Origin of the sequence: Tibeticola sediminis (assembly GCF_003843835.1) — a bacterium.
Taxonomy (GTDB): domain Bacteria; phylum Pseudomonadota; class Gammaproteobacteria; order Burkholderiales; family Burkholderiaceae_C; genus Tibeticola; species Tibeticola sediminis.
This window is the reverse complement of the sequence record NZ_RKQL01000001.1, coordinates 560526-616432: the sequence shown is the minus strand read 5'-3', so window position 1 is coordinate 616432 and position 55907 is coordinate 560526. Positions and strand designations below refer to the sequence as shown.

Sequence of the window (55907 nt, the reverse complement as noted above, 5' to 3'; positions counted from 1 at the left end):
ATGCGTGGGCCAGGATGCCATCGCTGACCAGGTCATCGACCAGCAGCACGCTGGCCGCCGCAATGACCTTGACCGCTTTGAGGGTCAGCAGTTCCGGGTCGCCGGGGCCGGCGCCGACAAGGGTCACGCTGCCAGGGCGGGCCCGGGTTCCCGAATCGATGGGGTTGGCGGTGATGCTCATGGTGTGCTGACCGCGGCTGGGCGGTTCGTTTCGGTGGTGGAGGGGCGACGCGCAAGCTCGCGCTGGATGTGTGCGACCTGCAGCGCGATGGGGGCAGGCACCGGCTGGCGACCGTCAAGCACATCGCGGATGTAGGTCGCGGTGGCTGCGGCCGAGATGTCCTTGGGCAGATCGGGCAGTCGGGTGAGTGAACCTTGTTGCGCCGGCTCTAACAGATGGCGCGCACCTTCGCGGAAGGCCTCCATTTGTGGGGTACGGCGCGCATCGGCGACCGGCTCGCCCTCGGTGCCGCGCAGCAGCAGCGCGTGTGCGCCGACCCATGCAAACGTTTCGGCCATGGATACGGCGTATTCCGGGTGGGTGTAGCAGCTGACGATCAGGGCTCTGCCTTTGCAGGGATTCAGGAGCTTGACCAGGCTGTGTGCCGAGTTGTGCAGCCCGACGACTCGGCGCACGTCCAGCAGACGCTTGAGACCAGGGTGCAACAACTCGGTGGGGACATACGCGCACTGGCCGGAGGGCACGGGAACGAGCGATGTTTGGGCCGGTAGACCCAGCGCATCGAACACGGCTTCGCTGGTCACACGTTTGTCCTCGGTGGCCGTGCCGTGGACCAACACCGCCGCACCCGACCGGGCTAGCAGCAGGGCCAGCAAGGGGGTGAGCACCGGAAGCTTGCGGGCACCGTTGTAGCTGGGCAGCACTACCGTCGTCACGCCGTTGTCCGGCAAGCGCTGCAGGCGCTCGTGCGTCGCGTCCAGGAAGCCGGCCATCTCCTGCGGCGTCTCGCCTTTGATGCGCATGGCCAGGCAGAAGGCGCCGATTTCCAGATCGGTCACGGCGCCGTCCAGTACTTGGCCGAACAGGTCCGCGGCCTGCTCGCGCTGGAGCGACCGGGCGCCGTCCTTGCCACGACCGATTTCCTTGATGTACCGACCAATGCTCATGACGGCAATTATTCAGGACCTGAAATAACTTCTGGTTATGTGCAAACCACCCATCACGCCGCCACGCGGATCGGTGGTACGGTCTGAACCCAGCGACGCAGTTCGGGTAGGCACGATCCACAATTCGTGCCGCACTTCAGCCTGGATTGCAATTCCGACAACCGATGCGGCTCGCTGCCCGTGCATTGCAGCAATGCGGCGCGAATGGCGTCTTCGCGGACATCGAAGCAGGTACAGACCTGCGGGCTGGCCGCCACCGCCGTCACTGGGGGCGCGGCACCGGGCATCAACAGCAGGCGGCCATAGCGGCCGGCGGGCAGCGCGTCCTGCAGCAAGGGCTTGATCCAGCCCTCGGCGCGGGTGTCGCCAGCCAGCAAAAAAGCCTGCAGGGTCGATTCGTCTCCGGAACGAACCAGCCGTGCGCTGCGCCGCTGCTGCCGGCGTTTGTCTTCGTAGCGCAAGGTGTCGGGGGTGAGCAGACCGAGCAGCCCTTCGATGCGTTCGATGAGCCCCGGAGCTGGCGGCTCATGGGCGGCCGCGCGCAGCAGGACGCCGCTGCGATCCCGGCCGAACGGCACGCAGGCGGCAAATTCGAAGTCAGGCATGAGTGCCCGTAATTCGCCGAGGACCGTCAGCGCCGAAGCATCGGGCAGCCAGGCCATGCCCAGCAAGCTCCACGGCAGTTCAGCCTTGAGAATCTGGACCGCCGCATGCTTGAGCTCGGGCTGCTTGGATGTGGGGCAATGTGCGGACGTGGTGAGCGCATTGACGCCGGCCAAGGGCTCTCCCTTGTTGTTGCGGCCGCTGAGGTACTCCGCCCCCCAATGCATCGCAATGTAGGCCTGGGTGGGCTGTAGTGCGGCCGAGCTCTGCACCGGCACGACGATGGAGCCGCGTTTGCTGGTGACGTATACCAGGTCACCATCTTTGAGGCCGCGGCGTTCCATATCCTGAGGGTTGAGTTGCACGGCCGGCTCCGCGACATGCCCGAACAAGCGACCCAAGGTGCCGGTGCGTGTCATGCCATGCCACTGGTCGCGCAGGCGGCCGGTGGTCAATGAGAAGGGGAAGCGCGCTTCGCGCGGCTCCGCCAAGGGTTTCCAGGGCAGGGCGGCAAAGCGTGCCTTGCCATCGGCAGTCGGGAAAACGCCATCCTCGTACAGCCTCGCCTTGCCCGTGGGCTCCCCTTCACGCAGTGGCCAGAACTGTGGACCGGCGCTCTCCAGCATGGCGTAGGACAGCCCCGTGATGTCGAGGTCGCGGCCGCGGGTGGATTCCCGGTGCTCGTTCCAGATGGATTCGGGGGTTTCGTACGGGAAGAGTGAGGGCTGGCCGGGGCGCAGCTGGCCCTCCAGCCGCCGCGCCACATCCACCGCGATGCGCCAGTCGTGCCGTGCGTCGCCGCAAGGGGGCACCGCAGCGCGCGCCCGGCTGATGCGGCGCTCGCTGTTGGTGACGGTTCCCTCTTTTTCGCCCCAGGTGGTGGCCGCAAGCAGCAGGTCGGCAAAGTCGCAGGTGGCTGCGGTCGCATACGCCTCCTGAACCACCACGAACTCGGCGCGCTGCAAGGCGCGGCGCACCAGCGCCTGGTCGGGCATGGACTGCGCCGGGTTGGTGCAGACGATCCAGAGTGCTTTGATCTCCCCGTCGGCCGCGGCCTGGAACATTTCAACCGCTGTCTTGCCGGGCTTCGATGGCACATCGGGCACGCCCCACAGCGCCGCCACTTCCGCGCGGTGCACCGGGTTGGCCAGGTCACGGTGGGCGGACAACAGGTTGGCCATGCCGCCGACCTCGCGACCGCCCATGGCATTGGGCTGGCCGGTCAGGCTGAACGGGCCGGCGCCGGGCCTGCCGATTTGACCGGTGGCCAGATGCAGATTGATCAGCGTGGCGTTCTTGGCGGTGCCGCTGCTGCTCTGGTTCAGGCCCTGGCAGTAGAGGCTGAGCGTCGCGGCCGAAGTGGCGAACCATTGGGCCGCTTGAAACAGGTCATCGTGCTTCAAGCCGCAGATCTGCGCGACCCGCTCCGGGGTGTAGTCCCGCACCAGCGCCTTGAGCTCATGGAAGCCGCTCGTGTGCGCTGCGATGTAGGCCGCATCCGTCCACCCCTCCCACAACATGATGTGCAGAAGTCCATGGAACAGCATCACGTCGGTTCCGGGCTGCAGCGGCAGGTAGAGATCGGCCAACTCGGCGGTGTCGGTCCGTCGCGGGTCGACCACGATCACTTTCATGGCGGGGTTCTGCTGCTTCGCGGCCTCGATGCGGCGAAACAGGATGGGGTGCGCGTAGGCCGCGTTGCTGCCGACGATGAACAGGCACTGCGCATGGTTCACATCGTCGTAGCAGGCGGGCGGCGCATCGGCGCCCAAGGTGAGCTTGTAGCCCGACACCGCGCTGCTCATGCACAGCCGGGAATTGGTGTCGACATTGTTGGTGCCGATCAGACCTTTGGCGAGCTTGTTGAAGATGTAGTAGTCCTCCGTGAGCAACTGGCCGCTGAGATATAGGCCCACCGCATCGGGGCCATGCGTGCGGACGATGCGGCCGATCTCCGTGGCGGCCAGGTCCAGTGCTGCATCCCAAGTGACGGCCACTGGAGCGAGCCCGCGCTGTAGACGCCGCATTGGGCGCAGCAAACGGGTCTGGCGCGCAATGCCGGGCGCTGCCGTCAGGTGCAGGGTGGCGCCTTTGGTGCAGAGCTTGCCGAAATTAGCCGGGTGATCCGGATCGCCACGCACGCCAGTGATCTGCGTGCCGTCGGACTCAATGATCACACCGCAGCCCACACCGCAGTATGGACAGGTGGAGCGGGTTTCTTTCATGGGCTCAGGCTTGGGCAGCTCTGCGGGCGGGGCCGGCGATTGGCCGTTCGAGATCGGTCGCCAGTGTCGCGAGTTCGTGTGCATCCAGATACACCTGACCGTTCTCGACTTTCACGCTGAACTTGGGCGTGCGACCCTCGTCCGGCGCCGCCGCCTGGCCGTCGCACAGGCCGATGGTCCAGTTGTGCAGCGGACAGGCCACGTGGGTGCCGAAGACGATGCCCTGGCTCAGCGGGCCGCCTTTGTGCGGGCAGCGATCGAGCAAGGCGAACACCTGGTTTTGGCCGGTGCGGAAGATGGCGACATCGAGACCCCTCTCGCGAGCGACACGGCGCGCGCCGAGCACAGGGATGTCGTCAATCAGGCAAATCGGAGTCCATTGGCTCGTGTTCATGGCGTTTTCTTGGTTATGAGGACTTCAGGCTGGCGTAGAGGTTGGTCGCGCGATCCATGACGCTCAACAGGTTCTCGCTGGTTACGAAAACGTCGGACAGCGACTTGGCGGTGGCTGCTGCCGCTGTTCCCGACTGCAGGCGATCCAGGGCCTGGTCAAAGAAGATCCACTGACCATCGGCTAAGTTGAGCTCATCGCGGATGCGGGGCGTCGCTTCGGGTGCACCACGCAGCGTCGTCATCGCGGAAGTGAACTCGCTGCGGGCCTTGGCAATCTCCGCAACTGCTGTTGAGGCATCGACGGACAACACCGCTGCGTAGTAGAACTTCGCCATTCGCTGCGACAGCATGCGCTGGCGGCCGGCGATGTTGACCAGCTTGCCGAGCGGTCGGCCCATGGCAGCCTCGTATTGCAGTGTGCCCTGGTGTGCCAAGGCAAGAACGAGGGCGTCCGCTTTGAGCACAGCGGCCGCGCCAGTCTTGCTTGGCGAGGCACCAACAAGCGCGGTCTTGTATTCGCTCCAGGCCGCATCAAGACCGGTGTAGGTCTTGAGGATTTCGCTGGACGGCGCAAAGGCCTTCAGTTCGACCAATTGGCGGTCGAACAGCGCCATCGACTTGTCAAGCACGTCCTGGGCCGATCGGACCTCAGTCTTGTGGAGCAATGCGAACCAAGCCTTCGCCATGCGCTGCGAGAGCATACGCTGACGGCCGGCCTTGTTGATGGCATCGGAGAGGTCGCTGACCTGGGCTTGCGCGAGCAGCGGCAAGGCCGTGGACAGAATCAGCAGGTCGCGTCGTTTCATGGTCAGTCCTCAAGCCTCGACAACCGCGACCGGCTGGAACTGCCGGGTGTCCACAGCCGCTTTGTCGAGTTCGAGCCAGGGGTCGGGCTCGCCGTCGAGCGCGAACTGAAGCTGCTCCCACAGCGCCCGGCGCCCCTCGGCGTCTTCAACGATGCGCTGTTTGACATAGTCCAGACCGACGCGGCCGACGTAGTGCACGGTGCGTTCCAGGTACCAGCCTTCGAGGCGGTAGAGCTGGAGGAAAGCACCGCTGTATTCCAGTACCTCCTGCGGCGTCTTGACCTTGACGAGGAACTGCGCCACTTCGGTCTTGATGCCGCCGTTACCGGCGACGTAGATTTCCCAGCCGCTGTCCACGCCGATCACGCCCACGTCCTTGATGCCGGCTTCGGCGCAGTTTCGGGGGCAACCGCTGACGGCGAGCTTGACCTTGTGCGGCGCGTACATGCGCCAAAGGGCGCGCTCTAGATCCTTGCCCATCTGCGTGCTGTCCTGCGTGCCCATGCGGCACCACTCGCTGCCGACACAGGTCTTGACGGTGCGCAGCGCCTTGGCATAGGCGTGGCCGCTGGGCATGCCGATGTCGCGCCAGACGTTGGCCAGGTCCTCTTGTTTGACGCCCAGGAGGTCGATGCGCTGCCCGCCCGTGACCTTCACCGTGGGAATTCGGTACTTGTCAACGACGTCGGCGATTCGGCGCAGCTCGGCGGCGGTGGTCTCGCCACCCCACATGCGCGGGACAACGGAGTAGGTGCCGTCTTTCTGGATGTTGGCGTGGGCGCGCTCGTTGATGAAGCGGCTCTGCGGATCGTCCTTGGCCTCTTTGGGCCAGGTGGAGATGAGGTAGTAGTTGATGGCCGGACGGCAGGTGGCGCAGCCATTGGGCGTGCGCCATTCCAGGAAGCGCATGGTGTCGGCAATCGTCAGCAGCTTCTGCGCCCGGATGGCGTCTCGGACCTGCTGGTGGCTGTGATCCGTGCAGCCGCAAATGGCCTTCTTTTTCGGCGTGGCCGAGTAGTCACCGCCGGCGGTAAACATCAAGAGCTGCTCGACCAGGCCGGTGCAGGAACCGCATGACGCACTGGCCTTGGTGTGTTTACGCACTTCGTCGAGGGTAAAGAGGCCTTTTTCTTGAATGGCTTTGCAGATGGCACCCTTGGTCACGCCGTTGCAGCCGCAGACCTCGTCGCTGTCGGCCATGGCCGCAGCTTTGTTCTGGCCCTGGTGGCCCGTGTCGCCGATGTTGCTCTCGCCGAACATCAGCTTGTCACGGATGTCGTGGATCTTGCGGCCTTCCCGCAGCAACTTGAAGTACCAACTGCCGTCCACCGTGTCGCCATACAGGCAGGCGCCGACGAGCCGGTCGTCTTTGATGACGAGTTTTTTGTAGACCCCACCGATCGGGTCAGACAGAACGATTTCTTCGCAGCCCTCACCGCCCATGAAGTCGCCGGCGCTGAACAAGTCAATGCCGGTGACCTTGAGCTTGGTGGAGGTGAGTGAACCGGTATAGCGGCCGATGCCGAACTCGGCCAAGTGCGTGGCCAGCACCTTGGCTTGCTCGTACAGCGGTGCCACCAGACCATAGGCGACGCCGCGGTGCGACGCGCATTCGCCCACCGCATAGATGCGGGGGTCGGTCACGGTCTGCATCGTGTCGCTGACCACGATGCCGCGGTTGACATGCAGGCGCATCTTCTCGGCCAACTCGGTGTTGGGACGGATGCCGACGGCCATCACCACCAGGTCGGCCGGCACCTCGCGTCCATCCTTGAACCGGACCGCCCGGACCCGCCCATCGGTGCCACCCACCAGTTCTTGCGTCTGCGCGCCGATCAGGAACTGCATGCCGCGCGCCTCGAGCGACTGTTGCAGCAGCTTGCCCGCGACCTCGTCGAGCTGGCGCTCCATCAGCCAGGGCGCGACGTGCACCACGCTGACCTGCATACCGCGCTTGAGCAGGCCATTGGCTGCTTCGAGGCCCAGCAGCCCGCCGCCGATCACGACGGCGTGCCGGTACTTCTGCGCCGCTTCGATCATGGCCTGGGTGTCGGCAATGTCGCGGTAGGCCAGCACCCCCTCCAGGTCCTTGCCAGGGATGGGCAGGATGAAGGGCTTGGAGCCGGTTGCCATGATCAGGCGGTCATAGCCAGCGGTGACGGTCTCACCTTGCGCGTTCACGCCGGTCACCAAGCGCTTGACGCGATCGACCTCGGTCACCAGGAAGCCGGCATTGAGCGCGATGCCGTGCTCGGTGTACCAGGACCAGTCGTTCAGCACGATCTCTTCCAGCGTCTGTTCGCCGGCCAGCACCGGCGAGAGCAGGATGCGGTTGTAGTTGGGGTGCGGTTCGGCGCCGAAGACCGTGATGTCATACAGGTCCGGCGCGATCCGGAGCAGCTCTTCAAGCGTGCGCACACCGGCCATGCCGTTGCCGACCATCACCAGTTTCATTTTTGCCTTGGGGTTGACGCGCATATCCATGGGGTGCTCCTCAAGCGGCTTTTTCCACGTGCGCCTGGCGCGCGTAGAGGAAGTCGATCACCGCTTTGCGGCAATGCAGGTAGGCGGGGTTCTCGGCCAGTTCGACCCGGTTACGCGGGCGGGGTAGATGCACCGGCAGCACTTCACCGATGGTCGCGGCCGGTCCATTGGTCATCATCACAATCTTGTCGCTCAACAGCACGGCTTCGTCCACATCGTGCGTGACCATGACCACCGTGGCCTGGGTCTTGGCTACGATTTCGAGCAGCTCGTCCTGCAGCTTGGCGCGGGTCAGCGCATCGAGTGCGCCGAAGGGCTCGTCCATCAGCAGCACCTTGGGCTCCATGGCCAGCGCGCGCGCGATGCCCACGCGCTGCTTCATCCCCCCGGAAATCTCGCCGGGGCGCTTCTGCGCAGCGTGGGTTAGGCCCACGAGCGCGAGCGCGGCATCGGTGCGCTGGCGCAGTTGCGCCCTGGACTCCGCGGCTACACCTGTGCTTTTGTTGGCGGCGCCAAAGACTCGCTCGACACCCAGATGCACGTTTTCCCAGCAGGTCAGCCAGGGCAGCAGCGAGTGGTTCTGGAACACCACAGCCCGCTCGGGGCCGGGCCCGGCGACTTCCCGGTTGTCACAGAGCAGCACCCCGGCGCTGGGAGCGGTGAGCCCGGCGATGAGGTTGAGCAGCGTGGATTTTCCGCAGCCCGAGTGACCGATGAGGGCCACGAATTCACCCTTGCCGATCGTCAGGTTGATGTCGCGCAGGGCTTGAAACGGTCCCTTCTTGGTTTTGAAGGTTTGCGCCACGCCCTGGATTTCGATATATCGGCTGGTCTTGGGTGCGTTCATGATTTCACCTCGTCGAACGTGAAGGCGCTGGCGAGCTTGATGAGGGCGAACTCGAGCACCAGCCCGACGATGCCGATCACGAAGATGGCCACGATGATGTTCTTGACGTTGAGGTTGTTCCACTCGTCCCAGACCCAGAAGCCAATGCCCACGCCGCCGGTCAACATCTCGGCGGCGACGATCACCAACCAGGCGGTTCCCACGGCCAGCCGTACCCCGGTGAGCATGTAGGGCAGTACGGATGGGAAGAGGATCTTGGTGAGAATCTTCCATTCGGAGAGTTGCAGCACGCGGGCCACGTTCATGTAGTCCTGCGGCACCCGCTGCACGCCGACGGCGGTATTGATGACCATGGGCCAGATCGAGCAGATGAAAATGGTCCAGATCGCAGCTGGGTTGGCCCCTTTGAACATCAGCAGGCCGATCGGCAGCCAGGCCAGGGGCGAGACCGGACGCAGCAGGCTGATGATTGGGTTGAACATGCGTGCGAGGAACGTGAAGCGCCCAATTGCAAAGCCGGCGGGTATTCCGACCAGCGCCGCGAGGCCAAAGCCCAGCGCCACGCGTTGTAGGGACATCAGCACGTTCCAGCCCACGCCCTGGTCGTTCGGGCCGTTGCGGTAAAACGGGTCAGAGAACACCTCGACCGCCTGCTTCCAGGTCTCGAGCGGGCTGGGGATGCGGCCGGCCGTGGAGATGGCCACCAGCGCCCACAACACCACCAGCAAGCTCAGACCGACGAAGGGTGGGAGGACGAGCAGCCAAAAATCCCGTGTTGGGCCACGCCGCTCGTCTGTCTGGGCAAGCGCGGGTGCTGCAGCTGTGGTTTTTGAAAGATTTTGCATGGACCCCGTCGTGGAATGGTGTGTTTCTGCTATTGAATTAGAAGCAATTGGCGGGGTGGCCGGGCCATCGAAGGGCCCGTGAAAGACGGCGCTGACCATGGTGGTGACTCCTGGGGTGAGGGGTTTCACGCCTTGATGGCAAACGATTCGGCGTACTTGGCAGGGTCCTTGCCGTCCCAGACCACGCCGTCCATCAGCTTGCTGCTGCGCATGGGGTCTTTGGGCACGCTGATGCCCATCGCGCTGGCGACCGACTTGTAGAGCTCGATCTGGTTGACCTGTTTGGCGATGGCGAGGTAGTCGGGGTGGCTCTTGATCAGGCCCCAACGCTTGTGCTGGGTGATAAACCACATGCCGTCGGACAGGTAGGGGAAGTTGACCTTGCCGTCATTGAAGAACTTCATGTGGTTGGGGTCGTCCCAGGTCTTGCCCAGGCCGTTTTGGTAGCGGCCCAAGATGCGCTGGTTGATGGCGTTGACATCGGTGTTGATGTAGGACTTTTGCGCCACTGTTTCAGCCATCTTCAGTTTGTTTTGCAGGGAGGCGTCGATCCAGCGGCTGGCTTCGAGCACTGCCATCATCACGGCGCGCGTCGTATTGGGGTATTTCTGGGTGAACTCGGCCGTCGTACCCAGCACTTTTTCGGGGTGGTCTTTCCAGATGTCCTGCGTGGTGTTGGCGGTGATGCCGATGCCGTCCATGATGGCGCGGTGGTTCCAGGGCTCGCCGACACAGAAGCCGTCCATGTTGCCCACGCGCATGTTGGCGACCATCTGCGGTGGCGGCACGGTGATCAGCTTGGCGCCCGAAAGCGGGTTGATGCCCGCCGCCGCCAGCCAGTAGTGCATCCACATGGCGTGTGTGCCGGTGGGGAAGGTGCCGGCGAAGGTGTATTCACGAGGGTTCGCGGCCATGTACTTCTTGAGCGATGGGCCGTCGACCGCGCCCTTGTCGGCCAGCGCCTTGGACAGGCTGATCCCCTGGCCGTTGTGGTTGATGCCCATGAGCACGGCCATGTCTTTCTTCGGCCCGGCCGTGCCCATGTGTACGCCGTACACCAGGCCGTAGAGCACATGGGCGAAATCCAGTTCCCCGTTGACCAGCTTGTCGCGCACGCCAGCCCAGCTGGCTTCCTTGGTCGGCACGATGGTGACGCCGTACTTTTTGTCAAAGCCGAGCACATTGGCCATGACCACACTGGCACAGTCGGTCAGTGGAATGAAGCCGATCTTCACCTCCTTCTTCTCCGGCGCGTCCGAGCCAGCGGCCCAAACGGGGTGGTAGCCCAGGCTCGCGAACAAGGCCGCGCCGCCTGCGGTGCGCATGAAACGACGCCGTGTCGTGGCGGCTTCACGGGTCGGCGTCGTAACGAGGGGGATGGGCTTGGCAGACATGGGACTCTCCTAGAGCAAAAAAACCAGATACCGGAAACGCAAACGGCGTCCATCGCTTGACCCTGGTTCTGGGTCGAGCAACGGACGCCGTTGTCCTTGGATCGCGCCGGACCGCCGTTGGCCCCGCGCGTTGGTTCACCATATGCAGGTACCGTGCCAGGGCTCTTTTGCCGAAGATCAGCCGCTTTCGGCGGCCGGGCAGGCCCTCCTGGCTCAGCGGGTTGGTGGTGTATGCCCTACAACGGGTTTGCCGGCGCGCCGTTGTGGTGCGTGCTTGTTCAATTGGCCCGTTTTTTGTGCATTGCAGCAGCTCGGTCAGCGGGGCTCAGTCGGAAGCATGGGCGCCATGGCCAACAGCGCTTCTGCGACCTCCACCAAGCGCTTACCCTGGTCCATCGCCAGGCGTCGCAGGGTGCTGTGGGCGTCTTCCTCGCTGAGCTGTCGGTGGGCCATCAACACGCCTTTGGCGCGTTCGATGAGCTTGCGTTCCTGTAGGCTCGCCCGCACCGCTTCGAGTTCGGCGCTCATTGCCTGCAACTGCTGGGCCTGTGCGTGGACGAGTTCGTGGACCGAGCGCTCGAGCTGGGGCCCGACGGCGCCCGCGCTGGCTTGGACGGGGGGCGCAGAGCCGCCGACGGCATCGGCAAAGAATTCGAACGCGTCTGCGCCCAGGCTGGCCTCGCCGCGCGCGAGCCGGGTCTGCAGGCCGCGCAGGTCGTCGTTCGCAGCGCGCAGCCGTTCCCGGCACCGCGCTTGCAGTTCGGCCGTGAGTTCGACTTCGATGCCGCGCATCGCGTCGAGCCGTTGGGTGCAGGCGTCAAACCAGCTCTGGCTGGCTTCGACGTCGAGGGGCTGTGTGGGCGGCGTGCTGAGCAGCACGCGGCGCAGGCGCTCGAGCGTGGCGACGCCTTCGACGGTCTGCAGGTCGCGCCAGCGGGCGCGCAGCGACTCGCCGGAAAACTCAGCGAACACCAGAAAGCACCGCTCCTGCGAGTCAATCAGCCGCATGAGCCGCTGCTGGGCCTCGGCCTGCGCCTGGCCAGCGGCGAACAGAGCCGACCCGGTGGCACGCTCCTGCCCGGCGAGTTCCTTGCCTTGGGAGAAATTGAACAAAGCCACCAGCAGGCGGGAGATGGCCGGATCCGCCGCGCTGTCTGCCGCTTCGAAGACGACCGCGAGCAGGGCATCGATGAGCCGCGCGTAAGCTGCAGAGGTGCGGACGGTGTTCTCTGCACAGGCCAGTACCCGCTGGCGCAGAGCATCGAGCACGGACAGCCCCTGCGCTGCCAAGGCGACCCGTGCAAACAGCCGCGCCCCGTGTGCGGCCGGATGCGCCTCGACGTCCAGCCCCTCGAAGGTCTGCGCGGATAACTGAACCAGCTGATCGGTTAGCCGGTGTTGCGCCATCAGTGCTTCAAGGGAGCGGCTGCCGCCCGAGGCGAGGTAGAGATTGGACAGCCCCCGCTCGCGCTGCAGCGCATGCACGAGGCCGCCGATACCATCGACCAGCCCGGAGGTTTGCGCCAGCCGCTTGAGCTCGGCGATCTCGCAGCGCTTGGCGTCGATCAGGTAGTCGAGACTGGTTTTCATCGCGTGTGCAAGCTCGGCGACGTTGGACATGGCGAGATCGCAGCAAGTTGTGTGCCGTGCGCGTCTTGCCGCTCCCGCGGGACCCTTTCCCCACGCGTACACTCGCCCGATGCTGGTTCTGGGTATCGAATCCTCCTGTGATGAAACCGGGGTGGCGCTGGTTGAGGCGCTGGGTGCGGGGGTGCCGCGCTTGCGCGCGCATGCCTTGCACAGCCAGATCGACATGCACCAAGCCTATGGCGGCGTGGTGCCCGAGCTTGCCAGCCGTGACCACATCCGCCGCGTGTTGCCGCTCACCCGCGAGGTGCTGCGCGAGGCGGGCTGCGGCGTGGATGCCATCGACCTGGTGGCCTACACCCGCGGGCCGGGGCTCGCGGGCGCGCTGCTCGTGGGCGCGGGGGTGGCCTGTGCGCTGGCGGCGGCGCTCGAAAAACCCGTTCTGCCTGTGCATCACCTCGAGGGCCATCTGCTCTCGCCGTTCCTGAGCGCGGACCCGCCCGAGTTTCCGTTCGTCGCGCTGCTGGTCTCGGGCGGACACACGCAGCTCATGCGGGTCGACGGCGTGGGCCGCTACGAGTTGCTGGGTGAGACCATCGACGACGCCGCGGGCGAAGCCTTCGACAAATCGGCCAAACTGCTTGGTTTGCCGTACCCCGGCGGGCCGGCGCTATCAACGCTGGCCGAGGGCGGTGATCCGGCCGCCTTCAAGCTGCCGCGGCCGCTGCTGCACAGCGGCGATCTGGATTTCTCCTTCGCCGGTCTCAAGACGGCGGTGCTCACCCAGGTGAAGAAGCTCGGCCCCGCGCTCGACGACCCGCAGGTGCGCGCCGACCTGGCGGCCAGCACGCAGGCGGCCATCGTGGAGGTGCTGGTGAAGAAGTCCCTGGCCGCGCTCGACGCCACCGGTCTGCAGCGCCTGGTGGTCGCCGGCGGCGTGGGTGCCAACCGCGCATTGCGCAGCCAGCTCGACGCGGCCTGCGCGCGCCGCGGCGTTCGGGTGCACTACCCCGAACTGCATTTGTGCACCGACAACGGCGCCATGATTGCGCTCGCCGCCGCGCTGCGCGTGCAGGCCGGGGTGGCGCGCCCGCAACGCGGCTACGCCTTCGACGTGCAGCCGCGCTGGCCGCTCGAGGCCATTGATTTTTGATCGAAATCGCCGCTATGCCGGCGTGTTACGGTGCTTTCATGCTATTGAAAAAGGAGTAAAAATTGTACGCTTCGCGTCGAAAAGTTCTCGCTCGGATCGCGGCCCTCGGGGCCTTGCCCTGGGGTGTATCGGCCCGCGCGCAAACGGGCAACGCCGCTGCCCCGATTCGACTGGCCCTGATCGAGGGGCTCAGCGGACCGTTCGCCAACGCCGGTGAGGCGGTTTGGCGCAATCTGCTCTGGGCCTGTGAGCGCGTCCATGCGCGCGGTGGGGTTGTGCTGCCCGGAGGTGCTCGACCGCTCGAGTTGGTGCGCTACGACAGCAAGGGCCAAAACGAGGAGGCGATCGCCGCGCTGCGTTCGGCGATCGAGTCGGGTGCGCGCATCGTGCTGCAGGGAAATTCGTCGGCCAATGCGGCGGCCCTGATCGATGCGATCGAAAAGCACAACGAGCGCGATCCCGAGCGCCAAGTCCTGTTTTTGAACTATTCCGCCGTCGATCCGGTGCTCACCAACGAGCGTTGCAGTTTCTGGCATTTCCGCTTCGATGCCCACGCCGAAATGCGCATGAAGGCGTTGATGAGCGTGCTGCGCGAGGACCGCGCGGTGCAAGGCGTCTACCTCATCGGGCAAGACTACAGCTTTGGCCAAGCGGTGCTGCGCCTCGCCCGCCAGCAGCTGGCTGCCGAACGGCCGGATGTGCGCATCCTCGGGGAGGAGTTGCACCCGATGGGCCGGGTCAAAGATTTCTTGCCTTACGTTGCCAAGATCAAGGCCAGCGGCGCGCAGGCGGTGATTACCGGCAACTGGGGGAACGACCTCACCTTGCTCGTGCGCGCCGCACGCGAGGGGGGCTTCGACGGCAAGTTCTATACCTTCTATGGCAACGCCCTGGGCACGCCCGCGGCCATTGGTGAAGCCGGCGTCGGCCGGGTCCTGGCCGTGGCCGACTGGTTGCCCAACGTTCCCGACCCTGCGGCCGAGGCGTTCTACCGCAGCTTCCGCGCCCGCTTCCCCAAGCCGGCCGACGACTACGTCCACATGCGCATGCAACTGATGATCGAAGCGCTGGCACAGTCGATCGAGCGCGCGGCGACCGTGCAGTCCCGCGCCGTGGCACTGCAGCTCGAGCGGGCCGACGTCGCCCTCGCGGGGCAGCGCGGAACGATGCGCGCGGTCGACCACCAGTTTCAGCAGCCGCTCGTCGTCGGCCTGATGGACCGTCAGGGCACACCCGGTGTGCCCTTCGATGTCGAGGGTTCGGGCTACGGGTTCCGGGTCATCCGCCGGCTCTCGGCCGATGACGCCTCGTTACCCACGACCTGCCGCATGCGGCGGCCTCAGCTCGCGTAGCCGAGACAGGCGCCGGCGTTCGGCCGGCCCTTGCATTCGCGCTTGAGCCGTCGGTCGCGCTCGGCCGTCGTCTCCGCCGAACCCTTGTCGAAGATCGCGCGCGGGTGGGCTTCACCCTTCGGGTGGACGGTGGCTTTGCGCCGTTTTTTGACGGGGTGATCCAGGTTGGCGAGGTTCGTGGGGTCGGTCGCAGCCGGCGCGGGCAGTCCTACGGCCAGGCATAGGGCCAGGCAGATGGCGGCGGGGGCGCGGCGCGTGCGGCGGCTGGTCAGTCGGGCAAAGGGCAGGGTCGGCATGGCAGCGAGTGGGGTTGTACCGCTTGAACGGGGGTGGGGGTCTCTCGGTGCAAGTTTGGCATGATCTCGTTCCCACGCCCAGCCTCGATTTGGAGTTTCGTTCCATGCGCGCAGCCGTTCGCGAACTCAGTCCCTCCCTGATCCGGGAGGTAGCCAATGCCGGCATCGGCCGCAGCGACGTGCTGCCTTTTTGGTTCGGCGAAAGCGACGAGGTCACACCCGCGTTCATCCGCGAGGCGGCCATTGCCTCATTGCAGGCGGGGGAGACGTTTTACGCGCACAACCTGGGCTTGCCCGAGTTGCGCGAGGCGGTGGCGCGCTACATCAGCGACTGGCACCCCGCAATTGGCGTCGATCGCATCGCCATCACCGCGGGTGGTGTCAACGGGCTCATGATCGCCATGCAGGCGCTGGTGGATCCGGGCGACGAGGTGGTCGTCGTCACGCCCGTGTGGCCCAACCTCACGGCGCAGCCGCACATCCTCAGTGCTCGACTGCGCTGTGTGCCCCTGCGCCCCGCAGGCAGCCCTGGTGGCGAGTGGTCGCTCGACCTCGAGGTCCTGCTCGCAGCGATCACCCCGCAGACGCGGCTGCTGGTCGTCGTTCAGAGCTTTTCCAAGAGTTTCTTGATGACGGGATGGCGGCTCGGTTGGTTGGTGATGCCCGCCTCGCTCACCGAGCACGTCGGCAAGCTCATCGAATTCAACACCTCGTGCAATTCGGTTTTCACCCAGCGGGCGGCGATCACCGCGCTCGAGCGAACGGATGAACTCACGCCGCGCTTGGTCCGCCATCTCCGATCGGGCCGCGATCGCTTGGTTTCGGCGCTCGCGCGACTGCCGCGCCTGCAGGTGTCGGTTCCGCGGGGCGGCATGTATGCGTTCTTTCGCTTGGAAGGCTACGAGGATTCGCTGATCTTGGCCAAACGGTTGGCTGCCGAGGCGGGATTGGGCCTCGCCCCCGGCGCCGCTTTCGGCCCTGAAGCCCGCAGCTGGCTGCGCTGGTGCTTTGCGTCGCGCGATCTCGATCGCCTCGACCGCGGCGTCGAGCGGCTCGATGCTTGGCTCGCCGCTCAATCAGGCAATCCTCGGGCGCTGTGACGAAGGCGGGCGGGAGGGACTCGTTCAGCGTTGCCCTATAATTCCAAAGCTTTGCATGGTGCAAGGCGCACGCCCGCGGCCCGTTCAGTCGCTGGCGCAAGTCACAAGTCGATTCCGACAATTTCCAAGGAACCTCTCATGATTTCTTCTTCCGTCAAAGCCGAGGTCGTCAAGGCCAACGCCCGCAGCGCCAACGATACGGGCAGCCCTGAGGTGCAAATTGCGCTGCTCACGGCGCGTATCAACGAGCTGACGCCGCACTTCAAAACCCACGCCAAAGACCATCACGGCCGTCGCGGTCTGCTGCGTCTGGTGAGCCGTCGCCGCAAGCTTCTGGACTATCTCAAGAGCCGCGATGCCGCCCGCTACGTGGCGCTGATCAACAAGCTTGGTTTGCGCAAGTAAACCTTTCGGCCAGGCAACACCGTTTGGCCATGCGTACAAAACGCCTGGGTTAGGTTTCTAGCTCAGGCGTTTTTCACTTCGAGGTTCGTTCATCGGATGCGCGCTGTGTCATTCCAAGAGGGCTCGACTGCAGAGTTCTGCTGGAATGGCATCGTGTTCGGGTAACGAGCTCGGGCAACCGGCGCGGCCTCATGCGCCACCGTTCTCATCAGGAGCACCCACCATGTCCATGTTCAACAAAGTCACCAAGACCTTCCAGTGGGGTCATCAAACCGTCACCCTCGAGACGGGTGAAATCGCGCGTCAAGCCACCGGAGCGGTCGTCGTCAACATCGACGACACCGTCATCCTCGCGACCGTCGTCGCCTCGAAGACCGCCAAGCCCGGGCAGGATTTCTTCCCCCTGACCGTCGATTACACGGAAAAAGCCTATGCCGCCGGCAAGATTCCGGGCAGCTTCTTCAAGCGCGAAGGCCGCCCCAGCGAGTTGGAAACGCTCACCAGCCGTCTGATCGACCGGCCGATCCGTCCGCTGTTCCCCGAGGGCTTTTACAACGAGGTTCAGGTCATCATCCATGTGTTGAGCCTCAACCCCGAGGTTCCGGCCGACATCCCCTCGATGATCGGCGCCAGCGCGGCGCTGGCCATCAGTGGCATCCCTTTTCATGGCCCGATCGGCGCCGCCCGTGTGGGCTACGTCAACGGCGCGTATGTGCTCAACCCAGGGCCGACGCAACTGGCCAACAGCCAGATGGATCTCGTCGTCGCCGGCACCGAAAGCGCCGTCTTGATGGTCGAGTCCGAAGCCCAGCAACTGCCCGAGGAGGTCATGCTCGGCGCCGTCGTGTTCGGTCATGAACAAGGCAAGATCGCGATCGAAGCGATCCATGAACTCGTGCGCGAGGCGGGCAAGCCGCTGTGGGACTGGAAGCCCCCCGTGCGTGACGAGACCTTGATCGCCAAGGTGAATGCTTACGCCGAGGACAAGCTTCGTGCGGCCTACCAGATTCGCAACAAGCAGGCGCGCACCCAGGCTTGCCGCGAGGCCTACGCAGCCGTGATGGCCGACCTTCAGGCCGAGGGCATCGAGTTCGATCCGGTCAAGGTCGAAGCCTTGCTCTTCGAGATCGAGTCGCGCATCGTCCGCAGCCAAATCCTTGCTGGCGAACCGCGCATCGACGGGCGCGACACCCGCACGGTGCGTCCGATCGAGATTCGCCATGGCGTGCTGCCGCGCACCCACGGTTCGGCGCTGTTCACCCGGGGCGAGACGCAGGCTTTGGCCGTGGCAACGCTCGGTACCGAGCGCGACGCCCAGCGCATCGACGCCCTTGCAGGCGAGTATGAAGACCGCTTCATGCTGCACTACAACATGCCGCCGTTTGCAACCGGTGAGGCTGGGCGCTTCGGTTCGCCCAAGCGCCGCGAGATCGGCCACGGCCGCTTGGCCAAGCGCGCGCTCGTTGCCGTGTTGCCAAGCAAGGACGAGTTCCCCTACACCATCCGGGTCGTCTCTGAAGTCACGGAATCGAACGGTTCCTCCTCGATGGCCTCGGTCTGCGGGGGGTGCTTGGCGCTCATGGATGCGGGCGTGCCGCTCAAGGCGCATGTCGCAGGCATCGCGATGGGACTCATCAAGGAAGACAACCGGTTTGCCGTGTTGACCGATATCTTGGGTGACGAAGACCATCTGGGCGACATGGACTTCAAGGTGGCTGGGACCACCACGGGCATCACGGCCCTGCAGATGGACATCAAAATCCAAGGCATTACCAAGGAAATCATGCAGGTGGCCTTGGCTCAGGCGAAGGAAGCCCGGATGCACATCCTCGCCAAAATGCAGGAGGCGATGGGCGAAGCCAAGGCCGAGATTTCGGACTTTGCTCCGAAGCTCTACACGATGAAGATCAACCCCGAGAAAATCCGGGACGTCATCGGCAAGGGCGGCGCGGTCATCCGTGCACTGACCGAGGAAACCGGCACTCAGATCGACATCGGCGAGGACGGAACCATCACGATCGCCGCGACCGACGGCGCAAAGGCCGCCGAGGCCAAGCGCCGCATCGAGGAGCTGACCGCCGAAGTCGAGGTCGGCAAAGTCTATGAAGGCCCGGTGACCAAGATTTTGGACTTCGGTGCACTCGTCAACGTTCTGCCCGGCAAGGATGGGCTGCTGCACATCAGCCAAATTTCGCACGACCGGGTCGAGAAGGTTTCCGATTACCTCAAAGAGGGCCAGGTTGTGCGGGTGAAGGTTCTCGAGACCGACGACAAGGGTCGCGTCAAGCTGTCGATGAAGGCTTTGGCAGATCGTCCGGCGCCCGCATCGGAAGGCGGGCAGGGCTGATGCCCAGGGGCTCCGGGTTCGGTCCGGAGCCTCGTTTTCGATTGTTTGGCTAAGCCCCGATGAAAGTCATCGAAATCGCAGCGCCCGGCGGCCCCGAGGTTTTGCGGGTCGCCGAGCGCGAAATCCCGCGGCCGGGCCCGGGCGAGGTGCTCATCCGTGTCCATGCCAGCGGTGTGAACCGCCCCGATGTCTTGCAGCGCAAGGGCGCCTATCCGCCGCCACCCGGCGCTTCGGACATCCCTGGGCTCGAGGTTGCTGGCGTCATCGTTGCTGGCGATGAGCCGGCCATGCGCGCCGCGGGCCTCGCGGTAGGGCAATGCGTCTGTGCCTTGCTGTCGGGCGGGGGCTATGCGCAGTATTGCGTGGCACCCGTGGGCCAGTGTCTGCCGGTCCCGGCCGGGCTGTCCGACGAGGAGGCGGCCGCCTTGCCCGAAACCTTCTTCACCGTCTGGAGCAATGTTTTCGATCGCGGCCGGCTGCGTTCGGGCGAGGTGCTTCTGGTGCAAGGAGGGGCGAGCGGTATCGGCGTCACTGCCATTCAGCTGGCGCGCGCGTTTGGCGCCAAAGTCATCGCGACCGCGGGCAGTGACGAGCGCTGCGAAGCGTGTCGGGCGCTTGGGGCCGACGCAGCCATCAATTACCGGACGCAGGATTTCGCCGCTGAGGTCCTTCGGTTCACCGAGGGCCGGGGCGCGGATGTGGTGCTCGACATGGTGGCCGGCGCATATGTCGCCCGGGAGGTGGGCTGCCTGGCCGAAGACGGGCGGCTCGTCATCATTGCGACCCAGGGCGGCGCTCAGAGCGGCTTTGATGCCGGTGTGCTGATGCGGCGCCGCCTAACCATCACCGGCTCGACCTTGCGGCCCCGCCCGGTCGCATTCAAGGCTGCCATTGCCGCGGCCTTGCGCGAACACGTCTGGCCCTTGCTGGAGCGCGGCGCGGTTCGGCCTGTGATTCATGCGGTTTTCCCTGTCATTGAAGGCGGCGACACCGACTCGAACGGCGCTGTCCACGCGCACGCGCTGATGGAGTCTGGGCAGCACATCGGCAAGATCGTTCTCACATGGAATCACGATGAGCAGCAATAAACGCAAACTCATTGCCGGCAACTGGAAGATGAACGGAAGCCTGGCGTTCAACGAAGCCTTGGTGACCGGCATCCACGAGGGGCTGGCGCGGGCAATACCTCAATGCGATGTGGCGGTTTGTCCGCCGGCACCGTATCTGCAGCAGGTCCGATCCTTGCTGGAGCAGGGGGGGGCGGTCGAACTCGGCGCTCAGGATCTGTCCATGCACGACAGCGGTGCGTACACCGGCGAGGTTTCGGCCGCGATGCTGCGCGACTTCGCGGTTCGCTACGTGATCGTTGGACACAGCGAGCGCCGCAGCTACCACGGAGAGACGGATACCCACGTCGCGATCAAGGTGCAAAAAGCGCTGGCCGCAGGCCTCACGCCCATCGTCTGTGTCGGTGAAACGCTGGCGCAGCGCGAGGCGGGTTTGACGGAGGTGGCCGTCAAACAGCAGCTCGCAGCGGTCATCCATCTCAATGGTCACTGCATCAGCGAGATCGTCGTCGCTTATGAGCCGGTCTGGGCGATCGGCACGGGCCGAACCGCCTCTCCCGAGCAAGCGCAAGAAGTGCATGCGGTGCTCAGAGCACAGCTGCGTGCGGCAAGCGAGCGCGCCGATCGGATCCGCATTCTCTATGGGGGCAGTATGAACGCGGCCAACGCCGCGGCCTTGCTCGCCCAACCGGACATCGACGGCGGGCTGATCGGCGGAGCCTCGTTGAAAGTGCCAGACTTTCTTTCCATCATTGCAGCGGCGGGCTGATTTCGATCTTTCGCCTCTTTGGAACTTCACTCATGACCATCCTCGTCAAACTGCTTCTTGTCATTCAAGTCCTCAGCGCACTTGGCATGATCGGCCTCATCCTCATTCAGCACGGCAAGGGTGCCGACATGGGGGCGGCCTTCGGCAGCGGCGGCTCCGGCAGCCTCTTTGGTGCGAGCGGCAGCGCCAACTTCCTCTCGCGCACCACTGGGGTCTTGGCGACCGTGTTCTTCGTGTGCACGCTGATGCTGGCCTATTTCGGTCACATCCGCGCCGTCCCGTCGGGGGGCACGAGCGTGCTCGAGTCCGCTGCGGTCCCGGCTCCGGCCGCCAGCGCGGCGGTCCAGATTCCTTCGGGAATCTCGGCGCAGCCGGCCGCACCGACTTCCCAGCCCGCGTCGTCGGCGGCTCCCGCACGCTGAGTCCTACGCCAGTCTGAAAAATACCCCTGAAAGCCTAAAACCAGGGTCTTTTCAGGCTACAATCCCGGCTGTCTCGAATGCCTAAGGCTCAAGGCCGAAGCATCGAAGCCGTCTCCAGCCGACGTGGTGAAATTGGTAGACACGCTATCTTGAGGGGGTAGTGGCGAAAGCTGTGCGAGTTCGAGTCTCGCCGTCGGCACCAACATCTGGAGCAATGCGGTCGCAGCGCGACGGCATTCGCCTCCAAACCTGAAGACCAATCATGAGACTCGACCAGTATCTTCCTGTCCTGTTGTTTTTGCTGGTTGGCATTGCAGTCGGGGTTCTCCCGTTGGTCTTTGGTTATCTTCTCGGGCCCAATCGCCCGGATCCCGAGAAAAACTCCCCCTACGAGTGTGGTTTCGAGGCGTTCGAGGACGCGCGCATGAAGTTCGATGTGCGCTATTACCTCGTCGCAATCCTCTTCATTCTTTTCGACCTCGAAATCGCCTTTCTCTTCCCTTGGGCTGTCGCCTTGCGCGATGTGGGCCTGACTGGGTTTGTCGCGGTTCTCATCTTCCTTGCCATCCTCGTCGTCGGCTTTGTCTACGAGTGGAAAAAGGGTGCCCTGGACTGGGAATGAGTCTGGTCAACCGGAGTCGCTGAGATGATCGAAGGTGTTCTGAAGGAAGGGTTCATCACCACGAGCTACGACACCGTGGTGAATTGGGCCAAGACGGGTTCTTTGTGGCCAATGACCTTCGGGCTTGCTTGCTGCGCCGTCGAGATGATGCACGCAGCGGCCGCTCGCTATGACCTAGGTCGCTTCGGTGCTGAGGTGTTCCGCGCGAGTCCCCGCCAGAGCGACTTGATGATCGTCGCCGGCACGCTGTGCAACAAGATGGCGCCGGCTCTGCGCAAGGTGTACGACCAAATGAGTGAGCCGCGCTACGTCTTGTCCATGGGGTCTTGCGCCAACGGCGGGGGCTACTACCACTACAGCTATTCGGTCGTCCGGGGCTGCGATCGGATCGTGCCGGTGGATGTGTATGTTCCGGGCTGTCCACCCACCGCGGAGGCGTTGATCTACGGGATCATCCAGCTCCAGCAGAAGATCCGCCGGACTCAGACGATCGCACGCGTGTGAAAGGTTCAGGCAAATGACGGCTCCAGCGGATTCGGTCGAGATGCTTCGTGCATCGATCGCGGCAGTGTTGGGTGAGGATGCGGAGTCGGTTTCCGTATCCCGCGGCGAGGTCACCGCGGTTCTTCGGGCAGACCGCTACCTCGAGGCCATGGCACGACTTTGCGACGATCCGCGGAGTCGGTTCGAGCAATTGATCGACCTCTGTGGGATCGACTATTCCGCGTATCGGGATGGCGAGTGGACCGGGCAGCGGTTTGCGGTGGTCGTTCATCTGCTGTCCATTTCGCTCAATCATCGTCTCCGTGTCAAGGTTTATTGCCCGGACGATGAGTTTCCCGTGATGCCCTCGGTGACCAAGCTGTGGAACTCGGCGAACTGGTTTGAGCGTGAGGCATTCGATCTGTTCGGCATCGTTTTCGAAGGGCACGAAGACCTGCGCCGCATCTTGACCGACTACGGGTTCATTGGGCACCCGTTCCGCAAGGAGTTCCCGCTGTCGGGCCATGTGGAGATGCGCTACGACGCGACGCAGCGACGCGTCGTTTATGAGCCCGTCAGCATCGAGCCTCGGGAGATCACGCCCCGGATCATCCGTGAGGATGGCTACGGCGGACTTCACTGACGCGCCTACCCTTTCAGAGCCATGGCCGATATCAAAAACTACACCCTGAACTTCGGGCCACAGCACCCTGCCGCGCACGGTGTGATGCGTTTGGTGCTCGAACTCGACGGCGAGGTCGTCCAGCGTGCCGATCCGCATATCGGGCTCTTGCACCGCGCGACCGAAAAACTCGCTGAGCACAAGACCTTCATCCAGTCGCTGCCGTATATGGACCGGCTGGACTATGTCTCCATGATGTGCAACGAGCACGCCTATTGCTTGGCGATCGAGAAGCTGCTGGGTATCGAGGTTCCGCTGCGGGCGCAGTACATCCGGGTCATGTTTGCCGAGATCACTCGGATCCTCAACCACCTGATGTGGTTGGGTTCCCATGGAAACGATTGCGGCAGCTCGACCATCTTGATCTACACCTTCCGTGAGCGCGAAGACCTCTTCGACATGTATGAAGCGGTCTCCGGCGCTCGCATGCACGCCGCATACTTCCGGCCGGGGGGCGTCTATCGCGACCTGCCCGACCGCATGCCGCAGTATGCGCCGAGCAAAATTCGCAGCGCGAAGGCGGTCGAAGAGCGCAACGCCAACCGGCGCGGCTCGCTGCTCGACTTCATCGACGATTTCACCCAAAGGTTCCCGAAGTGCGTCGACGAGTACGAGACGCTGCTCACCGACAATCGAATCTGGAAGCAGCGCACGGTCGGCATTGGCGTGGTTACCCCGGAGCGCGCTCTGAATCTCGGCTTGACGGGGCCGATGTTGCGCGGCTCTGGTATCGCTTGGGACCTGCGTAAAACCCAGCCGTACGAGGTGTACGACCGCCTCGACTTTGCCATCCCCGTGGGCGTGACGGGGGATAGTTATGACCGCTATTTGGTGCGCGTCCAAGAGCTGCGCGAGTCGAACCGAATCATCAAACAATGCGTCGACTGGCTCCGAGCGAATCCCGGCCCGGTGATCACGGACAACCATAAGGTGGCCCCGCCCTCGCGTGAGGCGATGAAGGCCAATATGGAAGACCTCATCCATCACTTCAAACTGTTCACCGAGGGTTTCCATGTCCCGGAGGGCGAGGTCTATGCGGCGGTCGAGCATCCAAAGGGAGAGTTCGGGATTTACCTCGTGAGCGACGGTGCCAATAAGCCCTACCGGCTCAAGATCCGGCCGCCCGGCTTCGTCCACCTCTCTGCCTTCGACGAACTCGTACGCGGGCACATGCTGGCCGACGCCGTTGCGATCATAGGCACGCTCGACATTGTTTTTGGAGAGATCGATCGATGATCCCGGAAGCGACAAAGGCGCGGTTTGACCGCGAGGTGGCCAAGTATCCGCCGGAGCAGCGCCAGTCGGCCGTGATGGCTTGCTTGGCCATCATCCAACAAGAGCAGGGCTACGTCAGTCTCGAGGCGGAGCGGGATCTTGCCGAGTACCTGGGCATCGCGCCCATGGCGGTTCACGAGGTCACGACGTTCTACAACATGTACAACCGAGAGCCCGTGGGCCGGTACAAACTGAATGTTTGTACGAACCTGCCATGTCAGCTCCGTAACGGCGGGCATGCGCTCGAGTATCTGGCTCAAAAGCTCGGCATCGGGGTTGGCGAGACGACTCCTGATGGGCTCTTCACGTTGCAGCAATGCGAGTGTCTCGGCGCTTGCGCCGACGCGCCCGTCATGCTGGTCAACGACCGCAGCATGTGCAGCTTCATGACGGACGAACGCCTCGATCAGTTGGTCGACGGGCTCAAAGCAGCCGAGGTGCAGAAATGAGCGCGTCTGAAGTGCTTGAACGGTTCCGGGCCCAAGGTACCGAGACCTGCTTTCATGGCCGGCATATTTCCCCGCAGATCTACGCCGGTCTCGACGGGCGGAATTGGCGGCTCAAGGATTACGAGGCGCGCGGCGGTTATCAAGCCTTGCGCAAGATCCTCGGACTGGATGGCGGGCCGGGCCTGACCCCGGAGCAGGTCATCGCCGAAGTGAAAGAGTCGGCCCTGCGTGGTCGCGGTGGCGCGGGCTTCCCGACCGGCTTGAAGTGGAGCTTCATGCCGCGGCAGTTTCCGGGGCAGAAATACCTGGTGTGCAATTCGGACGAAGGCGAGCCGGGTACTTGCAAAGACCGCGACATCCTCAACTACAACCCGCACCTGGTGATCGAGGGGATGGCGATCGCAGCCTATGCGATGGGCATCACCGTGGGGTACAACTACATCCACGGCGAGATTTTTCAGACCTACGAGAGGTTCGAGGAAGCGCTAGCGGAGGCCCGCGAGGCCGGCTATCTGGGCCCGCGCATCCTTGGGACTGATTTCAGTTTCGAGCTCTACGCGCACCACGGTTTTGGCGCCTATATCTGCGGTGAAGAAACGGCTCTGCTCGAGTCGCTCGAGGGCAAGAAGGGTCAGCCACGGTTCAAGCCGCCCTTCCCCGCAAGCTTTGGCTTGTATGGCAAGCCCACGACGATCAACAACACCGAGACCTTCGCGGCGGTGCCGTGGATCATTCGAAATGGGGGGAAGGCCTATCTCGAATGTGGTAAGCCCAACAACGGGGGCACCAAGATTTTCTCCATGGTTGGGGATGTCGAGCGCCCTGGGAACTATGAAGTCCCGATGGGCACGCCGTTTTCGAAGCTCCTCGAACTCGCGGGGGGCGTGCGTGGCGGCCGGCCTTTAAAGGCCGTGATTCCCGGTGGTTCGTCGGCGCCGGTTTTGCCGGCATCGATCATGATGGACTGCACGATGGACTATGACTCGATCGCGAAAGCAGGCTCCATGCTTGGCTCGGGCGCAGTCATCGTCATGGACGACACGCGTTGCATGGTTCGGTCGCTGTTGCGGCTGAGCTACTTCTATATGCACGAGTCCTGCGGGCAATGCACGCCCTGTCGTGAAGGCACTGGCTGGCTTTGGCGCATCGTCGACCGCATCGAACACGGCCAAGGGCGGCCGGGCGATCTGGATTTACTCGACAACGTGGCGCACAACATCATGGGCCGCACGATTTGTGCCCTCGGTGATGCGGCCGCAATGCCGGTGCGCGGAATGCTCAAGCACTTCCGATCGGAATTCGAACACCACGTGGAGCACGGAACCTGCCTGGTTTCCGCTCACGGCTGACTGGACGGCACCCATGGTTGAAATCGAACTGGACGGCAAAAAGGTTGAGGTGCCCGAAGGCAGCACCGTGATGCAGGCGGCAGAGAAGCTGCACACCTACATTCCTCATTTTTGCTATCACAAAAAGCTCAGCATCGCGGCCAACTGCCGTATGTGCCTGGTCGACATCGAGAAGGCGCCCAAGCCGATGCCGGCCTGCGCCACGCCGGTGACGCAGGGCATGATCGTTCGCACGAAGAGCGAGAAGGCCGTGCAGGCGCAGCAGGCGGTGATGGAGTTTTTGCTGATCAACCATCCGCTCGATTGCCCCATCTGTGACCAGGGCGGTGAGTGCCAGCTTCAAGACCTCGCGGTCGGCTATGGCGGCTCCACCTCTCGATATGCAGAGGAGAAGCGGGTCGTGCCGAGCAAGGATGTCGGCCCGTTGATTTCCATGGAAGAGATGAGTCGCTGCATCCATTGCACGCGCTGCGTTCGCTTCGGCCAGGAGATCGCCGGCGTCATGGAACTCGGCATGTCGCATCGCGGGGAACATTCCGAGATCGAGGCCTTCGTCGGCTCGACGGTCGATTCGGAGCTGTCCGGCAACATGATCGACATTTGTCCGGTAGGGGCGCTGACCAGCAAACCCTTCCGCTACAAGGCCAGGACATGGGAGCTCTCGCGCCGCAAATCGATCAGTCCGCATGATTCGACGGGCGCGAACTTGGTGGTGCAAGTCAAGAACGGGCAGGTGATGCGCGTCGTGCCCTTCGAAAACGAGGCCGTCAACGAGTGCTGGATCGCCGATCGCGATCGGTTTTCTTACGAGGCCCTCAACGGGCCCGACCGCTTGACGCGCCCCATGATCAAACAGGGCGGACAGTGGCAGGAGGTCGATTGGCAGACCGCCTTGGAGTTCGTGGCGACTGGGCTGCGGGATATCCAGCGCGAAAAGGGGCCGCAAGCGATCGGCGCCCTCATCAGCCCGCATGTGACCTGCGAAGAGGCTTACCTGACCCGCGCCTTGATTCGAGGCTTGGGCAGTGACAACCTGGACTACCGGCTCCGCAACGCCGAATTCCCCGCGTTCGAGGGTGTGCGGTGGCTGGGGATGCCGATCACCGACCTGTCGCGCCTGGATTCGGTGCTGGTGGTTGGTTCGAACCTGCGCAAGGATCACCCTCTTTTTGCCCAGCGGATCCGCCAGGCCGCTCGCCATGGGGCACAGGTGTGCCGGTTCGACGCGGGCGGCACGGATTGGGCAATGCCTATGGCGCATCAGCAGGCGGTTCGCGCCGCCGATTGGGCGCAGGCGATGGCCGATGTGGCTGTCGCAATTGCCCGCGCGAAAGGGCTGCCCGCCCCGGCGCCCGGCGTAGCGACCGAGGCCGCTGAGGCGATTGCTCGGGTGTTGCTGCGCGAGGGCAAGTCGGCTGCGGTCTTGCTCGGCAACGGGGCTGCGCACCACGCGAACGCCTCGACGCTGCTGGCATTGGCCCAATGGATCGGAAATGCCGTCGGCGCGCGGGTGGGTTATTTGACCGAGGCGGCCAACACCGTCGGGATGCAACTGGTCGGTGTTCAACCCCAGGCTCAGGGCCGCAATGCCGCCGAGATGCTCTCGGGGGCGGTGGATGCGTTGTTGCTCGTGCAGAACGAGCCGGTCTACGACAGCGCGGCCGGCGACAAGGCTCGGGAGGCATTGGCCCGATGCGCTCTGGTGGTCAGTTTGACGCCCTTCAAGGCGAATCTCGACTTCAGCGATGTGCTGCTGCCAGTGGCGCCTTTCACGGAGACCTCGGGTACGTTTGTGAACGCAGAGGGGCGCGTGCAGAGTTTCAATGCGGTCGTCAAGCCGCTCGGCGAGACTCGGCCCGCGTGGAAGGTGCTCCGCGTCCTCGGGAATCTGTTGGAATTGCCGGGTTTCGATGCCGAGTCCACGCAAGAAATCCTCGCCACGTTGCGGGCCAGCTGGGGCGAAGGCGCCTTGGTTCGTGAAGACCTCTTGAACAACCGCACCGCTGCTCCGATTCGGATCGAGTCGAATGCAGGCGAACCGGTGGTGGCCAGTATTTATCAGCTCGATTCCTTGGTGCGCCGGGCGCCTTCTTTACAGGCGACCGCCGATGGTCGGCTGGGGCGTGAAGGGGGGCAGGCATGATCGACGCACTCTATCGTGGCGGTCTGGAGCTCGTCGACCAGGCCTGGTGGTCCGGCTTGGTCTGGCCCGTGCTTTGGATCCTGCTCAAGATCGTGGCGGTTCTGGTTCCCTTGATGCTGGCGGTGGCCTATTTGACGCTCTGGGAGCGCAAGCTGCTGGGTTTCATGCAGGTTCGTCATGGTCCGAACCGCGTCGGCCCGTTCGGTCTGCTGCAGCCAATCGCGGACGCGTTGAAACTGCTGACGAAGGAGATTATTCGCCCCACGGCGGCCAGCAAAGGGCTGTTCTTCCTGGGGCCGGTCTTGGCGATCATGCCGGCCCTTGGGGCCTGGGCTGTGGTGCCCTTTGGCCCAGACCTCGTTTTGGCGAACGTCCATGCAGGCTTGCTCGTCCTGATGGCAATCACCTCGATCGAGGTCTATGGCGTGATCATCGCGGGTTGGGCTTCCAACTCCAAGTATCCCTTCCTGGGTGCGCTACGCGCTTCGGCCCAGATGGTCAGCTATGAGATCGCGATGGGCTTTTGCTTCGTCGTCGTGTTGATGGTTTCGGGCAGCATGCACCTCGGGGACATCGTGGCCGGGCAGGCGCGAGGCTGGGCGGCAGGGATGGGGCTCAACTTCCTTTCCTGGAATTGGTTGCCCTTGTTGCCGATCTTTCTTGTCTATCTCATTTCCGGCGTTGCTGAAACGAACCGCCATCCTTTCGACGTCGTGGAAGGGGAAGCGGAGATCGTTGCGGGGCATATGGTCGAGTACTCGGGGATGGGCTTTGCCATCTTCTTCCTCGCCGAGTACGCGAGCATGTGGCTCGTCTCGATTCTTGCGACCTTGATGTTCCTGGGGGGCTGGCTGCCGCCGATCGACAGCGCAATCTTCAATGCGATTCCCGGCTGGATCTGGCTTGGACTGAAGACTTTTGTGGTCGTGTCGATGTTCATCTGGATCCGGGCGACCTTCCCCCGATTCCGCTACGACCAAATCATGCGTCTGGGTTGGAAGATCTTCATCCCGGTCACTTTGGTCTGGCTCGTCATCGTTGGCATCTGGATGCATACGCCCTGGAATATTTGGAACTGACCGGGAAGAAAACCATGGCAACCACGGCAGTAACCCCGTTTTCGATTCGGGATTTTTTCAAGAGCTTCTTGCTCGTCGAGCTGTTCAAGGGCATGGCCCTGACGGGTCGGTATGCGCTGCAGCGCAAGGTGACGGTTCAGTATCCCGAGGAGAAGACGCCGCTTTCTCCACGGTTTCGGGGCCTCCACGCGCTGCGCCGATACGAAAACGGCGAGGAACGCTGCATTGCCTGCAAGCTGTGTGAGGCAGTTTGCCCGGCCATGGCCATCACGATCGAATCCACGGAGCGTGAGGACGGCACCCGCCGGACCACTCGGTACGACATTGATCTGACCAAGTGTATTTTCTGCGGCTTCTGCGAGGAGAGCTGCCCTGTGGACTCCATCGTGGAAACCCACATCTTCGAGTATCACGGCGAGAAGCGGGGCGACCTTTATTTCACGAAGCCGATGCTGCTGGCGATCGGCGACCGCTATGAGGCCGAGATCGCGGCGGCCAAAGCCGCGGATGCCAAATACCGTTGAAGGCGCCTTGGCGCGGTCGAATCACCCGAACCCCTTACAGATCCCATGGACGTCCCTTCCGGCTTTTTTTATCTGTTTTCTGCGGTCTTGCTGTTTGCCGCCCTGCGCGTCATCACAGCAAAGAACCCGGTACATGCAGTCCTTTACCTGATGCTGGCTTTTTCGCAGGCCGCGGGCGTGTGGCTGCTGCTCGAGGCCGAATTCCTGGCGATTACGCTGGTTTTGGTCTATCTGGGCGCGGTCATGGTGCTGTTCCTGTTTGTTGTGATGATGCTCGACATCCGTGTCGACCGGGTCCGGGGTGCGTTTTGGCGGCATTTCCCCCTGGCGGCCGGGCTGGGTGCGCTGGTTGCGGCGGAGATGGCCGCGGTATTGTTGACCGGGTATGGCTCGGTGACCATGCCTGCAGCGCTTGCGCCGGCGTGGGCCCAAATTCCCAACACCCAGGCGCTCGGACGACTCCTGTACACCGAGTACCTTTATCCGTTGCAAGTGGCGGCGGTGATTCTGGTCGTCGCGATGGTGGCTGCGATCGCATTGACGCTGCGCCGCCGCAAAGACTCGAAGTTCATTGATCCGTCGTTGCAGGTCCATGTGCGGGCTGCGGATCGGGTGCGCCTGGTTCGGGATGTGTTGCCTGGGGTGGCGCCTGTGGCGGGGGCTACGGCGGTGGATCGTGGGGAGGCGAAATGATGATGACGGTAGGTCTGGGCCACTACCTGGCGCTCGGTGCGATTCTGTTCGCGATCGGCCTCGTGGGGATTTTTCTGAACCGGAAGAACCTCATCGTGTTGCTGATGGCGATCGAACTCATGCTGTTGGCGGTCAACCTGAACTTCGTGGCCTTTGCTCGATACCTCGGTGACATGCATGGTCAGGTGTTCGTGTTTTTTGTCCTGACGGTGGCGGCGGCCGAGTCGGCCATAGGATTGGCTTTGCTGGTCCTGCTGTTCCGCAACCGTCACAGTGTGGCCGTCGACGAAATGCACCTGCTCAAGGGCTGAGCGGCAATCCTGGAAATCAAACATGAGTCAAACCCTTACGGCAACGACGTTGCTCGCCATTCCTTTGGCACCGCTCCTCGGTGCGGTGCTTGCGGGGATCCCGGGAACGGCCTTCGGAGGCAATCTCATTGGGCGCCGAGTGGCCCATGGAAGCGCCATTTTGGGCGTGCTGATCTCCTTTCTTCTCTCCGCCTGGGTGCTGAAGGCGGTGGCGACGGAGGGCGCCCGTTTCGAGGATTCGATCTACGTCTGGATGTCTGCGGGCGGGCTCAAGATGGAGGTTGGCTTTCTCGTCGACAGCCTCACCGCCATGATGATGTGTGTGGTGACTTTCGTGTCACTGATGGTGCACATCTACACCATCGGCTACATGGAGGAAGACGAAGGGTATAACCGCTTTTTTGCCTACATCTCGCTCTTCACCTTCTCCATGCTGATGTTGGTGATGAGCAATAACCTCTTGCAGCTGTTTTTTGGCTGGGAGGCGGTGGGCCTGGTCTCGTATTTGTTGATCGGGTTCTGGTTCAACCGCCCGAGCGCCATCTTCGCGAACATGAAGGCCTTCCTGGTCAACCGGGTCGGCGACTTTGGTTTCATCTTGGGAATCGGCTTGATTGCCGCCTACACCGGCTCCTTGGAGTATCGGGAAATCTTTGCCAAGGCGACCGAACTGGCGCCACTGCCTTTCCCGGGAACGGATTGGGCGCTGATCACGGTGATTTGCATCTGCCTCTTCATCGGCGCGATGGGGAAATCGGCGCAGTTTCCCTTGCATGTCTGGCTTCCCGATTCGATGGAAGGCCCGACGCCGATCTCGGCCCTCATTCACGCGGCGACCATGGTGACCGCGGGGATCTTCATGGTCGCCCGGATGTCGCCCTTGTTCGAGCTGAGTGATACGGCGCTTTCCTTCGTTCTAGTGATTGGGGCGATCACCGCCTTGTTCATGGGCTTTTTGGGCATCATCCAAAACGACATCAAGCGGGTGGTTGCTTATTCGACCCTTTCGCAGCTCGGATACATGACGGTGGCCTTGGGCGTCTCCGCGTATTCCGCTGGCGTCTTCCATCTCATGACGCATGCCTTCTTCAAAGCCTTGCTGTTCCTCGGCGCTGGCTCGGTCATCATGGGGATGCACCATGACCAAGATATCCGCCACATGGGCGGATTGAGGAAGTACATGCCGATTACCTGGATCACGTCCTTGATCGGGACCCTCGCGCTGGTTGGTACGCCGTTCTTTTCAGGCTTTTATTCGAAAGACACGATCATCGAGGCGGTCCAGGCCAGCCACCTGCCGGGCTCTGGCTTTGCGGCATTCGCGGTCTTGGCTGGCGTGTTTGTGACGTCCTTCTACTCGTTCCGTCTCTACTTCCTCGTCTTTCACGGGAAGGAACGTTTCAATCAAGCGCATGGTCACGGGCACAGCGATCATGCTCATCACGGAGGCGGCCATTCGCCTCATGAGTCGCCCTGGGTGGTGACGCTCCCGCTGATTCTGTTGGCGATTCCCTCGGTGGCCATCGGCTATCTCACCATCGAGCCCGTGGTGTTTGGCTCGTTCTTTGATGGTGTGATCGCAGTCGATGCCGCTCGGCATCCGGTCATGGCCGAACTTGCCGAGGAGTTCCATGGCCCGCTGGCCATGGCGCTGCATGCGTTCGCGACGCCGCCTTTCTGGTTGGCGATTTCCGGAGCTGTGCTTGCGTACTACTTCTATCTCGTGAACCCGGCTTTGCCCGCCGCGATCCGGCGTGCGCTCGCCCCGATTTACCGCGTGCTCGAGGAGAAGTACTACCTCGACTGGTTCAATGAGCATGTGCTGGCCCGCGGTGCTCGGATCCTGGGGCGGGTTTTTTGGAAAGCGGGGGATGCCACGCTCATCGATGGGCTGGTGGTCAATGGATCGTGGAAGCTCGTGGCGCGAGTGGCTGGCCGGATGCGTCGCCTGCAGACCGGTTACCTGTATCACTATGCGCTGGCGATGATTTTCGGCGTGTTCGTGCTGATGACGTACTTTGTCTGGCTCAGCAGCTGAGAGGAAAAATAAGATGGGTTTGTTGAGTCTTTCGATCTGGCTGCCGATCGCCTTTGGCACGGTGCTGCTGATGCTCGGCCGGGACGAACAGCAGGCGGCGGTCCGTTGGATCGCTTTGATCGGCGCTCTGGCCGGATTCTTGGTGACCGTGCCGCTTTACGGGCAGTTCGATGCCTCGACCGCGGCCATGCAGTTCGTCGAATTGCATCCTTGGTTCGAACGCTATGGCGTCAATTACCACCTCGGGGTCGACGGTATCTCGCTGTGGTTCGTGCTGTTGACCGCGTTCATCACCGTGATCGTGGTGATCGCGAGCTGGTCTTCGATCACCGAGCGCGTGAACCAGTACATGGCGGCCTTCCTCATTTTGAGCGGGCTGATGATCGGCGTATTCGCCGCGCTCGACGGAATGTTGTTTTACGTCTTCTTCGAAGCGACCCTGATCCCGATGTATTTGATCATCGGGGTCTGGGGCGGGCCGAGGAAGATCTATGCGGCCTTCAAGTTCTTCCTGTATACCTTGCTCGGGTCGCTGCTGATGCTGGTGGCGTTGGTTTACCTCTACGTGACTTCGGGCGGCAGCTTTGACATCGCGACCTGGCAACAGATGCCCCTGACCGGGCGCGCGCAGACCTTGCTGTTTCTCGCGTTCCTCGCCGCCTTCGCCGTGAAGGTTCCGATGTGGCCGGTGCATACTTGGTTGCCCGATGTGCACGTGGAGGCGCCGACCGGAGGCTCGGCGGTGCTTGCGGCGATCATGCTCAAGCTGGGGGCCTACGGTTTTCTGCGGTTTTCCCTGCCCATTACGCCGGACGCCTCGCGGGAATTGGCCTGGCTGATGATCGCGCTGTCCATCGTGGCTGTGATCTATGTCGGTTTGGTCGCGCTCGTGCAGCAGGATATGAAGAAGCTGGTGGCGTACTCGTCGGTGGCGCACATGGGCTTCGTGACCCTGGGCTTTTTCTTGTTCAGTGAACTCGGTGTCACGGGCGGACTGGTGCAGATGATTGGGCACGGCTTCGTTTCGGCGGCCATGTTCCTGTGTATTGGCGTTTTGTACGACCGTGTGCATTCGCGCGAGATTGCCGCCTACGGCGGCGTGGTCAACACCATGCCGAAGTTCACTGCGTTCGCCTTGCTGTTTGCGATGGCCAACTGCGGCTTGCCCGGCACGGCGGGCTTCGTCGGCGAATGGCTCGTGATCCTGGCCTCCGTCAAGGCGAATTTCTGGCTGGGCCTTGCTGCCGCGTCGGCCTTGATCTTTGGCGCCGCCTATACGCTGTGGATGGTGAAGCGCGTGTATTTCGGGCCGGTGGCCAATGACCATGTGCGTGAACTCCAGGACATCAGTGGTCGAGAGTTCTTGGTCCTGGGTTTCCTGGCGATTGCCGTTCTCTGGATGGGGCTGTATCCGAAGCCTTTGACGGACGTGATGCAGGTTTCGGTCAGCGAGTTGCTGCGCCATGTTGCGGTTTCCAAGTTGAACTGACGCGGCCCGAACGAGGAAATTTATGATCGACAAGCTCAGTTGGATCGCGGTCTACCCCGAGATCATTTTGCTCGTGATGGGCTGCGTGGTGCTGCTCACGGATTTGTTCGTGACCAGTGTCTTGCGCACGGCCACTTATGTGCTCACTCAGGCGACTTTGGTCGTGGTGGGCCTCATCTACGCGCTCTATGCCCAGACGGATCAGTCGCTCTACGGCTTTGGCGGCATGGTCGTCACGGACGCGATGGGGAGTTGGCTCAAGTGCTTTGCTGCGTTTGCGGTGGCCGCAACGATGGTTTATGCACGCCCCTACGCTGCCGTGCGGGGCATGCTTCGAGGCGGTGAACTCTTTGCCTTGTCGCTGTTTTCCTTGCTCGGCATGTCCATCATGATCTCGGGCAACCATTTGCTGGTGATCTACCTCGGACTCGAATTGCTGACGCTTTCGAGCTATGCGCTGGTCGCTCTGCGGCGCGACGACCTTCCGGCGACGGAGGCGGCGATGAAGTATTTCGTGCTGGGCGCGATGGCATCGGGGTTCCTGCTCTACGGCCTGTCCATGATTTACGGCGCCACCGGCACGCTGGAGTTGGGCGAGGTGTTCAAGGCCATCGCCTCGAGGCAGATTCACCACCAGGTGCTGGTGTTTGGGGTGGTGTTCGTCGTGGCCGGTCTGGCCTTCAAGCTGGGCGTCGTGCCGTTCCATATGTGGATCCCCGACGTTTACCAAGGTGCCCCCACCGCCATCACCTTGCTGATCGCAGGTGCGCCCAAGCTCGCGGCATTCGCAATCGTGATGCGGCTGTTGGTCGAGGGTATGTTGCCGCTGGCGCCCGACTGGCAGCAGATGCTGGCGATTTTGGCCGTGGCGTCCTTGTTGATCGGAAACGTGGCGGCGATTGCCCAGACGAGCCTGAAGCGCATGCTCGCGTATTCCACCATCGCACAAATGGGCTTTATGTTGCTGGGTCTGATTGGCGGCGTCGTTCAGGGCACTGCATTGCCCGCGGCCAATGCCTACAGTTCGGCGATGTTTTATGTCGTCTCTTATGTCTTGACGACGGTAGCGACCTTCGGCGTGATTCTTTTGTTGTCGCGCGAAGGCTTCGAGAGTGACGCACTGACGGATCTCGCCGGTTTGAACCAACGGGCACCGCTTTATGCCGGCATCATGGCTGCCTGCATGTTCTCCTTGGCGGGGATTCCACCACTCGTGGGCTTTTATGCCAAGCTCGCGGTGTTGCAGGCTTTGGTGGCCACCGGAGAGACCTGGCACTTGGCGCTCGCGGTCTACGCGGTTCTGATGTCGCTGATCGGGACGTTTTACTACCTGCGGGTCGTCAAGATCATGTACTTTGACGCGCCCGAAACCGGCCACAGTGGGGTTGTGCTGGCCCCGGCGGGCGCGCGCACGGTGCTTGCCGCCAACGCGGCCTTGCTGTTGGCGGTGGGTCTGCTGCCCGCAGGCCTGATGGACATTTGCGCGCGGGCGATTGTGCTCATGCTCGGTTCTTGAGCGAGCCGAACCCGGTTTTGACTCATGTCCTCGGCGTCTTCCGCAGCGTTCTTGGTGCTGGCATTCGTGCTGGCCAACGTCCCGTTCTTCACCGATCGGTTTCTCGGTGCGGTGCGGCTGTCTCGGCCGAAGTCGCTGGTGCTGCGACTCTTGGAGTGTTTGATTTATTACGGCATGGCCGGAGCGGTGGGGTTCTGGCTGGAGCAACGCCAGGGCCAAGTGGCTCCCCAGGGCTGGGAGTTCTACGCCATCACGGCGGCTTTGTTTCTGACATTTGCGTTTCCGGGCTTCGTCTACCGTTTCCTGGTTCGCCGTGGAGCCTGATGCCGTGGCCGCCTCCGATGCGGCGCTACTCGAAGAGCGAATCGATGGGGAGCCCGTCTTCGAGGGGCGCTTGCTGCAGGTTTTTCGCGACCGGGTGCGCTTGCCGGACGGGGAAACCGCGTTCCGCGAGTATGTGGATCATCCCGGCGCGGTGATGGTCGTTCCGCTGTTGGAGCCGATCTCGGTCGATGCGCCCTTACGGGTCGTGGTTGAGCGGCAGTTTCGCTATCCGATTGGCCAGGTGATGATCGAGTTTCCGGCCGGCAAGCGCGAGCGCGACGAAGATGGCTTGATTTGTGCCGTGCGCGAACTGCGCGAAGAAACCGGCTTTTCTGCGCGCGAGTGGGCATATGTGGGGAGCTTGCATCCCTTGGTGGCGTACTCGACCGAGCGCATCGAGGTCTGGTTTGCGCGCGGCTTGGAGCCTGGCCCCACACAGCTCGACCCGGGTGAGTTCGTCGAGACCGTGGTGGTGGAATTCCCGTGGCTGCTTGAAGCGTGTCAAGATGGGCGCGTGACGGACGCCAAGACCATCGTCGGCGCCTTCTGGTTGCAAGAGCGCTTGCGCCATCGAGACGCGATCGATTGGCAGCCGGCACCGAACGTGGCGGGCTGAGCGACGCCCAAGCCGGTGCGTCGCCGAGAAGCGTTTTCGTTCCAGGAGTCGCCGTGAAGGTCTTTGAGTTTCAGTGTGCGAGCGGTCATCGGTTCGAGGGTTGGTTCGAGTCGGATGCCGACTGGCGAGATCAGCAGCGGCGAGGTTTGCTCGAGTGCCCGTTGTGCGGTGACCGCGAGGTTCGGCGCATCCCGAGTGCTGCGCATCTGGCGAAGTCCGGTTCGGAGGCGGATCGCTCTGCACACACGGAAGGCGCGCCACGGCCTGGGGACGCGGCGATCGCGCAGTGGCTACACGCAGTCCGGCAATGGGTACACCAGAGCGAGGATGTGGGTGAGCGTTTCCCCGCAGAGGTACGGCGGATGGCCAAGGGCGAGATCGACCCGCGCCAGATCCGGGGGCGCGCCAGCCTCGAGGAGGCCGAGGCCTTGCTGGATGAGGGCATTCCGATCCTGCCCCTGCCGCCGGGCGTCGACGAGCCCTTGCACTGAGGCAACGCGGATTCCGGCCGTTGGGGTCTCCTCCATCGGCCCAGCCAAGCTCAGAGATTTCCGGCCAGCAGCTTACGCAGCAGGAGATCCTTGATGCCGTGCACTTCTTCGAGGCCGAGGCGTTTTTGGTAGTTCGGGGCTAAGTCCTTGCCCTCGATGAAGGCCTTGAAGGCCAGGCTCAGCAGTTCGGTTGGATGCTCCGAGGCGTGCTTGAGCTTCTTCAAGGCGGTGACGAGCGCGATCTCTTCGGGCGTGAGGTCGGTGCCGAATGGGAAGGGCGGCAGCAGCCCGGCTTCTTGCCAAGGCGCAAGCTTTTGGGCGATCACCTCCGGAAGGTTTTGCCGATACTGTGGGGGTATTTCGTAGCTCGCCTCGAGCTTGCCGTGGGCTTTGGCCTCGCGTACCAGTTCGTCCTGGAAGCGCGAGTCGGCGATGGCGATCAGCCGCTTGACGACTTCGCTGTCGGGTTGCCCCCGGAGGTCGGCCACACCGTATTCGGTGATGAAAATATCGCGCAGGTGGCGCGGGATGGTGATGTTGCCGTACTTCCAGACGATGCTGCTGGTCAGGCCGTCTTTGGTTTCGTGGGTGGCGCGCAGCATCATCAACAGCCGCGCATCGGGCAGCGCGTGGGCCATCGCGACGAAGTTGTATTGACCGCCGACACCGCTGACGACCTGGCCGGACTCGAGCGCGTCGCTGGCGGCTGCGCCGAGCAGGGTCACGATCATCGTGGTGTTCATGAAGCGAGCCTTGGAGCGTTGGGCGCGCTTGAGCTCACTTTGGCCATCGAGCGAATTGATGAAGTCGATGCGCGTCATGTCGATCTTCGCCAGTTCCTGGGGCGGCATGGTCCGCAGCCGTTCGTAGAAGTCGTTGGGGCCCAGGAAGAAGCCGCCGGTCATGTAAATGCCGCCTTTGAGCCGGGCGCCGAGCAGATCGTGGGCGACGGAGGCGAAATGGGCCGGGTCGTTGAGGTCGTTGGCGTAGCGTCGGCCCTCGAACACGAGTGCATTGCCCTCGAGCGTGACGCCTTCGCGCAGGATGCCGAAGCGTTTGAGGAAGGCGAGGTCTTTGTCCCGCAGCGGTGAGCGTATCCGTCCGCTTTCGAGCAGTGCTTGCAGTGTTCGTGCGGTGACGGCAGCAGCGGGGATCTTCTGCTCGTTGATGAGTTGCTGCAGTCGGGTGTCGGCAAAGACTTCGCGGCGCACGATCCCGGCCTCGATCAGCTTGAGAAAGCCGTTGACGAACATCTCCGAACAGCCATAAATGCCTTCTTCGAAGCGGCCGAGTTCGCGTCCATCGAGACCGTCTGGGCAGAGCGACTCGAGGATGGATCGGTATTCGGCCGCGTGACGCTCGCGCACGATCAGCGACTGGGCAATCGCGTCGCCGAGCGACCCGATTCCGATCTGCAGCGTGCCGCCGTCGGCAACGAAGCTGGAGGCGTGCAGGCCGATCGCATAGTCGGCAAACCCCACCCGGTTGTTGGGCGGACCAAACAAGGTGTGCGTGCCTGCGGGATCGGTGACGACGACATCGAAAAACTCAGGGGCTACTTCGGCGCCGTTGGGCATGAAAGGCATTTTTCGATTGATCACGCCGACGGCCAGCAAGGGGCGCCCGGCGCCGCGGACCTTCTCAATGACCTCAAAGGTGACGTCCGGGTTGCTCGACAAGCTCAGCCGCATCGAGTCGCTTTCGCCCTGGACGGCAACCGCTTGTGCGATGACGTTGATGCCCTGCAGCAGCATGTCCCGCGCCACAAAGGTGTAGTTGGTCGAGATATGGCTTTGCTGGGCCAGGTCGTTGCCGATGTAGTCGGCGGTCTTCATGAAAAACTCTCGGACTTCGATGTTCGGTGGCAGCGCTTGGTTGCGCAGGTCCACCGCATATTCCAGGTCGGGATAGTCGCCAAACACGCGCTCGACGAGCGGTTGCAGAAACGCGCGCTCGAGGTCCGATTTGGGCGCGGGTTTGATGAGTGAGAGTGCGGTGATGATCCGCATCCGGCGCCTGGGATTGGCCTTAACGCGCCGGTACAAGGCATTGACGAATGGGTTGGGCTTGCCGATGCCCAGGGGGATGCCCAGCACGATGTCGCCTTTGACGGTGTCGAGCACATGGTCGACGGCGGCTTCGATGGAATCGATCATCAGCGTCATGGGGGGGGTCTCCGAAGGGTTGGGGTTTGGCGCAGCGAAGGCGTCCGTCTGATATCAATCAATGTAGTTTCCAGCGGCGCCGAGTTTCTTGACTCAGAGCAATTTTTCACCGAGCGCTCGTCCATGGGCTGCCTGCGCGGAGTCGAGCGAGGTGCCAAGCCCGCGGCAAACGGGGGCTTGAAGTTGGCGCAGCCGCTCCTATCTTCCGGACATGGCCGCTCGGTTCCGCGGCGGCCCCAGTAAAGATCTCGTAGACGAAAGGAGTTCGATATGTCCTCTCTGATGACCCGTGGCAACCTGTTCGATGACTTGTTCCGTGACCTGGCGCCGGCCTTTTACGTGCGCCCCCTGCATGGCGACCCGCTGCCCTCTCCGGCGCAGATCAAGGTCGACGTGAAGGAGGATGACCGCGCCTACACGGTCCAGGCCGAGATTCCGGGTGTGAACAAGGATGACATCAACGTCTCGATCGACGGCAACCTCGTCACCTTGCGCGCCGAAATCAAACAGGAAGATCGCAAGACCGAAGGCGAAAAGGTGCTGCGCACCGAGCGTTACTACGGTGCTGTGGCCCGCAGCTTCCAACTGGCGCAGGACATCGACGCCAGCCAGGCCAAGGCCAAGTACGAAAACGGCATCTTGACGCTGACCTTGCCGAAGAAAGCTGCCAACAACGCCCAGCGCCTGACCATCGAGTGATCGGGCTCGTGGCCTGAACCGGAAAAGCCAGCCTTCGCGCTGGCTTTTTTGTGTCTGGCCAAAGGTGCTCGCCGTCAGGCGGGTGCTTGGAAGAGGGCATCGACCGCACGCAGCAGCGCGTTGAGGGCGTCCGGCGCGTCGCAGGGAAACACCTGGCGGTCGCTCATGCTGCGCAGCCAGGTGAGCTGCCGTTTGGCGAGCTGGCGGGTCGCGGCGATGCCTTGTTCGCGCAGCTGCACCAGCGGCGGCGGGTCGGCGCGGCCTTGGGCGTCGAGCCAGGCCCAGGCCTGCCGGTAGCCCACGCAGCGCATGGCGGGCAACTCGGGGCTCAGGTCGCCGCGTGCGCGCAAGGCCCGCACCTCGTCGAGCAGGCCCTGCGCCAGCATCAGGTCGAAACGCTGGGCGATGCGCTCGTGCAGCCAGGCCCGGTCGATCGGTTCCAAGGAAAACATCCGGTATCCCGGCGTGGACTGGTCCGGTTTTGCTCCTGAATTAGAAGCAATCAGACGCGACATGGGCTGGCCCGACAGCCGCCAGATTTCCAGCGCGCGTTGGATCCGTTGGCTGTCGTTGGGCGAGAGCCGCGCGGCTGTGGCCGGGTCCACGCGGGCGAGTTCGGCATGCAGCGCGGGCCATCCCTGGGCGCGTGCGGCGGCTTCGATCTCGGCACGTACCGAGGCGTCGGCGGCGGGCAGCGCGTCGAGGCCCTCGAACAGCGCCTTGAAGTACAGCATCGTGCCGCCCACGAGCAGCGGCAGTCGGCCGCGCGCGCGGATGGATGCCATCAGGCTCCGGGCGTCGCGCACGAACTCGGCGGCGCTGTATGGCTGGTTCGGGTCGCGGATGTCGATCAGGTGGTGCGGCACGGCCGCGCGCTCCTCGGCGCTGGGCTTGGCGGTGCCGATGTCCATGCCGCGGTAGACCAGTGCCGAGTCGACGCTGATGATCTCCACCGGCCAGCGTGCCGCAATTGCCAACGCCGCCGCCGTCTTGCCGCTGGCGGTTGGGCCGGCGATGCATAGGGACGGGAGCTTCCCGCTGGCGTCGGGGATTGTCGTGCCGGTCATGGCTTTGCAGCGGCCGCCCGCGGTACCAGCAGCCAGGCGGCAGCGCAGATCAGCACGGTCCAGAACAGGATGCCATGCACCAGCGGCCAGATGCTGCCGTCGAGGTGGATGCCGATCCAGTCGCCCATCGCGAACGCGGCGACCATCATCCAAAACCCGTTCACTGCGGAGGCCGTGCCCGCGGTTTGCGGAAACGGGCCGACCGCACCGCTTTGGCCGCACGGCTGGTGGATGCCGTGTCCGACCATGAACAAGTAGAACGGCAACACGATCGCCCAGGCACCGTACCAGGCTTGCCCGGCGCCGAGCCAGGCGAGCAGCGCCACGCCGCCTCCGCCGCTGAGCGTCAGAGCGCCTGCAATCGCGACCGTGCGCGCCACACCGAAGCGTCGCAGCAGCGCGCGGCACACAAAGGTGCCGCCGATGTAGGCCAGCGAGTTGGTGAACATGATCAGGCCGTAGCCGGCTTTGGACAGTCCCAGCACCTGGGTGAACACGAACGAGGAGGTCGCCAGAAACGTGAACAGGCCGCCATACGAAGCCGTCGACAGCGCCGAGAACGACAAAAAGACGGGGTGACGCATGATGTGCAGCCACGTGCGCACGAGGGTGCCGAAATGAAGGGGCTGGCGTCGATCCGCCGGCACCGTTTCACGAAAGCGCAGCGCCACCACGGCTCCGGTCAAAGCGCCGAAGGCCGCAACGGCGAACAGCGCTGCCCGCCAGTCCAGCGCCTGCGACAAAACCCCGCCCACCGGTGCGCTCAGGCACGCGAGCAGCCCCAGCCCCGTCAGCCCCTGCGACATCACCCGCGCGCCTTCCACTGGCTCGTACAGATCGCGCACGACGGCGCGCGCGCACATCACGGCAGCGCCCATGGCGGCGCCTTGAACGGCGCGCCAGACGATCAGCAGCGCCATCGACGGCGCGAGCGCCGCCCCCAGCGCCGCGAGCACATAGGCCGCGAGCCCGACAAGCAGCACCGGCCGCCGCCCATAGCGATCCGAAAGCGGCCCCCAGACCAGTTGCGACACCCCGAACGCCAGCAGCAAGGCAGTGAGCGTGAGCTGTGCCTGACCCATCGAGGCACCGAAACCCTCGGTGAGGGCGGGGAGCGCCGGCAGATAGAGGTCGGTCGTGACCGGCTGCAGACCCAGCAACAAGGCGAGCAAAACCACGAGCGTGGTGGGCGTCATCGGCTGGGGCTCGGTCACCGGGGCGGTTTGCAGCGGCGCAACCCGGCAGGCCGAGGAGGCGGGGCCGTTCGTGAAGGAGGGCGGGGTCGGCTCGGGCATCGCGCGAGCGTAGCAAAAACGCCACCGCTTCGTGCCGAGCTCCACGGGATCGTCATGCACCCGCAAGACCCCTGCGGCACAATGGTAGAAACGGCCGCATGCGCGGTGCCTCGCATCGATATTCATAGAGGAGACCTCGATGTCCCAAGGATTTTCATGGAACCGTCGCCAACTCATCGCCCTGCCCGTGGCCATGGCCTTGGGTCGATCCGCCTGGGCCGATTCGCCCGGGGTGGGCGAGCGCGAGGTGCTGCTGGGCCAGTTTGCCGCGCTCAGTGGGCCCGCGGCGCAATTGGGGCTGCGGCTGCAGGCCGGGATGAAAGCCTGGTTCCAGCATGTGAACGCCGCCGGAGGCGTGGCCGGTCGGGCCATACGGCTGGTGGCGCGGGACGACGGCTATGAGCCCGAGCGCGCGCTGGCCGCAGCCAAAGGCTTGATCCAAGAGGACCGGGTCTTTGCGCTCGTGGGTTCGGTCGGCACGCCGACCACGCTGGCCGCTGTTCCCGCCATCAACGAGGCGGGCATTCCGCTCGTGGGCATGTTCACCGGCGCGCAGGCGCTGCGTGAGCCCTTCAACCGCAACCTCTTTCATGTGCGCGCGAGCTACTTCGATGAGACCGAGCGCATCGTGCAACACCTCACCACGCTGGGTGTGAAGAAAATCGGGGTCTTCTACCAGAACGACTCCTACGGCCAAGCGGGCCTGACCGGCGTGCGCAACGCGCTGCAGCGGCGCAAGATGGAGCCCGTGGGGCTGGGCACCGTCGAGCGCAACAGCGTCGATGTCAGCAAAGCGCTCGACAGCCTGCTCAAAGCGCAACCCGAGGCCATCGTTCAGATCAGCGCGTACAAGTCCTGTGCTGCGTTCATCAAAGCCGCGCGTGCCAAGGGCTATGGCGGACAGTTTTTCAACGTGAGCTTCGTGGGTTCGAAGGCCTTGGCCGACGAGTTGGGCGATGCCGGCGCAGGCGTGGTGGTGTCGCAGGTGGTGCCGTTTCCGTTCCAGCCGGCGATGCCGGTGGTGCGCGACTACCAGGCGCACATGGTGGCCGCAGGCGACAAGGAGTTCGATTTCTCGAGCATGGAGGGCTACCTCATCGCGCGCGTGGTCACCGATGGCCTCAAGCGCGCCGGCAAGAACCTCACGCGCGAGTCCTTCGTGGCGGGGCTGGAGTCGATGCGGGAGGTGGACATCGGCGGCTTCAAGGTCAGCTTCACGCCGCAGAACCACGAGGGCTCGAAGTACACCGACCTCACCATCATCGCGCGCGGCGGGAAGTTCATGCATTGAGAGGCTGAACACGCCCCGCTCGGGAACGGGTTCAGGCAACGCTGAATCCGTTGGCACGATGGTGCGCGAGCGGCCGCGGCCCCGCTCATCGACCGCGCAGGAACAGCGCGTCGAGTTCACGCATGGAAATCTGTCGCCACGTCGGGCGGCCGTGGTTGCACTGGTCGGAACGCTCGGTGGCTTCCATCTGGCGCAGCAGGGCATTCATCTCGTCGAGCGTGAGCCGGCGGTTGGCGCGCACCGCGCCGTGGCAGGCCATGGTGGCGAGCAGTTCATTGCGCGCGCGTTGCACCACCGTGCTGGCTTCGTGCTGGGCCAACTCGGCCAGGACGCTGCGTGCAAGCGCCACGGCATCGCCCTGCGCGAGCGCCGCGGGCACCGCGCGCACGGCCAGCGTCTTGGGCGAGAACGGGGTGATTTCCAGCCCCAGTTGCGAAAGCGCCGCCGCATGCGCCTCGGCCGTGGCCACTTCCTCGGGCGTGGCGGCGAAGGTCGCGGGGATCAGCAGCGGCTGACTGGCGATGGCGGCCTGGTCAAGCTGGTTCTTGAGCCGCTCGTACACGATGCGCTCGTGCGCGGCGTGCATGTCCACGAGCACCAGACCGTGGCGATTCTCCGCGAGGATGTAGACCCCGTGCAATTGGGCGAGCGCGCGCCCCAGTGGCCAGTCGTCTGCAGGCGTGGGACTGGAGGCGGCCGTGCCGGCCAGGGCGACCGAGGGCTGCGCGTCGCTGGGGGCCGCGAATGCGAGGCTTGCGTTTTCGGGTGTGCTGCCGCTGGCCTGTGGGCCTGCGCCACCCGGCGTTGGCACCTCGGTTTGCCAGAGCGCGCCGAGGTCACGGACCTCATGGCCGCGAGAAACTCCTAAATCAATAGCGGCTTGTGACCAATTGACGCTGGCGTTCGGCGGTTTTTTCTCAAAATTGATGGTTTCGGACGCGACAGGGGCGGACTCGGCACCGGCGAAGGCCGCGCGCGGCGTGGCGAGCGCGTTTTCGATCGCGTGGCGCACGGCCTGGTGCACTTCGCGCCCATCACGAAAGCGGACTTCGATCTTGGTTGGATGCACGTTCACGTCGACCCGCGTCGGGTCGATTTCCAAGTGCAGCACATAGACCGGCTGGCGCTGGCCATGCAGCACGTCCTCATAGGCGCTGCGGGCTGCATGGGCGATGACTTTGTCGCGCACAAAGCGGCCGTTGACGAAGGCGAACTGCCCATCGGCGCGGCTGCGCGCGGCGTCGGGCACACCCGCGCGTCCCCAGACGCGCAGGGGACCGGCGCGATGATCGACGGCCACCGACTGCGCGAGGAAGTCCTCGCCCAGCACGTCGGCGATGCGCCGCTCGTGCGCGCGCAGCGGCTCCAAGTCGCGCCAGGACCGCCACTGTTCGATCAGCCGTCCTTCGTGCCAAACCGCAAAACCCACGTCGGGGCGCGAGAGCGCATGGCGGCGCACGGCTTCGAGGCAATGCGCGAGCTCGGTCGCATCGGTCTTGAGGAACTTACGCCGCGCGGGGGTCGAAAAGAACAGCTCGCGCACTTCGACCGTTGTGCCGACGGCGCGCGCTGCGGGCCGCATCTCGCCGCTGGCGGCGTCGATGGACCAGGCCTCGGCGGCGTCGGCGGTGCGGGAGATGAGGGTGAGTTCGCCGACGCTTGCGATCGCGGCGAGCGCCTCGCCGCGAAAGCCCATGGTGCCGACGGCTTCGAGCTCGGCGAGGCTTGCGATCTTGCTCGTGGCGTGGCGTTTGAGCGCGATGGGCAGTTCGTCGCGCGCAATGCCAGCACCGTCGTCTTCCACGCTGATGAGCCGCACGCCGCCGGCAAGCAGGCGCACGGTGATCTGCGTGGCGCCGGCATCGAGCGCGTTGTCGAGCAGCTCGCGCTCCACCGAGGCCGGGCGCTCGACGACCTCGCCCGCGGCGATCTGGCTGATGAGCGCGTCGGGCAACTCGCGGATGGGACGCCGCGCGGGCGCGGCTGCGCGGCCTTCGTTCAGATTCAGAGTCGGGGTCATAGGTTGTTGAGGATAAGGCCTGGATGCTGCCAGGGTGGTGCTGACCCATGTCCCCACGCTCCGCGGGGCGCGCGTGCGTGGGGAGCAGCGTTGCCATAATCGCCCGATGGACCTTGTCGCCTTTCTGTTCGACTTCATCCTGCATGTGGACCGCCATCTGGAGGTGTTCGTGCAGACCTATGGCGCGTGGGTGTATGCGCTGCTGTTCCTCGTCGTTTTTGTCGAAACAGGACTGGTCGTCATGCCGTTCCTGCCCGGCGACTCGCTGCTGTTCGTCGTCGGTGCGCTGTGTGGCGCGGGCCTGATGGATCTGCGCTTGGCGATGGGCTTGCTGTTTCTTGCCGCGGTGCTGGGTGACCAGCTCAACTACAGCATCGGGCGCTTTTTCGGCCCTAAGGTGTTTCGCTGGGAGCAGTCGCGCTTTTTCAACCGCCGGGCCTTCGATCAAGCGCACCGCTTCTACGAACGCTACGGCGGCATCACCATCGTCTTGGCGCGCTTCATGCCCTTCATCCGCACCTTTGCGCCCTTCGTGGCCGGGGTGGCCGAGATGACGCGCAGCCGCTTCACGCTCTACAACCTCATCGGCGCAGGGCTTTGGGTGGGCGGATTGACGCTGGCGGGCGATCTCTTCGGCAATCTTGAGTGGGTGCGGGAGAACCTGAGCACGATCATTTGGGCGATGATCCTCGTGCCCGGTGTCCTCGCGCTCGTGGGCGGCTGGCGCAGCAGCCGTCGCGCCAACGCTTGACCGGGCGGAGCCGGGGCGAGTCGCCGATGGTTGCACCCTCCGATGCGCCGCCGCCCGCTTGGGTGCTCACGCGGGCGCACGCGCGCCGGCTGCGCGAGGTCTACCGTTCGGCGGGCTGGCCGTGCCAGGATGGGCTCGAAGTGGAACTACTCGCCGCGGGCTGGCTCGAGCGGATCCAGACCGACGACGGCCGCGAGCGGCTGCGCGTCACCGACGCCGGGCTGCGCTGTATCGCGGCGTCGCTGCAGGCCAACCGGGCGGCCCGCGATGCCCACGAGGCGCTGGTGCAGCGCGTGGCCCGCGACATGGCGCGTGCCGGGCGCATCGTCTACACCGGCTTGAGCCTGCGCGCCCGGGTGCCGCGCGCCGTGGCACCGCCCGAGCCGGGCGCGAGCGCACCGTCGCCGGGTGAGGGCACCGTCGAGCCGCAGCCCATGCTGCCCGCGTTCGAGCCGGCCGGTGCCGCCTCGCAGACCGACGAGCCCGCGACGCGCTGGGTCGTCGCGATGCCCGACGTGTTTTCCATCCGCAAGACCACGGTCGAAGCCTGGCTGCAGCCGGTCGTGCATGAAATCAAGGTGCGGCGCGCGGACCTGCTCGGCGACCTCAAGCAGCCGGCCAAGCGGGCGGCCTATCTCGATCTCGGCGGTGAATGTTGGTACGTGCTCGGGCGGGACGCCCGCGGCCGGCCCATCGGCGAGCCCGATGAGATCCCGTTGGAATGCGGCGTGATGCAAGCGCAAGAGGACGGCCTGGTGGTACTGCGGCCGGCGCCGCGCCGGCCCGTCGAGCGCCTGCCGCTGGCGGTGTGGCTGGAACTCGCTCAGCGCACGCCCTGGCGCGACGAGGACGAGCCCGCGCAGGCGCGCTTCTGAGGGTGTGGTTCTGATTGCAGTGATGGACAGCGCCCCCAGCCCGCAGGACACCGCGGCCGAGCCGTCCTACACCGTGGCGGTGCGCGCGCTGTGTGCGTTCACCGCCCGCAGCGGCGACCTCGACCGGCGCTTTGCCCCCACGCCCAGCGCCGAAGAGGGGGTGCGGGGCCACGCGGCGTTGGTGGCCCGCCGCTCCGCGAGCTACCGGCGCGAACTCCCGCTCGAGGGGCGTTGGGGGCCTTTGCGCGTCCGCGGCCGCGCCGATGGTTGGGACGAGGCGGCCGGTCGGCTCGAAGAGATCAAAACCTTTCGCGGCCGGCTCGACACCCAGCCCGCGGGCGAGCGGCGGCTGCACTGGGCACAGCTCAAGGTGTACGGGGCCTTGCTGTGCGCAGAGCGCGGCTTGCGCACGATCGAGCTGGCGCTGGTTTACTACGACATCGACCGCGGCGAGGAAACCTGCTTCCACGAGCGGCACGACGCGGCGGCGCTACAGCACGAATTCGAGCAGCAATGCGCGGCTTTCCTGGCCTGGGCGCAGGCCGAGGCCGCACACCGCCAGCAGCGCGACGCGGCGCTCGATGCGCTGCCCTTCCCCATGCCGGCGTTTCGCGACGGCCAGCGCGCGCTCTCCGTCGCGGTGTGGCGCAGCGCGCAGCGCGGCCAAGTTCTGATGGCGCAAGCGCCCACGGGCATCGGCAAGACGCTCGGCGTGCTGTTTCCCTTGCTCAAGGCGCTGCCAGCGCGCGGCGTTTCGCCCGGGCTCGACAAACTCTATGTGCTCACCGCCAAGACGCCGGGCCGCGCGATTGCGCTCGATGCGCTGCGGCGCCTGCAGCCCCCGAGCGGCGGCGCGGAGCCGGCCCTGCGCGTGCTGGAACTGGTGGCCCGCGAAACCGCGTGCGAGTACCCGGGCCGCGCCTGTCATGGCGAGGACTGTCCGCTCGCGCGGGGCTTTTGGGACCGCCTTCCTGCCGCGCGTGCCGCCGCGGTGGCCGAGCCCGGCGGTGTGCTCGACGCGGCGACCCTGCGCCGCGTCGGTTTGGCGCACACGGTGTGCCCGTATCACCTGGCACAAGAGCTGCTGCCCTGGGTCGATGCGGTCGTGGGCGACTACAACCACTGGTTCGACAGCGGGGGCATGCTGTATGCGCGCACCACCGAGGAGGGCTGGCGCGTCGCCGTCGCGGTGGATGAGGCGCACAACCTGGTCGAGCGCGCGCGTTCCATGTACAGCGCGAGCCTCGACGCGCTCGAGCTGAGGGCCGCGCGGCGCACGATCGCACGGCCGCTGGCGGCGCCGCTGCGACGGCTCGAGCGTGTCTTGGCGCGTGTCCCTGAGCCCGCTCCCGAGCGTGTTCCAGAGCGACCCGCCGGTGGCGCCGCGCCGCCCGCCGCCTACCGCGCCTTCGATGCCTTGCCCGATGGGCTGAGCGAGGCACTGCACGCCGCGTTGGCCGCACTCACGCAGGCCATGCTCGAAGCCCCCGCCGCACAGCCAGAGCCCGCCGCGCTGGCACTGCCGTTGGATGTGCCCGCAGACGCACCCGAGCGAGTCGATGCGGCGCAGCGCTTGCGTGAACTCGGCTACACGCTGGGCGCCTGGCTGCGTCTGGCCGAGCGCTTTGGCGCGCATTCGATGTTCGAGGTGGACGCGAGCCGCTCGGGCGCGGGTGTCGTCGCGCCCGGCGTGCGTTACGGCCTGCGCAATCTCGTGCCCGGGCCGCATCTGGCCAGTCGATGGTCGGCCGCGGTCACGACGGTGCTGTTTTCGGCCACCTTGCGGCCCGAGGCCTGGCATGCGGACCTGTTGGGTTTGCCCGCAGCGCGGCTGGCGCAGGTGGACGTGCCGGCTCCGTTTGCTGCCACCCAGCTGCGTGTGCAGGTGGCACAGCAGCTCTCCACCCGCTGGCGCGACCGCGCGCGCTCGCTGCCCGCCTTGGTGGACTTGATGGCGGCGCAGTGGCGAGCCGAGCCCGGCAACTACCTGGCCTTTTTCAGCAGTCATGACTATTTGCAGCAGGCCCATGCGGCATTCACCGCAGCGCACCCGGATGTGCCGGTCTGGGCGCAGTCGCGCGCCATGCCTGAGCCCGAGCGCGCGGCCTTTCTCGCGCGTTTCGTGCCCGCAGGCCGCGGCATCGGGTTTGCGGTGCTCGGTGGGGCCTTTGGCGAGGGCATCGACCTCGTGGGCGACCGGCTCATCGGTGCCTTCATTGCCACGCTCGGCCTGCCCAGCGTCAGCCCCGTGCTCGAGGCCATGCGCGAGCGGATCGATGCCCAGTTCCCCGGCCGCGGCGACGACTATGTGGGCCTCTATCCGGGGCTACAGAGGGTGGTGCAGGCGGCCGGGCGTGTGATCCGCGGCCCCGAAGACCGCGGCATCCTCGTCTTCATGGACGACCGCTATGCGAGCGCACGGGTACGCGCGCTGCTGCCATCGTGGTGGCCGCAGCCGACGCTGCTGCGCCGCTGAGGCAACGCTGAATCAGGGTAACGCTGAATCAGTTCCTGCGATGGCGCGCGAGCGGCCTGTTCAGCGTTGCCTCAGGCCCAGATGACCCGCTTGGGCGCATCAAACCACGGCTCGATGCGATCTTTCACCGCTTCTTCGATGCGGTTGCGGCGGATTTTCATCGTCGGGGTGAGGGTGCCGTTCTCGATGCTCCAGGGTTCGCGCACGATCACGATCATGCGCAGCTGCTCGTAGTCGGCCAGTTTGGCGTTGACGTCTTGGAGCAGTTGTTCCATCGCCTGCTCCACCTCGCGCCGCACGGCAGGATCGCCGAGTTTGGGGCGCAGGGACTCGGCCGGGACGACGAGTGCAAACGCGGCGGGCTGCCCGACGCCGGACACCATCGACAGTTCGACCATCGGATGCGCGTTGAGCAGGTTTTCGATCGGCGCCGGGGCGACGTACTTGCCCTTGGCGGTTTTGAACAACTCCTTGACGCGGCCGGTGATCTTCAACAGGCCGTTGGGCAGGCGCTCGCCGCGGTCGCCGGTGCGGAAAAAGCCGTCTTCGGTGAAGGCTTCGGCGGTGAGCTCGGGCGCGCGGTAATAGCCCACCATCTGCCCCGGCGACTTGATGAGGATTTCGCCTTCGTCACTGATGCGCACCTCGACGCCGGGCATCGGAACCCCGACGTAGCCAGGGGCGTTTGCCTCGGCGGTCGAGTTGTGCGAATAGGCAAAGTCCTCGGTCATCGCGTAGCCCTCGACCAGATTGAGCCCGAGGCGGCGATACCACTGGATGAGATCGGCCGGAATCGGTGCGGAGCCGCTGCCGGCGAGCAGCACATGGTCGAGTCCCAGCCCCTTGAGCACCTTGCGCCCCACGATCTTGCCGAGGATGGGGATGGAGAGCAGCCGCTCGAGCTTCTTGGGCGGCATCTTCGCGAACACGCCCTGCTGGAATTTCAGCCACAGCCGGGGCACCGAGATGAAGGTCGTCGGCCGGGCGCGCTGCAGGTCTTGCAGGAAGGTGTCGAGCGATTCGGCGAAATAGACGTGGGTGTTGCCGTCGACCAGGGCCGCGGCTTCGACCCAGGCGCGCTCGAACACATGCGCGAGGGGCAGATAGGAAAGCACCCGGTTTTCCGGCACCGGGCCGATGCGTGCGTGGATGTCGCGGTTGATCTCCTCCGCCACCCGCGTGATGCGTTCGAAGTTGTGCATGACGCCCTTGGGCCGACCGGTCGAGCCCGAGGTGTAAATGATCATCGCCAGATCATCGCCGGCGCGCTGTGGCCGACCGGGCAAGGGCGGGGTGCGCGCGATGATGTCGTCCCAGCGCGGGCAATCGGTCTTGGGCGCCAGCGGCAGCGCGATGCAGGGCAAGCCCGTGGGCACGCCCGGGCGTTGCGCTTCCCAGGTGTCGAGCTTGCCGACGAACAGCAGGCTCGCGCCACTGTGTTCGAGCACGTAGCCGATGGTGTCTGCGGTTTCGGTGGGGAAGATGGCGACCGTCGTGCCGCCGGCCATCCAGATCGCCAGCTCGGCAATGAAGAAGTGCGCGCAGTTCTTCGAGAGGATGGCGATGCGCGCGCCCGGCTCGAGCTCGAGGCTTTGGAGGTGGGCCGCCATGCGGCGGGCCTCGTCGACGGTTTGCGCCCAGGTGTAGTCGCGCACCTGGCCGCCACCGATGGGCTGGGTCAGGAACACCTGGTTGGGGCGCTGGGCTTCGTGGTCGTAGACGTAATCGAGTATGAGTTTTTGAGTCATGGTCGGCTCTGGATGGGGGTTCATCGGGCGCTTGGACCTGCCCGGGCGCGAGCGCCGAAGGCGGCTGGCGCGCCGGGCGAGACTTTCGCGGTTTTTGGCGCGCCCGACACTCAGGGCTTACCCGCTGGCGCGGTGCGACGGCGGGCGCCTGGCATGTTCATGGCACGTTTGGGCGGCCGTGTTGAACCTAAATCCGGCAGTTGACCGCTTTTCGTGAAACGCAAGGTGTTGACGCTTCAACAATTTTCGGTGTGGAGGCCGTTCACCGCTTGGGTGAGCGCTGCGCACCCGTTCGAGCCACCCTCGGGCACGGGGGCGGCGTTGCAAATCCTCGCCATGGCAAACGCCATGGCTGTGGTTTGCGCCTTGCCCGCGCGCCCGATGACGACCCGCCCGGGCGCGCCCAACCGCCGGATTTAGGTTAAAGTTTTCGGCATTTCGACTCGCTGCGCCCTTCCCACGTGTCCATGCTCCGTTCCGTCTTGGCGATCAGCCTTGGCGCATCCGCCGGCGCCGTCTTGCGCTGGAGCCTGGGTGTCAGTCTCAACGCGCTTTTCCCCCTGATCCCGCTGGGCACCTGGGTGGCCAATATGCTCGGCGGCTATCTGATCGGGGTGGCGGTGGCCTTTTTCGCGGCCTACAGCGCGCTTGCACCGGAGTGGCGGCTGTTGGTCATCACGGGCTTTCTCGGCGGGCTCACGACCTTTTCCACGTTTTCGGCCGAGGTCACGAGCCTCTTGCAGCAAGGGCGTCTGGGCTGGGCGGCTGCGGCGGTGGGCGCCCATGTCGGCGGCTCACTCTTGATGACGGTTGCGGGCATGGCGACCGTCGCTTGGCTGCGCGCCTGAGCGAAGGGCGCGGCGGGCCAACACGCGGAGGGATCCCATGCACGGTTTTCAAATCACCTTCTACACCCAGCAAGACCGTCGGCACGGCAAGCAGCCCCTCGGCGAGTGGCTGCTTGAAACGGCCCGGACCCTGGGTGTACGCGGCGCAACGCTCACCGTCGGCAGCGAAGGCTTCGGGCAGGATCACAAGCTGCACTCCGCACACTTCTTTGAACTGACCGATCAACCCATCGAAGTCACGATGGCCGTGACGGCCGACGAGGCCGAGCGGCTGTTCGCACGGCTGCGCGAGGAGGGCGTGCGGGTGTTTTACGTGAAGGCGCCCATCGAGTTCGGCACTACGGGCGAGTGAGGCCGCCCGGGCGAGCGCGGCACGCGCCATCGCCAGCGTTGTTTCAGTAATGCGGCGGCCGCTCGTCGAGCAGGCTGCGCGGCGTCGCCGGGTTGTCGGCGGGTAGGGAGTCGCGCAGGGCGGCGAGCTCGCGGCGCAGGGCATCGATTTCGCGCTGCTGCCGGGTGATGATCGCGTCGAGCTGCTCGAGCAAATCGTCGGTGAAGCTGGCCTTGATCTCGAGCGCGGTGAGGCGTCGTTCGGTTGGCGATTCGGCGGAGCTGTGCTGTGCGTCGTTCATGGGGCAGATTCGTTCAAAGTGTGCGGCTGCGCGCCAGCGGCGGGTTGCGCGCGAAATAGGCGCGGATGCCACGCATGAGCGCGTCGGCGAGCGCTTCTTGGTAGGCATCGGTGCGCAGGCGGGCCTCTTCCTCGGGGTTGCTGATGAAGGCGGTTTCCACCAGCACGCTGGGGATGTCGGGCGCTTTGAGCACGGCGAACCCGGCCTGCTCGACGCTGGCTTTGTGCAGCCGCCCGACTTGGCCGATTTCGCGCAGCATCGCGTTGCCGAGGGTGAGGCTGTCTTTGATTTGCGCGGTGGTGCTCATGTCGAACAGGGCGCGCTTGAGGTGGACGTCTTGGGTGGCGATGTTGACGCCGCCGATCTGGTCGGCGCGGTTTTCCTGGCTGGCCATCCAGCGCGCAGCCGCGCTCGACGCCGCGCCTTGGCTCAGCGCAAACACGCTCGCGCCGCGCGCTTGCGGCGTGTAGAACGCGTCGGCGTGGATGCTCACGAACAGGTCGGCTTGCACGCGCCGCGCTTTTTGCACGCGCATGTGCAGCGGCACGAAGTAGTCGGCGTCGCGCGTGAGGAAGGCGCGCATCGGATTGCCCTTGAGCGTGGTGGCGTCGATGCGCGCGCGCAGCCGCTCGGCGATGCGCAGCACGACGTCCTTCTCGCGCGTGCCGTTGGGGCCGATGGCGCCGGGGTCTTCGCCGCCGTGGCCTGGATCGAGCGCGACGATGATGAGGCGCTCGGTTGGCTCCTCGAGCACCGATTTATAGCTTTTTCGGTTGATCGCCGGCTTGTTTTGGGGCTCGATTGCTCCGAAAAGAGGAGTGACCGGACCGGGCTCGGGCTTGGCTTCGGGGTAGCGGCGGCTGCTGGCACCGCTGCCGCTGGCGGCGGGCGCGCTGCGGGTGGCCTCGTTCGGTACCGCGGGCACGTGTCCTTGGCGCGCGAGGAGTTCACCCAGGGGGTCGGCCGCAGCGGTCTCGGCGGGCGCGGTGACCGGTGGGGCGGGCCGGGCTTTTTCGCGTTGTCGCGCTTCGAGCAGGGCCAGCAAGGGATCGGGCGGCTGCTTGGGGTAGAGGTCGAACACCAGCCGATGGCGGTAGGCAGCCACCGGGGGTAGGTTGAACACCTGGGGCTCGGCCGGGTGTTTGAGATCGACCACCAGCCGCACGACCGAAGGCGCGTTCTGTCCGACCCGTATGCCGGCAATGTTGGGGTCGTCGGCCCGCACTTTGGCAACCAATTCCCGCAGTTCCGCACTGAGGTCGATGCCCTCGATGTCGACCGCGAGCCGCGGCGGATCGGCCACGAAGAACGAGCGCGCTTTGAGCGGCTCGTCGCTCTCGAGGGTGACGCGGCTGTAGTCGGGCGCGGGCCATACCCGAACCGCGAGGATCGTGGCCCCGCGCGCGATTTGGAGCGGCCCGAGCAGCAGCACGACCGCGCCGGCCTGCAGCCAGTGCCGGCGGCTCAGGCCGTGGGGCGCGGTCTCTGCGATGGGTGTGCCTGGGGTCATGGCGTCAGCACGGCGAGGGAGGCGCAGGGTCTGCACCGAGCGCGGCGAGCAGCCGCTCGCCCGTGGGTGTGTGGGCCGTCGCTTCCAGGCAGCGCGCGTCTTCGGCTGCTTCGACCGGCGAGAGGCGCAGCACGCAGTCGGGCCGGGGCGCGACCGCCGCGACCCGCTCGGGCCATTCGGCCAGCTTGAGTCCGGGGCTCGCGTAGAGGTCACGAAAGCCGGCGTCTTCCCACTCGCGCGGGTCCGACAGGCGGTAGTAGTCGAAATGCCAGACATCGACGGCTCGATCCCCCTGCGGCCGCTGCGCGCGGTAGCTTTCCACCACGGCATAGGTCGGGCTTTTGATCCGGCCCGTGACGCCCAGCGCACGCAGCAGGTGGCGCACGAACGTGGTCTTGCCCGCGCCGAGGTCGCCCTGCAATTCGATCGAGGCATTCTCGATGGCATCGCTCTGCGCGAGCCGTTCGGCCAAGGCGGCAAGGGCGGCTTCGTTGGGCACGCGCAGGCGCAGGGGGGGCATGACGGGCCTTTCTACAATGCGGCAGTGGGCTTCAGTGGTACTCAGATCGATCCTCATCGGCTGCTCGAGCAGATCCGCGCTTGGGCGCGGGCGCTGGGATTGTCCCAAATTGGCGTGAGCGACGTCGATTTACGCCATGCCGAGCCGGGTTTGAGTGCGTGGCTTGCCGCCGGGTTCCACGGCGGGATGCACTACATGGCCGCGCATGGCCTCAAGCGCGCCCGCCCGGCAGAGCTGGTGCCCGGCACCGTGCGCGTACTCACCGCGCGGCTCGACTACTTGCCGCGGGGCACGACCGCCGGCTGGGCTGCAGCCGAGCGCGCGCGGCTGGCGCAGCCGCAGGAAGCCGTGGTGTCGGTCTATGCCCGGGGGCGCGACTACCACAAGGTGCTGCGCGCGCGGCTGCAGGCGCTGGCCACGCGCATCGGCGAGGTGATCGGCCCGTTTGGGTACCGCGTGTTCTGCGACTCGGCGCCGGTGCTCGAGGTCGAACTGGCGACGCGCAGCGGTCTGGGCTGGCGCGGCAAACACACGCTGGCCCTGAGCCGCGACGCCGGTTCGATGTTCTTTCTGGGCGAGATTTACCTCGACCTTGCCTTGCCCGTGACCGAACCGGTCCGTGCCCACTGCGGCCGCTGCCGGGCCTGCATCGATGTCTGCCCGACGCAGGCTATTCTGGCGCCGGGTCGGCTCGATGCCCGCC

At 64.7% G+C, this 55907-nt stretch carries 53 protein-coding genes and 1 tRNA gene (2 of these 54 cut by a window edge); 35 read left to right on the top strand and 19 right to left on the bottom strand.

The annotated features are described in order from the left end of the window. The 10 genes from cobA to EDC62_RS02875 form a co-directional block, all read right to left on the bottom strand. Positions 1–181 carry the start of a uroporphyrinogen-III C-methyltransferase gene (cobA, locus tag EDC62_RS02920; RefSeq protein ID WP_124220275.1) on the bottom strand. The gene continues 641 nt to the left of window position 1, outside the view, so 181 of the gene's 822 nt are visible here — the first part of the coding sequence; it begins with the start codon at positions 179–181; its stop codon lies off the left edge, out of view. After that, a complete protein-coding gene (gene ybiB / locus EDC62_RS02915; RefSeq protein WP_124220273.1) occupies positions 178–1128 on the bottom strand; it encodes a DNA-binding protein YbiB in 951 nt (316 codons plus the stop codon). The genes cobA and ybiB overlap by 4 nt, the downstream gene beginning before the upstream one ends. Positions 1129–1181: 53 nt before the next feature. Then, positions 1182–3956, bottom strand: a complete 2775-nt coding sequence (locus EDC62_RS02910) for a nitrate reductase (RefSeq protein WP_124220271.1) — start codon at positions 3954–3956, stop codon at positions 1182–1184. Positions 3957–3960: 4 nt separating this feature from the next. After that, on the bottom strand, positions 3961–4350 hold the full coding sequence (gene nirD, locus EDC62_RS02905; RefSeq protein WP_124220269.1) for a nitrite reductase small subunit NirD: 390 nt from the start codon (positions 4348–4350) through the stop codon (positions 3961–3963). A gap of 13 nt (positions 4351–4363) precedes the next feature. Beyond that, positions 4364–5155, bottom strand: coding sequence for a type IV pili methyl-accepting chemotaxis transducer N-terminal domain-containing protein (locus tag EDC62_RS02900; protein ID WP_124220267.1), 792 nt, complete (start codon positions 5153–5155; stop codon positions 4364–4366). A 9-nt stretch (positions 5156–5164) separates the two neighbouring features. Then, on the bottom strand, positions 5165–7639 hold the full coding sequence (nirB, locus tag EDC62_RS02895) for a nitrite reductase large subunit NirB (RefSeq protein WP_245968723.1): 2475 nt from the start codon (positions 7637–7639) through the stop codon (positions 5165–5167). A 10-nt stretch (positions 7640–7649) separates the two neighbouring features. Further along, entirely contained in the window at positions 7650–8486 is an 837-nt protein-coding gene (locus tag EDC62_RS02890; protein WP_124220264.1) for an ABC transporter ATP-binding protein, read from the bottom strand. Continuing rightward, on the bottom strand, positions 8483–9331 hold the full coding sequence (gene ntrB, locus EDC62_RS02885) for a nitrate ABC transporter permease (protein ID WP_425469938.1): 849 nt from the start codon (positions 9329–9331) through the stop codon (positions 8483–8485). The genes EDC62_RS02890 and ntrB overlap by 4 nt, the downstream gene beginning before the upstream one ends. 125 nt (positions 9332–9456) lie before the next feature. Beyond that, positions 9457–10656 carry a CmpA/NrtA family ABC transporter substrate-binding protein gene (locus EDC62_RS02880; protein WP_124221112.1) on the bottom strand — a complete coding sequence of 400 codons (1200 nt, stop codon included), beginning with the start codon at positions 10654–10656 and terminating at the stop codon, positions 9457–9459. 384 nt (positions 10657–11040) lie between these two features. Continuing rightward, on the bottom strand, positions 11041–12345 hold the full coding sequence (locus EDC62_RS02875) for a nitrate regulatory protein (RefSeq protein WP_245968722.1): 1305 nt from the start codon (positions 12343–12345) through the stop codon (positions 11041–11043). A gap of 79 nt (positions 12346–12424) precedes the next feature. On the opposite strand from EDC62_RS02875, the gene tsaD reads away from it, so the two are divergent. Next, entirely contained in the window at positions 12425–13465 is a 1041-nt protein-coding gene (tsaD, locus tag EDC62_RS02870; RefSeq protein WP_124220260.1) for a tRNA (adenosine(37)-N6)-threonylcarbamoyltransferase complex transferase subunit TsaD, read from the top strand. 62 nt (positions 13466–13527) lie between these two features. Next, complete coding sequence (locus EDC62_RS02865; RefSeq protein WP_124220258.1) at positions 13528–14817, top strand: branched-chain amino acid ABC transporter substrate-binding protein; 1290 nt, start codon at positions 13528–13530, stop codon at positions 14815–14817. Here EDC62_RS02865 and EDC62_RS02860 read toward each other — a convergent pair. Further along, complete coding sequence (locus EDC62_RS02860; RefSeq protein WP_124220256.1) at positions 14805–15113, bottom strand: hypothetical protein; 309 nt, start codon at positions 15111–15113, stop codon at positions 14805–14807. The two genes, EDC62_RS02865 and EDC62_RS02860, sit on opposite strands and share 13 nt — an antisense overlap. 104 nt (positions 15114–15217) lie before the next feature. Here EDC62_RS02860 and EDC62_RS02855 point away from each other — a divergent pair, with 104 nt between their 5' ends. The 24 genes from EDC62_RS02855 to EDC62_RS02740 all read left to right on the top strand — a co-directional run bounded on the left by EDC62_RS02855 (position 15218) and on the right by EDC62_RS02740 (position 37307). Beyond that, a complete protein-coding gene (locus tag EDC62_RS02855) occupies positions 15218–16213 on the top strand; it encodes an aminotransferase class I/II-fold pyridoxal phosphate-dependent enzyme (RefSeq protein ID WP_124220254.1) in 996 nt (331 codons plus the stop codon). Between the two features lie 138 nt (positions 16214–16351). Next, complete coding sequence (rpsO, locus tag EDC62_RS02850; protein ID WP_124220252.1) at positions 16352–16618, top strand: 30S ribosomal protein S15; 267 nt, start codon at positions 16352–16354, stop codon at positions 16616–16618. 223 nt (positions 16619–16841) lie between these two features. After that, the gene (pnp, locus tag EDC62_RS02845) at positions 16842–18965 is read left to right on the top strand and encodes a polyribonucleotide nucleotidyltransferase (protein ID WP_124220250.1); all 2124 of its coding nucleotides are present in this window, start codon (positions 16842–16844) and stop codon (positions 18963–18965) included. A 59-nt stretch (positions 18966–19024) separates the two neighbouring features. Continuing rightward, positions 19025–20053: an NAD(P)H-quinone oxidoreductase gene (locus EDC62_RS02840; RefSeq protein ID WP_124220248.1), complete on the top strand. Its 1029-nt coding sequence runs from the start codon at positions 19025–19027 to the stop codon at positions 20051–20053. Continuing rightward, entirely contained in the window at positions 20040–20801 is a 762-nt protein-coding gene (gene tpiA, locus EDC62_RS02835; RefSeq protein WP_124220246.1) for a triose-phosphate isomerase, read from the top strand. The genes EDC62_RS02840 and tpiA overlap by 14 nt, the downstream gene beginning before the upstream one ends. A 32-nt stretch (positions 20802–20833) precedes the next feature. Then, on the top strand, positions 20834–21223 hold the full coding sequence (secG, locus tag EDC62_RS02830; protein ID WP_124220244.1) for a preprotein translocase subunit SecG: 390 nt from the start codon (positions 20834–20836) through the stop codon (positions 21221–21223). Positions 21224–21340: 117 nt separating this feature from the next. Further along, positions 21341–21425, top strand: a tRNA-Leu gene (locus EDC62_RS02825). A gap of 60 nt (positions 21426–21485) precedes the next feature. Next, positions 21486–21845: an NADH-quinone oxidoreductase subunit A gene (locus EDC62_RS02820; protein ID WP_124220242.1), complete on the top strand. Its 360-nt coding sequence runs from the start codon at positions 21486–21488 to the stop codon at positions 21843–21845. A 24-nt stretch (positions 21846–21869) separates the two neighbouring features. Continuing rightward, the gene (locus EDC62_RS02815) at positions 21870–22349 is read left to right on the top strand and encodes a NuoB/complex I 20 kDa subunit family protein (protein WP_124220240.1); all 480 of its coding nucleotides are present in this window, start codon (positions 21870–21872) and stop codon (positions 22347–22349) included. A 13-nt stretch (positions 22350–22362) separates the two neighbouring features. Beyond that, the gene (locus tag EDC62_RS02810; protein WP_124220238.1) at positions 22363–22971 is read left to right on the top strand and encodes an NADH-quinone oxidoreductase subunit C; all 609 of its coding nucleotides are present in this window, start codon (positions 22363–22365) and stop codon (positions 22969–22971) included. Between the two features lie 21 nt (positions 22972–22992). Then, entirely contained in the window at positions 22993–24246 is a 1254-nt protein-coding gene (locus tag EDC62_RS02805; protein ID WP_124220236.1) for an NADH-quinone oxidoreductase subunit D, read from the top strand. Continuing rightward, the gene (gene nuoE / locus EDC62_RS02800) at positions 24243–24734 is read left to right on the top strand and encodes an NADH-quinone oxidoreductase subunit NuoE (RefSeq protein ID WP_124220234.1); all 492 of its coding nucleotides are present in this window, start codon (positions 24243–24245) and stop codon (positions 24732–24734) included. Before EDC62_RS02805 ends, nuoE begins: the two co-directional genes overlap by 4 nt. After that, positions 24731–26083, top strand: a complete 1353-nt coding sequence (gene nuoF / locus EDC62_RS02795; protein WP_124220232.1) for an NADH-quinone oxidoreductase subunit NuoF — start codon at positions 24731–24733, stop codon at positions 26081–26083. The genes nuoE and nuoF overlap by 4 nt, the downstream gene beginning before the upstream one ends. A 13-nt stretch (positions 26084–26096) precedes the next feature. Next, entirely contained in the window at positions 26097–28226 is a 2130-nt protein-coding gene (gene nuoG / locus EDC62_RS02790) for an NADH-quinone oxidoreductase subunit NuoG (RefSeq protein ID WP_124221108.1), read from the top strand. After that, complete coding sequence (gene nuoH, locus EDC62_RS02785) at positions 28223–29305, top strand: NADH-quinone oxidoreductase subunit NuoH (protein ID WP_124220230.1); 1083 nt, start codon at positions 28223–28225, stop codon at positions 29303–29305. The genes nuoG and nuoH overlap by 4 nt, the downstream gene beginning before the upstream one ends. Positions 29306–29319: 14 nt before the next feature. Next, positions 29320–29829: an NADH-quinone oxidoreductase subunit NuoI gene (nuoI, locus tag EDC62_RS02780; RefSeq protein ID WP_124220228.1), complete on the top strand. Its 510-nt coding sequence runs from the start codon at positions 29320–29322 to the stop codon at positions 29827–29829. A gap of 45 nt (positions 29830–29874) precedes the next feature. Continuing rightward, positions 29875–30522: an NADH-quinone oxidoreductase subunit J gene (locus tag EDC62_RS02775; RefSeq protein ID WP_124220226.1), complete on the top strand. Its 648-nt coding sequence runs from the start codon at positions 29875–29877 to the stop codon at positions 30520–30522. Between the two features lie 2 nt (positions 30523–30524). Further along, positions 30525–30833, top strand: a complete 309-nt coding sequence (gene nuoK, locus EDC62_RS02770; RefSeq protein WP_124221106.1) for an NADH-quinone oxidoreductase subunit NuoK — start codon at positions 30525–30527, stop codon at positions 30831–30833. A gap of 22 nt (positions 30834–30855) precedes the next feature. Beyond that, entirely contained in the window at positions 30856–32871 is a 2016-nt protein-coding gene (gene nuoL, locus EDC62_RS02765; protein ID WP_124220224.1) for an NADH-quinone oxidoreductase subunit L, read from the top strand. 13 nt (positions 32872–32884) lie between these two features. Next, positions 32885–34360 carry an NADH-quinone oxidoreductase subunit M gene (locus tag EDC62_RS02760; protein ID WP_124220222.1) on the top strand — a complete coding sequence of 492 codons (1476 nt, stop codon included), beginning with the start codon at positions 32885–32887 and terminating at the stop codon, positions 34358–34360. Positions 34361–34382: 22 nt separating this feature from the next. Beyond that, the gene (gene nuoN / locus EDC62_RS02755) at positions 34383–35876 is read left to right on the top strand and encodes an NADH-quinone oxidoreductase subunit NuoN (protein WP_124220221.1); all 1494 of its coding nucleotides are present in this window, start codon (positions 34383–34385) and stop codon (positions 35874–35876) included. A gap of 24 nt (positions 35877–35900) precedes the next feature. After that, the gene (locus EDC62_RS02750) at positions 35901–36200 is read left to right on the top strand and encodes a DUF2818 family protein (RefSeq protein ID WP_124220219.1); all 300 of its coding nucleotides are present in this window, start codon (positions 35901–35903) and stop codon (positions 36198–36200) included. Further along, positions 36190–36816 carry an NUDIX domain-containing protein gene (locus tag EDC62_RS02745; RefSeq protein WP_245968721.1) on the top strand — a complete coding sequence of 209 codons (627 nt, stop codon included), beginning with the start codon at positions 36190–36192 and terminating at the stop codon, positions 36814–36816. Before EDC62_RS02750 ends, EDC62_RS02745 begins: the two co-directional genes overlap by 11 nt. Before the next feature lie 53 nt (positions 36817–36869). Beyond that, a complete protein-coding gene (locus tag EDC62_RS02740; RefSeq protein ID WP_124220215.1) occupies positions 36870–37307 on the top strand; it encodes a DUF1178 family protein in 438 nt (145 codons plus the stop codon). Positions 37308–37357: 50 nt separating this feature from the next. Here EDC62_RS02740 and EDC62_RS02735 read toward each other — a convergent pair whose 3' ends face one another. After that, positions 37358–39472, bottom strand: a complete 2115-nt coding sequence (locus EDC62_RS02735; RefSeq protein ID WP_124220213.1) for an acetyl-CoA hydrolase/transferase C-terminal domain-containing protein — start codon at positions 39470–39472, stop codon at positions 37358–37360. A 270-nt stretch (positions 39473–39742) separates the two neighbouring features. On the opposite strand from EDC62_RS02735, the gene EDC62_RS02730 reads away from it, so the two are divergent. After that, positions 39743–40171, top strand: a complete 429-nt coding sequence (locus EDC62_RS02730) for an Hsp20/alpha crystallin family protein (protein ID WP_124220211.1) — start codon at positions 39743–39745, stop codon at positions 40169–40171. 74 nt (positions 40172–40245) lie between these two features. Here EDC62_RS02730 and miaA read toward each other — a convergent pair whose 3' ends face one another. Together miaA and EDC62_RS02720 are read right to left on the bottom strand one after the other, a co-directional pair. Beyond that, positions 40246–41238, bottom strand: coding sequence for a tRNA (adenosine(37)-N6)-dimethylallyltransferase MiaA (gene miaA / locus EDC62_RS02725; RefSeq protein WP_124220209.1), 993 nt, complete (start codon positions 41236–41238; stop codon positions 40246–40248). Then, positions 41235–42434 carry a Bcr/CflA family efflux MFS transporter gene (locus EDC62_RS02720; protein ID WP_124221104.1) on the bottom strand — a complete coding sequence of 400 codons (1200 nt, stop codon included), beginning with the start codon at positions 42432–42434 and terminating at the stop codon, positions 41235–41237. Before EDC62_RS02720 ends, miaA begins: the two co-directional genes overlap by 4 nt. A gap of 238 nt (positions 42435–42672) precedes the next feature. On the opposite strand from EDC62_RS02720, the gene EDC62_RS02715 reads away from it, so the two are divergent. Beyond that, positions 42673–43824, top strand: coding sequence for an ABC transporter substrate-binding protein (locus EDC62_RS02715; RefSeq protein WP_211330899.1), 1152 nt, complete (start codon positions 42673–42675; stop codon positions 43822–43824). A gap of 85 nt (positions 43825–43909) precedes the next feature. Here EDC62_RS02715 and mutL read toward each other — a convergent pair whose 3' ends face one another. Continuing rightward, positions 43910–45844, bottom strand: coding sequence for a DNA mismatch repair endonuclease MutL (mutL, locus tag EDC62_RS02710; protein ID WP_124220207.1), 1935 nt, complete (start codon positions 45842–45844; stop codon positions 43910–43912). Between the two features lie 106 nt (positions 45845–45950). On the opposite strand from mutL, the gene EDC62_RS02705 reads away from it, so the two are divergent. The 3 genes from EDC62_RS02705 to EDC62_RS02695 are packed head-to-tail and all read left to right on the top strand — an operon-like array spanning position 45951 to position 49946. Next, positions 45951–46595, top strand: a complete 645-nt coding sequence (locus tag EDC62_RS02705; protein ID WP_124220204.1) for a DedA family protein — start codon at positions 45951–45953, stop codon at positions 46593–46595. A gap of 26 nt (positions 46596–46621) precedes the next feature. Continuing rightward, positions 46622–47470 carry a hypothetical protein gene (locus EDC62_RS02700; RefSeq protein ID WP_124220201.1) on the top strand — a complete coding sequence of 283 codons (849 nt, stop codon included), beginning with the start codon at positions 46622–46624 and terminating at the stop codon, positions 47468–47470. Between the two features lie 22 nt (positions 47471–47492). Beyond that, positions 47493–49946 (top strand): ATP-dependent DNA helicase, encoded by a 2454-nt coding sequence (locus EDC62_RS02695; protein WP_124220198.1) that lies wholly within the window; start codon positions 47493–47495, stop codon positions 49944–49946. 71 nt (positions 49947–50017) lie between these two features. On the opposite strand, the gene EDC62_RS02690 is transcribed toward EDC62_RS02695, so the two are convergent. After that, complete coding sequence (locus tag EDC62_RS02690; protein ID WP_124220196.1) at positions 50018–51694, bottom strand: AMP-binding protein; 1677 nt, start codon at positions 51692–51694, stop codon at positions 50018–50020. Positions 51695–51919: 225 nt separating this feature from the next. On the opposite strand from EDC62_RS02690, the gene EDC62_RS02685 reads away from it, so the two are divergent. Genes EDC62_RS02685 through EDC62_RS02675 form a run of 3 tightly spaced genes read left to right on the top strand, consistent with a single transcriptional unit; the run spans position 51920 to position 52894 of the window. Beyond that, positions 51920–52114 carry a hypothetical protein gene (locus EDC62_RS02685; RefSeq protein ID WP_124220194.1) on the top strand — a complete coding sequence of 65 codons (195 nt, stop codon included), beginning with the start codon at positions 51920–51922 and terminating at the stop codon, positions 52112–52114. 47 nt (positions 52115–52161) lie between these two features. Next, a complete protein-coding gene (gene crcB / locus EDC62_RS02680; RefSeq protein ID WP_124220191.1) occupies positions 52162–52542 on the top strand; it encodes a fluoride efflux transporter CrcB in 381 nt (126 codons plus the stop codon). 37 nt (positions 52543–52579) lie between these two features. Next, entirely contained in the window at positions 52580–52894 is a 315-nt protein-coding gene (locus EDC62_RS02675; protein ID WP_124220188.1) for a DUF190 domain-containing protein, read from the top strand. 43 nt (positions 52895–52937) lie between these two features. On the opposite strand, the gene EDC62_RS02670 is transcribed toward EDC62_RS02675, so the two are convergent. Genes EDC62_RS02670 through tsaE form a run of 3 tightly spaced genes read right to left on the bottom strand, consistent with a single transcriptional unit; the run spans position 52938 to position 55204 of the window. Next, the gene (locus EDC62_RS02670; protein ID WP_124220185.1) at positions 52938–53174 is read right to left on the bottom strand and encodes a SlyX family protein; all 237 of its coding nucleotides are present in this window, start codon (positions 53172–53174) and stop codon (positions 52938–52940) included. A 13-nt stretch (positions 53175–53187) separates the two neighbouring features. Next, positions 53188–54684: an N-acetylmuramoyl-L-alanine amidase gene (locus EDC62_RS02665; protein ID WP_124220182.1), complete on the bottom strand. Its 1497-nt coding sequence runs from the start codon at positions 54682–54684 to the stop codon at positions 53188–53190. 4 nt (positions 54685–54688) lie between these two features. Then, positions 54689–55204: a tRNA (adenosine(37)-N6)-threonylcarbamoyltransferase complex ATPase subunit type 1 TsaE gene (tsaE, locus tag EDC62_RS13125; protein WP_245968720.1), complete on the bottom strand. Its 516-nt coding sequence runs from the start codon at positions 55202–55204 to the stop codon at positions 54689–54691. Positions 55205–55276: 72 nt separating this feature from the next. Here tsaE and queG point away from each other — a divergent pair, with 72 nt between their 5' ends. Continuing rightward, a protein-coding gene (gene queG / locus EDC62_RS02655) for a tRNA epoxyqueuosine(34) reductase QueG (RefSeq protein WP_245968748.1) crosses the window boundary here: on the top strand, positions 55277–55907 show its 5' portion. The gene runs 485 nt beyond the window's last position; the window shows 631 of its 1116 coding nt (coding positions 1–631); it begins with the start codon at positions 55277–55279; its stop codon lies beyond the right edge, outside the window.

What these genes read in the sequence shown, in the direction of transcription:
- ybiB (WP_124220273.1), bottom strand. Translation starts at nt 1,128, where the DNA reads ATGAGCATTGGTCGGTACATCAAGGAAATCGGTCGTGGCAAGGACGGC.
- EDC62_RS02910 (WP_124220271.1), bottom strand. Translation starts at nt 3,956, where the DNA reads ATGAAAGAAACCCGCTCCACCTGTCCATACTGCGGTGTGGGCTGCGGT.
- nirD (WP_124220269.1), bottom strand. Translation starts at nt 4,350, where the DNA reads ATGAACACGAGCCAATGGACTCCGATTTGCCTGATTGACGACATCCCT.
- EDC62_RS02900 (WP_124220267.1), bottom strand. Translation starts at nt 5,155, where the DNA reads ATGAAACGACGCGACCTGCTGATTCTGTCCACGGCCTTGCCGCTGCTC.
- nirB (WP_245968723.1), bottom strand. Translation starts at nt 7,639, where the DNA reads ATGGATATGCGCGTCAACCCCAAGGCAAAAATGAAACTGGTGATGGTC.
- EDC62_RS02890 (WP_124220264.1), bottom strand. Translation starts at nt 8,486, where the DNA reads ATGAACGCACCCAAGACCAGCCGATATATCGAAATCCAGGGCGTGGCG.
- ntrB (WP_425469938.1), bottom strand. Translation starts at nt 9,331, where the DNA reads ATGCAAAATCTTTCAAAAACCACAGCTGCAGCACCCGCGCTTGCCCAG.
- EDC62_RS02880 (WP_124221112.1), bottom strand. Translation starts at nt 10,656, where the DNA reads ATGCGCACCGCAGGCGGCGCGGCCTTGTTCGCGAGCCTGGGCTACCAC.
- EDC62_RS02875 (WP_245968722.1), bottom strand. Translation starts at nt 12,345, where the DNA reads ATGTCCAACGTCGCCGAGCTTGCACACGCGATGAAAACCAGTCTCGAC.
- tsaD (WP_124220260.1), top strand. Translation starts at nt 12,425, where the DNA reads ATGCTGGTTCTGGGTATCGAATCCTCCTGTGATGAAACCGGGGTGGCG.
- EDC62_RS02860 (WP_124220256.1), bottom strand. Translation starts at nt 15,113, where the DNA reads ATGCCGACCCTGCCCTTTGCCCGACTGACCAGCCGCCGCACGCGCCGC.
- EDC62_RS02855 (WP_124220254.1), top strand. Translation starts at nt 15,218, where the DNA reads ATGCGCGCAGCCGTTCGCGAACTCAGTCCCTCCCTGATCCGGGAGGTA.
- rpsO (WP_124220252.1), top strand. Translation starts at nt 16,352, where the DNA reads ATGATTTCTTCTTCCGTCAAAGCCGAGGTCGTCAAGGCCAACGCCCGC.
- pnp (WP_124220250.1), top strand. Translation starts at nt 16,842, where the DNA reads ATGTCCATGTTCAACAAAGTCACCAAGACCTTCCAGTGGGGTCATCAA.
- EDC62_RS02840 (WP_124220248.1), top strand. Translation starts at nt 19,025, where the DNA reads ATGAAAGTCATCGAAATCGCAGCGCCCGGCGGCCCCGAGGTTTTGCGG.
- tpiA (WP_124220246.1), top strand. Translation starts at nt 20,040, where the DNA reads ATGAGCAGCAATAAACGCAAACTCATTGCCGGCAACTGGAAGATGAAC.
- secG (WP_124220244.1), top strand. Translation starts at nt 20,834, where the DNA reads ATGACCATCCTCGTCAAACTGCTTCTTGTCATTCAAGTCCTCAGCGCA.
- EDC62_RS02820 (WP_124220242.1), top strand. Translation starts at nt 21,486, where the DNA reads ATGAGACTCGACCAGTATCTTCCTGTCCTGTTGTTTTTGCTGGTTGGC.
- EDC62_RS02815 (WP_124220240.1), top strand. Translation starts at nt 21,870, where the DNA reads ATGATCGAAGGTGTTCTGAAGGAAGGGTTCATCACCACGAGCTACGAC.
- EDC62_RS02810 (WP_124220238.1), top strand. Translation starts at nt 22,363, where the DNA reads ATGACGGCTCCAGCGGATTCGGTCGAGATGCTTCGTGCATCGATCGCG.
- EDC62_RS02805 (WP_124220236.1), top strand. Translation starts at nt 22,993, where the DNA reads ATGGCCGATATCAAAAACTACACCCTGAACTTCGGGCCACAGCACCCT.
- nuoE (WP_124220234.1), top strand. Translation starts at nt 24,243, where the DNA reads ATGATCCCGGAAGCGACAAAGGCGCGGTTTGACCGCGAGGTGGCCAAG.
- nuoF (WP_124220232.1), top strand. Translation starts at nt 24,731, where the DNA reads ATGAGCGCGTCTGAAGTGCTTGAACGGTTCCGGGCCCAAGGTACCGAG.
- nuoG (WP_124221108.1), top strand. Translation starts at nt 26,097, where the DNA reads ATGGTTGAAATCGAACTGGACGGCAAAAAGGTTGAGGTGCCCGAAGGC.
- nuoH (WP_124220230.1), top strand. Translation starts at nt 28,223, where the DNA reads ATGATCGACGCACTCTATCGTGGCGGTCTGGAGCTCGTCGACCAGGCC.
- nuoI (WP_124220228.1), top strand. Translation starts at nt 29,320, where the DNA reads ATGGCAACCACGGCAGTAACCCCGTTTTCGATTCGGGATTTTTTCAAG.
- EDC62_RS02775 (WP_124220226.1), top strand. Translation starts at nt 29,875, where the DNA reads ATGGACGTCCCTTCCGGCTTTTTTTATCTGTTTTCTGCGGTCTTGCTG.
- nuoK (WP_124221106.1), top strand. Translation starts at nt 30,525, where the DNA reads ATGACGGTAGGTCTGGGCCACTACCTGGCGCTCGGTGCGATTCTGTTC.
- nuoL (WP_124220224.1), top strand. Translation starts at nt 30,856, where the DNA reads ATGAGTCAAACCCTTACGGCAACGACGTTGCTCGCCATTCCTTTGGCA.
- EDC62_RS02760 (WP_124220222.1), top strand. Translation starts at nt 32,885, where the DNA reads ATGGGTTTGTTGAGTCTTTCGATCTGGCTGCCGATCGCCTTTGGCACG.
- nuoN (WP_124220221.1), top strand. Translation starts at nt 34,383, where the DNA reads ATGATCGACAAGCTCAGTTGGATCGCGGTCTACCCCGAGATCATTTTG.
- EDC62_RS02750 (WP_124220219.1), top strand. Translation starts at nt 35,901, where the DNA reads ATGTCCTCGGCGTCTTCCGCAGCGTTCTTGGTGCTGGCATTCGTGCTG.
- EDC62_RS02735 (WP_124220213.1), bottom strand. Translation starts at nt 39,472, where the DNA reads ATGACGCTGATGATCGATTCCATCGAAGCCGCCGTCGACCATGTGCTC.
- EDC62_RS02730 (WP_124220211.1), top strand. Translation starts at nt 39,743, where the DNA reads ATGTCCTCTCTGATGACCCGTGGCAACCTGTTCGATGACTTGTTCCGT.
- miaA (WP_124220209.1), bottom strand. Translation starts at nt 41,238, where the DNA reads ATGACCGGCACGACAATCCCCGACGCCAGCGGGAAGCTCCCGTCCCTA.
- EDC62_RS02720 (WP_124221104.1), bottom strand. Translation starts at nt 42,434, where the DNA reads ATGACGCCCACCACGCTCGTGGTTTTGCTCGCCTTGTTGCTGGGTCTG.
- EDC62_RS02715 (WP_211330899.1), top strand. Translation starts at nt 42,673, where the DNA reads ATGTCCCAAGGATTTTCATGGAACCGTCGCCAACTCATCGCCCTGCCC.
- mutL (WP_124220207.1), bottom strand. Translation starts at nt 45,844, where the DNA reads ATGACCCCGACTCTGAATCTGAACGAAGGCCGCGCAGCCGCGCCCGCG.
- EDC62_RS02705 (WP_124220204.1), top strand. Translation starts at nt 45,951, where the DNA reads ATGGACCTTGTCGCCTTTCTGTTCGACTTCATCCTGCATGTGGACCGC.
- EDC62_RS02700 (WP_124220201.1), top strand. Translation starts at nt 46,622, where the DNA reads ATGGTTGCACCCTCCGATGCGCCGCCGCCCGCTTGGGTGCTCACGCGG.
- EDC62_RS02695 (WP_124220198.1), top strand. Translation starts at nt 47,493, where the DNA reads ATGGACAGCGCCCCCAGCCCGCAGGACACCGCGGCCGAGCCGTCCTAC.
- EDC62_RS02690 (WP_124220196.1), bottom strand. Translation starts at nt 51,694, where the DNA reads ATGACTCAAAAACTCATACTCGATTACGTCTACGACCACGAAGCCCAG.
- crcB (WP_124220191.1), top strand. Translation starts at nt 52,162, where the DNA reads ATGCTCCGTTCCGTCTTGGCGATCAGCCTTGGCGCATCCGCCGGCGCC.
- EDC62_RS02675 (WP_124220188.1), top strand. Translation starts at nt 52,580, where the DNA reads ATGCACGGTTTTCAAATCACCTTCTACACCCAGCAAGACCGTCGGCAC.
- EDC62_RS02670 (WP_124220185.1), bottom strand. Translation starts at nt 53,174, where the DNA reads ATGAACGACGCACAGCACAGCTCCGCCGAATCGCCAACCGAACGACGC.
- EDC62_RS02665 (WP_124220182.1), bottom strand. Translation starts at nt 54,684, where the DNA reads ATGACCCCAGGCACACCCATCGCAGAGACCGCGCCCCACGGCCTGAGC.
- tsaE (WP_245968720.1), bottom strand. Translation starts at nt 55,204, where the DNA reads ATGCCCCCCCTGCGCCTGCGCGTGCCCAACGAAGCCGCCCTTGCCGCC.